Source organism: Cellulomonas sp. APG4 (assembly GCF_009996735.1).
Lineage (GTDB): Bacteria > Actinomycetota > Actinomycetes > Actinomycetales > Cellulomonadaceae > Actinotalea.
The window spans coordinates 1-56461 of record NZ_JAACYI010000007.1 but is presented as its reverse complement, the minus strand read 5'-3'; the positions used below and the strand labels follow the sequence as shown (position 1 = coordinate 56461).

Genomic DNA, 56461 nt, shown 5'->3' with positions numbered 1-56461 from the left:
ACACGCCGCGGGCGACCAGCGCCGAGCCGACCTCCTCGGCGGCGCCGCGGGTGCGGGTGAAGACGATCGCCGCCTCGGCGTCGGACGTCGCGAGGACGCGTGCCAACGCACCGGTCTTGTGACGGTGGGGGACGACGGCGTAGGCCTGGCGCACCGCGGTCACGGTCGAGGACTGCCGCGCGACGGCGATCCGGACCGGGTCGGTCAGGTGGGCCGCCGCGACGCGCACGATGGGCGGCGGCATGGTCGCCGAGAACAGGGCGACCTGGCGCTGCGCGGGGGCGTGACCGAAGACCTTCTCGACGTCCTCGGCGAAGCCCATCCGCAGCATCTCGTCGGCCTCGTCGAGCACGAGGTAGCGGACGGAGTCGAGCCTCAGCGTGCGGCGCTCGAGGTGGTCGATGACGCGTCCGGGCGTCCCGACGACGACCTGCGCACCGCGCGCGAGCGCGCGCTGCTGGGGGAGGAACGGCGCACCGCCGTAGACGGGCACGACGGCGACGCCCGGGAGGTGCCGCGCGAAGGACTCGAGGGCCTCGGCGACCTGCAGTGCGAGCTCGCGCGTGGGGGTCAGCACGAGGGCCTGGACGTGCTTCGCACCGGGGTCCACCTGCGCGAGGAGCGGCAGGCCGAACGCCGCCGTCTTGCCCGTGCCGGTCTGCGCGACGCCGGTGATGTCACGGCCCGCGAGGAGGGCGGGGATGGCCTCGGCCTGGATGGGCGTGGGCCGGGTGAAGCCGAGGTCGAGGACGGCGCGGAGCACGGGCTCCGGGAGGCCGAGGTCGATCAGGTCGGGCTCGCGCTCGGGGCGTGCGTCGGTCAGGGCGTGCTCAGGCATGGGAGATCCGGTCCGTCGTCGGGTGGGAGCTGCGGTGGGACGCCGAGGGGCGGCCCTGACGTCGCGGTCCCGATCCGTTACGAACGGCCGGCCGAGCCGGCGGCACACCGCTGCCGCACGCGGCGGCAGGCACACAGGGAGAGGCGACGCACTCCAGGGGTCGTCCCGAGTCTACGGGGAGGACGGCGCCGGAGGCGAGGTACGGCCCCGTGAGGCGCGTCACCCGGACCGTTGACCGCGTCTCGGGCGCGACCGTACCGTGCAGTAGCTTCGGGCGGGAGACCCCCGCCGCGGACGAGAGGCGGGTGGGCACATGTCCCTGTTCCCCGAGGTCGACTGGCACGTCCCGCAGGTGGGGGGCGAGGCCGCCGGTGGCGCGTCGTCGGCCGCCCGCCGCCCGGCCGACGTGCTCGTGCTCGCCCCTGACGACCCGCTCGACGCGACGACGCGCGAGCGCCTCGAGGCGGGCTGCGGTCTCGTCGTCGTGGGTGCAGGGCCGTGGGGGGAGGCCGTGCGCACGCTGCTCGCGGAGCGAGGCGTCGAGGTCACCCCGCACCACCCCGCGCGTGGACCGCTCGTGCGCGACGGCGCAGCAGTCGCCGGCACTGGGCAGGACCTGCTCGCGCGGGTGGTCGACCCGGAGGGCACCGTCGGGGCACATTTCGCCGCGCCCCCGGGTACCGCGCCGCTGCTCCGCAGCGCCGACGGCGCCGTCGCGGCCCTCGTCCTGCCCGCAGGGGACGGGGCGCCGGAGGGCTCCGGACCCGGTCGGGTCGCCGCCGTGGCCGTCGACCTGCCGTCGGCGCCCTGGGCGACCGAGCTGCTGCACAACCTCGTGGCCTGGGCCGCGCCGGCCCGGCGCACGGACGCCGCCGCGACCACCGCCTCGGGTGCGGTCGCGGACCCGGCGTGGAACCGCCTGAAGGACGCCGTGGGCGCACTCCAGGCCCTCCAGGCCAAGGACGGCTCGGTGCCCGAGCCCGGGGACCACGCGCGGGCTCGGGACCTGCTCGCCGAGCTCCGGGGCGCGGTGGGTGAGCTCGCGCGCTGGTTCCCGCACGACTCCGCCTACCTCGCGGCGCTCGACGCCGACCTGGCCCGCTGGGCGCTGGACCTGGGCGTACCGGACTTCCTCGACTCGCTCGTGGCCTTCCAGCCCCAGACCCAGCGCGTCGACGGTCTGCAGCACCTGGTCGTCTTCCCGATGTACACCCAGAACGGCAGCCCCGACAGGCACCTCGAGGCCGTGCTCGTCGAGGTGATCTGGCCCGCGTTCGTCGCCGAGCTCGAGGCGGGCGACTACTCGAACAGGCTCTTCGTGCCGATCCGGTTCGTCGACTTCACGGCCGGCTACGACACGAACTCGGCCGTGCTGTTCCCGGAGACCGTCGCCATGCGCGCGGTGCCGCAGTTCACCTGGGGCGCGATCTTCGCCGACCGCGAGGCCGCCCGGTTCCGGCGGGTGGTACGCGCCGCGGCGGAGACCACCTCGCTCGCGCTCCCGCCCGACGCCGCGCGTCTGCTCGAGGACCAGGACCTCGCCGAGCAGACCTTCGTCATGTGGGACCTCATCCACGACCGCACCCACATGCGCGGCGACCTGCCGTTCGACCCCTTCATGATCAAGCAGCGCATGCCGTACTTCCTCTACTCGCTCGAGGAGCTGCGCTGCGACCTCACGGCCTTCCGCGAGTCGGTCGCCCTCGAGGAGCGCGGAGTGCCGCACGCGCGGCTGGTGCAGTACGCCGTCGTCTTCGACCGGATCTTCCGGTTCGCCATCACGGGCTCGCGCGTACGCAACTACGACGGCCTGGGCGGCCAGCTGCTGTTCGCGTGGCTCCACCAGCACCATGTGCTGCACTGGACCGACAACCGGATGACCATCGACTGGGAGGGGGTCCCCGAGGCGGTGCTCGAGCTGGGCCGCCGCATCGAGGACCTCTACTGGCGCTCGATCGACCGGCCCAAGATCGCGCACTGGCTCGCCGCCTACGACCTCGTCTCGCAGACCCTCACGCCGCACCCGGCGTCCGTGTGGGCCCAGGGGCCCGCGGCCCTGCCCCTCACCGCCCCGCTCAAGGAGATGACGGACGCGGTGCTGCCCGACGAGTTCCCGCTCTCGATGTTCTACGAGGCGCTCAGCCGCAAGATCGGCGACGTGGTCGCCTCGACCTCGGGGATCACGGGCCGGGGCTGAGCCGCAGCGGTGAGAGGATCGCCCGCGTGACGCTCCACGACCCGACCCTGCGCGGCTTCGCCTCCGACAACTACGCCGGCATCCACCCCGAGGTGCTCGCGGCCATCGCCGCGGCCAACGAGGGGCATCAGGTGGCCTACGGCGAGGACCTCTACACCACACGCCTGCAGGACGTGATGGCCGAGCACTTCGGCCGCGACGTCGAGGCGTTCTGCGTGTTCAACGGGACCGGCGCGAACGTGCTCGCGCTGCAGTCGATGCTGCCGCCGTGGGGCGCCGTCGTATGCGCCGAGACCGCGCACGTCAACACCGACGAGAACGGCGCCCCCGAGCGTGTCGCCGGGATCAAGCTGCTCACGGTGCCGACCCCGGACGGGCGGCTCACGCCCGAGCTCGTCGACCGGCAGGCCTGGGGCTGGGGCGACGAGCACCGTGCCCAGCCCCTCGTGGTCTCGATCACGCAGACCACCGAGCTCGGCACCTGCTACACGCCCGAGCAGGTCGCGGCGATCTGCGCGCACGCGCACGAGCGCGGCATGCGGGTGCACATGGACGGTGCGCGCATCGCGAACGCCGCGGCGTCCCTCGACCTCCCGCTGCGGGCGTTCACGACCGACGTGGGCGTGGACGTCGTGTCGTTCGGCGGGACGAAGAACGGCGCCCTCGCGGCCGAGGCCGTCGTCGTGCTCGACCCCGAGGCCAGCACCGGGCTCACGTACCTGCGCAAGATGAACATGCAGCTCGCGTCGAAGATGCGCTTCGCCTCGGCGCAGCTGCTCGCCCTGCTCGAGGGCGACCTGTGGCTGCGCTCGGCGAGCCATGCCAACGCGATGGCGCAGCGCCTGCGCGACGCCGTGATCGACCTGCCGGGCGTCGAGGTGGTGCGTCCGGTCGAGTCGAACGCCGTGTTCGCGATCCTGCCCGACGGTGTCGCGGACCGGCTGCGCGAGCGGTTCCGGTTCTACGACTGGGACGAGGCCACGGGCGAGGTCCGGTGGATGTGCGCGTTCGACACGAGCGAGTCCGACGTCGACGCGTTCGCAGGTGCGCTGCGCGAGGAGCTGGCCCGGCGTTGAGGACGCGGATCGGCCCGGGGCCTGGTCCTCAGAGCAGACCCGCGTCGATCAGACGCAGCGCGAGCACGTTGCCGTCCGGTCCTGTGACCGTCCGTGCGACGTCCGCCGGGTCGAGACGCTCCTCCTCGTTCGGCGTCGGCGTGCCGTGCGCGAGCATCTGCTCGGTGGGGGAGAGCTGGCGGATCGCGATGAGCTCGACCCTGTCCGGGTGCTCGGCGGCGATGGTCCGGTAGATCTGCGGGTCGTGCTGGCCGTCGTCGCCCACGAGCACCCAGCGCACGTGCGGGAACTCGGCGATGAGCCGTCGCAGCGTCGCGAGCTTGTGGTCCTGCCCGCTGCGGAACCAACCCGTGTTCGTCGGCCCCCAGTCGGTGAGCAGCAAGGGCCCGACGGGGTAGCCGTGCCTGCGCAGGAAGCGGCCGACCATCGGTGCGACGTTCCAGGCGCCCGTCGAGAGGTAGAACGTCGGGGCACCCGGGTGGGAAGCCTGCCAGCGGCGGTACAGCCCGGCCATGCCCGGCACCACGCGGCGCGCGTTCTGGTGCAGCACCAGGGAGTTCCACGCCGCGAGGAGCGGACGGGGCAGGGCCGTGACCATGATCGTGTCGTCGATGTCGCTGACGAGCGCCGTGCTCTGCTCGGGCCCGACGACCAGGACGGGGGCGACCACCACCTCGCCCCCGAGCGCGAGGCGTGCCTCGTGCCAGCCGGGTTCGAGCGCGACCTCGAGCATCGCGTCGACATAGCCTCCACGGTCGGAGCGCACCTCGAACCGCCGGCCGCCCAGCTCGACCTCGACGGCGACGTCGGGCACCTGGGCCGTGAGGAACGAGCGCCAGCCGCGCACCGCCCGCCGTTCGGCGTCGGGCCCCCGCTCGGCGGCCTCGTCCGCGTGCGTGCCCGGTGCGGCGAGCAGCGCCCGCGCGAGGATGCGGACGCGGTCCGGGCTGCCGTAGCCGGTGTACGGCTCGACCCGGGGGACCCAGCCGCGGCGTCCGAGAGCGCTCGACAGGACACGGTTGAACCTGTCCTCGAGCCGGGCGGCGAGGTGCGGGCGGCTGGTGCGGCTCGTGCCGCTCGGTGCTGTCTCCACGGCACGCGAGTCTGGCACCCGGCGCGCGCTCCCGCGCGAGGAGCCCCTCTCGACGGCGGAGGGACGACGCTCGGCGGGCGGGCGTGCGCGGCCGACGGTAGGAAGGTCGCGTGACTCCCATCGGCTTCCACGCGTCCCACGAGCAGATCCACCCCGCCGAGCTGCTGCGCGCCGTCCAGCACGCCGAGCAGGCGGGCTTCGACATGGCCATGTGCTCCGACCACTTCGCACCCTGGAGCGAGCGCCAGGGCCACTCGGGCTTCGCATGGTCCTGGCTGGGCGCGGCACTCGCGACCACGGACCTGAGGTTCGGCGTCGTCAACGCGCCCGGCCAGCGCTACCACACGGCGGTCGTGGCCCAGGCGATCGCGACGCTCGGCGCCATGTTCCCGGGACGCTTCTGGGCGGCCCTCGGCTCGGGCGAGAACGCGAACGAGCACGTCACGGGCGATCCGTGGCCGGTGAAGGACGTGCGCGACGACCGCCTGGTCGAGGTGGTCGGCCTGATCCGGCGGCTGCTCGCGGGCGAGGAGGTCACCCACCACGGCCTCGTCACCGTGGACCGGGCTCGGATCTGGACCCTGCCCGACGTCGTGCCCCCGCTCGTGGGCCCTGCCGTCACGCCCGCCACAGCGCGCCGGGCCGCGGGGTGGGCCGACGGCCTCGTCACGATCAACCAGCCGCACGACGTGCTGCGCGAGGTGGTCGACGCCTACCGCTCGGCCGGCGGGCGCGGCCCGCTCGCGCTCCAGGTGCACGTCTCGTGGGCGCCGGACCAGACGGAGGCCGAGGAGATCGCTTTCGACCAGTGGCGCTCGAACGTCTTCCCGCCGCCCGTCTGCTGGGACCTCGCGACGCCCGAGCACTTCGACGTGGCGACCTCGCACGTACGGCCCCAGGACGTGCACGCCGCCGTCCGCGTCTCGTCGTCGACCGCGCAGCACGTGCAGTGGCTGGGGGAGTACGCGGAGCTCGGGTTCGACGAGATCTACCTGCACCACGTGGGACAGGAGCAGCGGGGGTTCATCGACACCTTCGGCGAGCACGTGCTGCCGCAGCTGCGCACGGCGGGGTCGAGCTCGTGAGGATCACCGACACGGGCGACCTGTGGTGGAAGAACGCCGTCGTCTACTGCCTGGACGTCGAGACGTTCATGGACTGGGACGGCGACGGGACGGGGGACTTCCAGGGGCTGGCCCAGCGCATCGACCACCTCGCCGAGCTGGGCGTCACGTGCTTGTGGCTCATGCCCTTCTACCCCACCGCCGATCGCGACGACGGCTACGACATCAGCGACCACTACGGGGTCGACCCACGCCTGGGCACGCACGGCGACCTGGTCGAGCTGGTCCGCACGGCCAAGGACAGGGGCATGCGGGTGATCGCGGACCTCGTGGTCAACCACACCTCCGACCAGCACCCGTGGTTCCGGGCCGCACGGCGCAGCACGGACAACCCCTACCGCGACTTCTACGTGTGGCGCTCGGTCCCGCCGCCCGACACCTCCGACCAGGTGGTCTTCCCCGACAAGGAGGACGGCATCTGGGAGCTCGACGACCGCACCGGTGAGTACTACCTGCACCGGTTCTACAAGCACCAGCCCGACCTGAACGTCGCCAACCCGAAGGTGCGCGACGAGATCGCCAAGGTGATCGGGTTCTGGCTCGAGCTCGGTCTCGACGGGTTCCGGGTGGACGCCGTGCCGTTCTTCCTCGAGACCCTCGGCATCAGCGAGCACGAGTCCGAGGACTTCGGGGACCCCCACGCCTACCTGCGGGCGCTGCGCACCTTCCTGAGCCGCCGCAACGGCTCGGCGATCATGCTGGGCGAGGTGAACCTGCCGCATCCCGAGCAGATCACGTACTTCGGCGACGGGCACGGCGACGAGCTCACGATGATGTTCGACTTCGTCGGCATGCAGGCGACCTACCTGTCGTTCGCACGCGCCGACGCCCGGCCGCTCGCCACGGCCCTCGCCGGACGCCCACGCATCCCCGCCGACTGCCAGTGGGCCAACTTCCTGCGCAACCACGACGAGCTGACGCTCGACAAGCTCACCGACGAGGAACGCGAGGAGGTCTTCGCGGCGTTCGGGCCCACCGCGGACATGCAGCTCTACGGGCGAGGGCTGCGCCGTCGGCTGCCTCCCATGCTCGACGGTGACCCGCGCCGGCTGCGCATGGCCTACTCGCTGCTCTTCGCGCTCCCCGGCACCCCGACCCTCTTCTACGGCGAGGAGATCGGCATGGGTGAGAACCTCGACGCGCCGGGGCGCCTCGCCGTGCGTACGCCCATGCAGTGGTCGGCCGAGAAGAACGGCGGCTTCTCGACCGCCGCCCCCTCACGCCTCGCGGGTCAGGTGACCGGCGGCGGGTTCGCGCCCGAGTTCGTCAACGTCGCCGACCAGCGTCGCGACCCCGACTCGCTGCTCAACTTCATCCAGCTGCTCGTGCGGCGCTACCGCGAGTGCCCCGAGCTCGGATGGACCGACGTCGAGGTCCTCGACCAGCCGCGCACGTGCGTCCTGGCGCTGCGCAGCTCGGTCGACGACGCGGCGGTCGTGACGCTGCACAACATGAGCCCCGACCCGTGCACCGTCCCGCTCGACCTGCCGGACGACGCGGGCAGCCGGCTGGTCGACCTGCTCGAGCGGGGAGAGGCGCACGTCGACGACCGCGGCCGCGTCGAGCTCACGCTCGAGGGCTACGGGTTCCGCTGGCTGCGCGTCGCGCATGCCGGTCACCGCAGGCTGGTCTGACCGGTGCCCACGCCGGGTCAGGAGGTCAGCGCAGCCACGGTGCGCAGCGCGTCGAGATCGCCTTGGACGAGCATCGTCGTCACCACCGTGGGTTCCCACGCCGCGAGGCGCTCACGGATCGCCTCGCGCGGGCCCACCAGGGCGACCTCCTCGACCAGTGCGGTCGGGACCGCCGCGGCGGCGTCGTCGCGGCGCCCTTGCGCGTACAGGTCGGCGATCTGCTCGCACGCGTCGACGTAGCCGAGTCGCTCGACCATCTCGCGGTGGAAGTTCGCGGTGCGCGCACCCATGCCACCCACGTACAGGGCGACGAACGGCCGCACGGCGTCCGCGGCCTGCTCGACGGTCGGCGCCACCACCACGGGCACGGTCGCGCTCACCTCGAAGCGCTCGGCGGGGCGCAGGCGCTCCGAGCGCTTCGCGAAACCCTCCGCGAGCACCTCACGGTAGTGCGCGTCGACCCTCGGCGCGTAGAAGAGGGGCAGCCAGCCGTCGGCGATCTCGGCCGCGAGGGCGACGTTGCGCGGGCCCTCGGCCGCGAGGTGGATCGGCAGGTCACCACGGAGCGGGTGCACGGTCGGGCGCAGCGCCCGCCCGAGGCCCGTGCCCTCGCGTGCGGGCAGCTGGTAGAAGGCGCCGTCGTGCACCACGGGCGCCTCGCGTCGCAGCACCTGCCGGACGACGTCGACGTACTCACGCGTCCGTGCGAGGGGCCTCGGGTACGGCACGCCGTACCAGCCCTCGACCACCTGGGGCCCGGAGACGCCCAGTCCGAGCTCGAAGCGACCACCGCTCAGGTGGTCGAGCGTGAGGGCGGCCATCGCGGTCGCCGTCGGCGTGCGCGCCGAGATCTGTGCGATCGCCGTGCCGAGACGGACGCGCCGTGTCCGCGACCCCCACCACGCGAGCGGGGTGAACGCGTCGGAGCCGTAGGCCTCGGCGGTCCAGACCGAGTCGAGACCGAGCTCCTCGGCCGCGTGGACGGCATCGGCGGCGTGCGGATCGGGGCCCGCACCCCAGTACCCCAGGTGGTAGCCGAACCTCATGGCGACACCGCCTCGGGCAGGTCACCCGCGGGCCGACGTCGTCGTCGGCGCCTGGCTGTGCGCACCGCCACCACGGCCATACCCGCGAGCAGCACGAGCACCAGCAGCGGCACGAGGACCGCCGAGAGGCTCAGCGCGAGGCTCGTCGCGTCCTCGGCGGCGCTCACCACCGGCGCACCGACACCCAGCGTCAGCGCGTTCACCACGCCCCGACCGAGGGCCTTGGCGACGTGCACGACGAGCGCGAGGAGCACGCCGATCGCCACCGGTACCCAGTCTCCCGACGTCACGAACGCCTCGGGGTCCGTGACGGCCGTCGTCTGTGCACCCGAGCCCGCACCGAACGCGAGCCCGCCCGCGGTGGGCCGCACGACGGTCTGCACGACGTCGTTGACGTGGTCGACGCCCGGCACCTTGTCGGCCACGACCTCGAGCACGAGCAGCACGGCCAGCACGGCCAGCACCCACTCGCCGGACAACCACTGCCAGCCCTCGGGGAGCGTGACCAGGCCCGTCCAGCGATCGAGCGCACCGAGCACGAGCAGGGGCAGCGCCGCGTTGAGGCCGGCCGCCGTGGCCAGCCCGGTGCCGGTGAGGACCTCGAGCATGCGCCCAGCATGGCAGGCGCCCGCGCGAGCGGCGACGACGTACGTCGCGGCCTAGGGTGGCCGCGTGCCCCGGCCCCACCGCGTCCTGCGCGCGAACGACGACGTCGTGCGCGCGGGACTCGCCCGCATCCGGGCGGAGCACGAGGTCCCGGTCGAGTTCTCCGGAGCCGCGCTCGAGGAGGCCGCGACCGCCGCGACCGCAGCGCCGAGCCGCGAGCGGCGCGACCTCACCGGGCTGCCGTTCGTGACTCTCGACCCGCCGGGCTCGACCGACCTCGACCAGGCGATGCACCTCGAGCGCCGCGGCTCCGGCTTCCGCGTGCGGTACGCGATCGCGGACGTCGGCGCCTTCGTGCGGCCCGGCGGCGCGCTCGACGCGGCGGCCCACGCACGCGTCCAGACCGTGTACTGCCCTGACACCCGCGTGCCGCTGCACCCGCCCGTGCTGAGCGAGGGCGCGGCCTCCCTGCGTCCCGGCGCGGACCGGCCCGCCGTGGTGTGGGAGCTCGACCTCGACGCGACGGGGGAGCGGACCGCCGTCCGGGTCGAGCGCGGCGTGGTGCGCAGCGTCGCCCGTCTCGACTACGGCACCGAGCAGGCACGCCTCGACGCGGGCCTGGACACCGACGAGCCGATGTCCCTGCTCGCCGAGATCGGCTCGCTGCGGGCACGGCTCGAGCGGGAGCGGGGCGGCGTGTCGCTCGGGCGGCCCGAGCAGGAGGTCGTCCAGCACGAGGACGGCGGGTGGGAGCTCGCCTACCGCGCGACGCTCCCGCTCGAGGACCACAACGCCCAGATCTCGCTGCTCACGGGCATGGCCGCCGCCGAGCTCATGGTCGGCGCCCGCGTGGGGGTGCTGCGCACCATGCCCGCGGCCGACGAGCGCGATGTGCGCCGGCTGCGCCGGCAGGCGCTCGCGCTCGGGGTCGCGTGGCCGGTGGGCCGGGACTACGGCGACGTGCTCACCGACGTCGACCACACGAGCCCTGGGGGCGCCGCGTTCCTCGCGGCGGCGACCACGCTCTTCCGCGGGGCCGCGTGGACGCCCTTCACCGGTGACCCGCCGGCACCTGCGGAGCACGGGGCCATCGCCGCGCCCTACGCCCACGTCACGGCACCCCTGCGGCGCCTCGTCGACAGGTACGGTCTCGAGATCTGCCTCGCGGCCTGCGCCGGGCGCGCGGTCCCGGGCTGGGTGCTCGAGGCTCTCGACGACCTCGGTGGGACCATGGCCGACGGCGCCCGACGCGCGTCGGCCGTGGACCGCGCGTCCACGGACCTGGTCGAGGCAGCAGTGCTGCAGCACCGCGTGGGCGAGGAGTTCGACGGGGTCGCGCTCGACGAGCGCACCGTCCAGCTCGCCGAGCCCGCCGTCGTCGCCCGCACCGAGGGCGACCCGCTGCCCGAGGGCGAGCGCGTGCGGCTGCGCCTGGTGACCGCGGACGTCGTCGAACGGCGCGTCGCCTTCCGCCAGGTGGCTGACGGCGGCGCGTCCCCGTCCCGCCCGGCACCGTCCCGCCCGTAGGATCGACGGGACGGACCGCGACGTCGGCGCGGTGAGGGCGCGAGCGACCCGGTCGCGGGGTGACCGGGGGCAGGGTGGACGTGGACGATGTGGGCAGGCCGACGCGGGAGGCCGCGGTGAGCTCTCGACGCTCGGAGCTCATGACCCTGCCCAACCTCATCAGTGCCGCCCGCCTGCTCCTCGTGCCCGTGTTCGCCGTCCTGCTGCTCCAGGGCCACGACCTGTGGGGTCTGGTCGTGCTCGCCGTCGCCGCGGCCAGCGACTGGGTCGACGGCAAGATCGCCCGTGCGCTCGACCAGGTCTCGCGCCTGGGTGAGCTGCTCGACCCGGCGGCCGACCGCCTCTTCATCCTCGTCACGCTCGTCGTGCTCGTGATCCGTGACGTCGTGCCGTGGTGGGTCGTGGGCGCCGTCGTCGGGCGGGACCTGCTGCTGACCGTCGTGCTCGCCGTCCTCATGGTGCGCGGCGTCGGCCCCTTGCCGGTGCACTTCCTCGGCAAGGCCGGGACCTTCGCGCTGCTCTACGCGTTCCCCCTGCTGCTGCTCGCGCAGTGGCCGGGCACGGTGGGTGCCGCCGCAGGCCTGGTCGGCTGGGCGTTCGCGTGGTGGGGGATCGGGCTCTACTGGTCGGCCGCGGGCGTCTACGTGCGCCAGGCGGCAGGTGCCCTGCGAGGTCGCGCGGCATGACGCCCGGGGAAGGGCGCCGAGAGGGGGCCGGTCACGCCTGGTACGGGCCCGTGCGCGCCGGCGGTACCCACGCGGCGCCCGCCGTCGACGCGTCCATGAGCCTGCTCAACGAGGTGATGTACCGGCCGGTCGACACGGCCTACGCCGAGGCCGCCGAGCGACCGCGCGTCGAGCGCAGCCGCGCAGCCCGCGTGCGCCGCGCGACGGTGCACCTGGTGCTGGCTGCCGCCCTGGGTGCGCTCACCGTCAGCGCGATCTCCGCGCTGCGCACGCCGCCGCCCGAGGCGGTGTCGGGGCGGGCCCTGCTGCGCGAGCAGATCGAGGAGCGCTCGGCCGCGGTCTCGGCGCTGCAGGAGGAGACCGGAGCGCTCTCGGCCGAGATCGCCGACCTCCAGGAGGACGCGGTCGCGGCCGAGAACCCCGAGCTGTTCGCCCAGCTGACGCGGACCGAGCTGGTCTCGGGTGCGGTCGCCGTCCAGGGCCCGGGCCTCGAGGTGGTCCTCGACGACACTGCCGGCGGTGACACCCGCACGGATCCGCTCTCTCGTGTCCAGGCGCTCGACCTCCAGGTGCTCGTCAACGGCCTCTGGTCGGCCGGGGCGGAGGCGATCGCGATCAACGGCGAGCGGCTCACGGCGCTGAGCGCGATCCGCGGCGCCGGGCAGGCCGTGCTGGTCGACCTCGCCCCCGTGCTCCCGCCCTACCGCGTGGAGGCCGTCGGAGACGTGCGCGCGCTCCAGACGGGTCTCGCGCGCTCGGGTGCCCAGAGCCACCTGATGTCGATCGCGGGCACCTACGACATCGACGTGACCGTGCGTGCCGTGCCCGAGCTCCTGCTTCCGGGCGCGGGCTCGAGCCGCCTGCGCTTCGCCGATCTCCCCGATGACGCGCCGCTGGTCCCCGACGGGACCTCGACGGCTGCGGATGTGGAACAGTCGGCACCCCCGGACGGAGGGACACCATGATCGCCGTGCTCGGGCTGCTCGTCGGAGCAGCCGTCGGACTTCTGCTCGAGCCGACCGTGCCGTCGGTGCTGCAGCCCTACCTCCCGATCGCCGTGGTCGCGGCGCTCGACGCGCTCTTCGGAGGGTTGCGTGCCCTGCTCGACGGGACGTTCAACGACAGGGTCTTCCTCGTCTCGTTCCTGTCCAACGTCGTCGTCGCCGCCCTGATCGTCTTCCTCGGCGACCAGCTGGGGGTCGGCACGCAGCTGTCGACCGCCGTCGTCGTCGTCCTCGGGATCCGGATCTTCTCGAACGCCGCGGCCATCCGCCGCCACCTCTTCCGAGCCTGACATGACCCCCGACCACCGCAAGGACGCACCCTCCCCGCACGGGCCGCCCACCCCCACGGTCGCCTCGTCCTGGCGCACCGTCGCGCGGGCCCTGCGACCACGGCTCAGCCGTGCGCAGCTCACCGCGGGTGTGCTGAGCGCCCTGCTCGGCTTCGCGCTGGTGGTGCAGGTCCAGGCGAACCGCGACGTCGGGCTGGCGGGGCTGCGACAGGACGAGCTCGTCCGGATCCTCGACGAGGTCACCCAGCGCAGCGACGAGCTCGAGCGCGAGGCTGCCGACCTCCGTCGCGAACGGAGCGAGCTCGTGACCGGCTCGGACACGCAGCGGGCTGCGCAGGAGGCTGCCGAGGAGCGCGCCGTCGTGCAGGGGATCCTCGCGGGCACGCTGCCCGCCGAGGGGCCGGGGATCGAGCTCACGCTCACCGAGCCCCAGGGCAAGATCCCGGCGCACGTGCTCTACAACGTGCTCGAGGAGCTGCGGAACGCCGGGGCCGAGGCGATCCAGCTCAACGACGTCCGGGTGACCGCGTCGACCTACGTGATCGAGACCGAGGACGGCGTCGAGGTCGACGGCCGTGTCCTGGAGGCGCCCTACCGGTGGCGCGTGATCGGTGACCCGGGGACGTTGACGACGGCGCTCGACATCCCCGGCGGCGCCCTCGCGTCCGTGCGGAACGCCTCGGGACGCACGAACGTCACGACGCCCGACCTGGTCGAGGTCGAGGCGATCAAGGAGGCCCGCGTCCCCGAGCACGCGACCCCGGTGCCTCCCGAGTCCACGGACTGAGGCTGCCGCACCGCATGCTGTCCGCATAGGCTGTGCCTGCTGGTGCACCACCCGCCTGCCCGATGCCGAGGAGGAACCATGGACGAGCGCGACGCGCCCGAGCAGCGGGGTGCTGCCGACACGACGATGGCCTTCGGCGAGGGCGTCCTCACCGGTGTGGATCACGACGCCGGCCCGGTGGGGCTCAGTGCCGAGGAGCAGGCCGCCGTCGCGGCCCTGCCGCCCACGTCGGCGCTGCTCATCATGCAGCGCGGCCCGAGCTCGGGCGCCAGGTTCCTCCTCGACGCCGAGCGCACCGTGGCGGGGCGCAGCCCCAACGCCGACATCTTCCTCGACGACGTGACCGTGTCCCGCAAGCACGTCGAGTTCGTCCGCGAGCTCGACGGGTTCGTGGTGCGCGACGTCGGATCGCTCAACGGCACCTACGTGAACCGCAACCGGATCGACCAGGCGCTGCTCCGTCCGGGTGACGAGGTCCAGATCGGCAAGTTCCGGATGACGTTCCACCCGAGCCCGAGCCGTGGCGGCGGCTACGAGCCGCGTCACGCGGGCACGGTGCAGTGAGCCCTCGCGCCACCGCGGCGCGGCAGGGCGTCGACGGGGTCGGTCGTGCCGACGCCGCGGACGCGCCCGGGGCGCCCACCGAGTCCGCCCCCTCGGCCTCCGGCGAGCCGTGGCCGCGGGGGGTGTCGCGAGAGCCCTCGATGCGGATCTCCGACGTCCTCGCGGATCTCGGCGCGGACTTCCCGGCCGTGACGCCGTCCAAGCTCCGATTCCTCGAGGAGCAGGGACTCGTCGAACCGCGTCGCACGCCCGGCGGCTACCGGCAGTACAGCCCGGCCGACGTCGAGCGCCTGCGCTACGTGCTGCGTCAGCAGCGCGACCGCTACCTCCCGCTCAAGGTCATCGGCGAGCAGCTCGCCGAGCTCGACGCCGGGGCGGGGGAGGAGCCGCTCACCCCACGGCTCGCGACCCTCGACGGCGAGCGGACCGGCGCGGCCGTCGCGGCACCGACCGTCCACCAGGTGGCCGAGGCCGCGGGTGTCGGGGCCGAGCTCGTGTCGGAGCTCGTCGACGCCGGCGTGCTCCGCACGCTGCCCGGGGGGCGCCTGGACCCGTGGGCCGAGGAGGTCGTCCAGGTGGCCGCCGCGCTCGGCGAGCACGGCGTGGACCCACGTCACCTGCGCGCGTTCCGCGCGGCGGCGGACCGTCAGGTCGCGATCGTCGAGCAGATCGTGGCTCCCGTGCGCGGGCAGCGCTCGGCCACCGCCCAGGGACGTGCGGCCGCAGTGGCGGGCGAGGTGGGCGAGCTGTGCAACCGGATGCACACCGCGCTCGTCCGCTCGGGCGTCGCCGGCCTGGTCCCCTGACGCGTGGCCCCGGCGCGCGGCGTAGCGTGGGTACATGGCTGACGAGGAACTGGTCGAGCTCGAGGTGCTGGGCGTGCGCAGGCAAGCACCCCTCGACCAGGTCGTCGTGCTGCTGCTGGACGTCGCCGGGCGACGCCTCCTGCCAATCGTCGTCGGCGTGGCCGAGGGCTCGTCCATCGCGGCCGCGCAGGCCGGGGTCGCCGCGCCGCGGCCGATGACCCACGACCTCCTGGTCTCGCTCGTCCGCACCCTGGGGGCCGAGGTCGAGCGGGCCGAGGTGACGGCCCTGGTGGACGGTGTCTTCCACGCGGCCCTCGTGCTCGACTCGGGGCAGCGGGTCGACGCCCGCGCCTCCGACGCGATCGCGGTGGCCGTGCGGACCGGGAGCCCGGTGCTGTGCGCGCCCGAGGTCCTCGAGGAGTCCGGCCTCGAGGTCGAGGAGCGCGCGCCGGAGGACGAGGTCGAGGAGTTCCGCGCGTTCCTCGACACCGTCAACGCGGACGACTTCGGCTCGGGGGACGAGGGCGGACGAGGCCCCTCGGCACCCTCGTGAGACCGAACCGTGACCTTCAGGTTCAGGTTGAGACACGCCGATGCGACACACCGGGCCCGGCGCGCCGCGTGGCGTCGTTGACGGACCTGGGGCGCCGCTCTAGCGTGACTCGTGAACATCCCGTGGAGCCCCGGACATCGGTGCTGACCAGCGGATGGACGACGAGGAGGGCCCGTGAGCGGCAGCGGTGACAACGCGGAGGACGTCGTCGGCGTCCCCCAGCGAGCCCAGGGCCTGCTGTTCGGCGACGAGCTGCCGGACCTGGACACGACGACCGGCTACCGCGGGCCGACGGCCTGCCGCGCGGCAGGCATCACGTACCGCCAGCTCGACTACTGGGCGCGCACCGGCCTGGTCGAGCCCAGCATCCGCACCGCGAGCGGGTCGGGCACCCAGCGGCTGTACAGCTTCCGGGACATCCTCGTCCTCAAGGTCGTCAAGCGCCTGCTCGACACCGGTGTCTCGCTCCAGCAGATCCGGACCGCCGTCGGCCACCTGCGCGAGCGCGGCGTCGACGACCTGGCGCAGATCACGCTCATGAGCGACGGCGCGAGCGTCTACGAGTGCACATCGGCCGACGAGGTGATCGACCTGGTCCAGGGCGGGCAGGGCGTGTTCGGGATCGCCGTCGGCCGCGTCTGGCGCGAGGTCGAGGGATCGCTCGCGACCCTTCCCACGGAACGGGCCGAGGACGACTCGACCGCTCCCGCGTCGACCGCGGGTGACGAGCTGGCAGCGCGCAGGCGTGCCCGGACGGCCGGCTGAGGTCTCTTGACCTGGGGCGCAGCCTTCGTGGGAAGCGTCTTGACCAACCGCTGAGGTGATCGTGACCTTCGGCGCGGGATGGTCACGCCGTGGACGGCGTCCGTCTCGCGGGACGGACAGGGCGCACCGTGCTCCCACCGGGTACGGTGCACCTGCCCCACGACCCATGAGGTGAAGCGTGTTCTCCAAGGTTCTCGTCGCCAACCGCGCAGAGATCGCGGTCCGTGGCTTCCGCGCCGCGTACGAGCTCGGCGCCCGTACCGTCGCCGTCTTCCCGCACGAGGACCGTGCGTCGGAGCACCGCCTCAAGGCCGACGAGGCGTACCCCATCGGGGAGCCCGGCCACCCCGTGCGCGCGTACCTGGACATCGACGAGATGATCCGGGTGGCGCAGGAGGCCGGGGCCGACGCGATCTACCCGGGGTACGGCTTCCTGTCCGAGAACCCCGAGCTCGCACGCGCCTGCGCACGTGCCGGGATCACGTTCGTGGGCCCGCCGGCCGAGGTGCTCGAGATGGCGGGCAACAAGGTCAGCGCGCTGCGCGCCGCACGCGAGGCGGGGATCCCCGTCCTCGCCTCGTCCGAGCCGTCGTCCGACGTGGACACCCTCGTCGCGGCGGCGGACGAGATCGGGTTCCCCGTGTTCGTCAAGGCCGTCGCGGGCGGCGGCGGACGCGGCATGCGACGCGTCGACCAGCGCGAGGACCTGCGCGACGCCCTCGCCGCAGCCATGCGCGAGGCCGACAGCGCGTTCGGCGACCCGACGGTGTTCCTCGAGCAGGCCGTGCTCCGACCGCGGCACATCGAGGTGCAGATCCTCGCCGACGCCACGGGCGAGGTGGTGCACCTGTTCGAGCGCGACTGCTCGGTCCAGCGTCGGCACCAGAAGGTCATCGAGATCGCCCCGGCACCGGACCTCGACCCGGCGATCCGCGACGCGCTCTGCCGCGACGCCGTGACCTTCGCGCGCAGCATCGGCTACGTGAACGCGGGCACGGTCGAGTTCCTCGTCGACACGGTGGGGGAGCGCGCGGGCCAGCACGTCTTCATCGAGATGAACCCGCGGATCCAGGTCGAGCACACGGTGACCGAGGAGGTCACGGACATCGACCTCGTCTCGTCGCAGCTGCGGATCGCGGCGGGGGAGACGCTCGCAGACCTCGGCATCTCCCAGGACTCTGTGCGGGTCAACGGGTTCGCCCTCCAGAGCCGGATCACCACCGAGGACCCGGCGAACGGCTTCCGCCCGGACACCGGCCGCATCATCGCCTACCGGTCGCCGGGCGGCGCCGGGGTGCGGCTCGACGGTGCGACCGCGTCGGCCGGCGCAGAGATCAGCGGCCACTTCGACTCGATGCTGGTGAAGCTGACGTGTCGCGGCCAGGACTTCCCGATGGCGGTGCGGCGCGCCCGCCGAGCGCTCGCCGAGTTCCGCATCCGCGGCATCCGGACGAACATCCCGTTCCTCCAGGCCGTGCTCGCGGACCCCGACTTCGTGGCCGGGGGACTGGCCACCTCGTTCATCGAGGAGCGGCCGCACCTGCTCGCGGCCAAGGAGAGCGCCGACCGCGGGACCAAGCTGCTCGCCTACCTCGGGGACGTCACCGTCAACCGGCCGCACGGCCGCCCGGAGTCGATCCTCGAGCCGCAGCGCAAGCTGCCCCGGCTCGACCTCACCCAGCTGGCCCCCGACGGCACCCGGCAGCGGCTCCTCGAGCTCGGCCCCGAGGGCTTCGCGCGTGCCCTGCGCGAGCAGACCGCCGTCGGCGTCACCGACACGACGTTCCGTGACGCGCACCAGTCGCTGCTCGCGACGCGGGTGCGCACCTACGACCTCGCGACCGTCGCGCCGTACGTGGCGCGCATGACCGGCGGTCTGCTGAGCGTCGAGGCCTGGGGCGGTGCGACCTACGACGTCGCGCTGCGCTTCCTGGGTGAGGACCCGTGGGAGCGTCTGGCGATCCTGCGCGAGGCGTTGCCCAACGTGGCGCTGCAGATGCTCCTGCGCGGACGCAACACGGTGGGCTACACGCCCTACCCGACGGAGGTCACCCAGGCCTTCGTCCGCGAGGCGACCGCCACCGGCATCGACATCTTCCGCATCTTCGACGCCCTCAACGACGTCGACCAGATGCGCCCCGCGATCGAGGCCGTGCGCGAGACCGGTACCTCGGTCGCCGAGGTGGCGCTCTGCTACACGGGCAACCTGACGGACCCGGGGGAGAGCCTCTACACGCTCGACTACTACCTGCGGCTCGCCGACCGCATCGTCGACGCGGGCGCCCACGTGCTCGCGATCAAGGACATGGCCGGTCTGCTGCGTCCGGCGGCCGCGCGCACCCTCGTGACCGCGTTGCGCGAGCGCTTCGACCTCCCGGTCCACCTGCACACGCACGACACCGCGGGCGGGCAGCTCGCGACGCTCCTCGCCGCCGTGGACGCCGGCGTGGACGCGGTCGACTCCGCCTCGGCCGCGATGGCAGGCACCACGAGCCAGCCGTCGATGTCGGCGCTCGTCGCCGCGCTCGAGCACACCGAGCGTGACTCGGGCCTGTCGCTGCGGGCCGTGAGCGACCTCGAGCCCTACTGGGAGGCCGTGCGGCGCATCTACGCGCCCTTCGAGTCCGGCCTGCCGGGACCGACGGGCCGCGTGTACGAGCACGAGATCCCCGGCGGACAGCTCTCCAACCTGCGCCAGCAGGCGATCGCGCTCGGCCTGGGGGACCGGTTCGAGCAGATCGAGGCGATGTATGCCGCGGCCGACAGGATCCTGGGACGGCTCGTGAAGGTCACGCCGTCGAGCAAGGTGGTGGGCGACCTCGCGCTCCACCTGGTGGCGCGGGGCGCGGATCCCGAGCACTTCGCGGCCGAGCCGCAGGAGTACGACATCCCCGACTCGGTCATCGGCTTCCTGGGGGGAGAGCTGGGCGACCCGCCCGGCGGGTGGCCCGAGCCCTTCCGCTCGCGCGCCCTCGCGGGTCGCACCGCGCACCGCGAGCCTGCGCGGCTGAGCGACGAGGACCGCGCCGACCTGGACGGCACGTCCGAGGCGCGCCGGAACCGGCTCAACCACCTCCTGTTCCCCGGGCCCACCAAGGAGCTCGAGCAGGTCCGCGCCGCCTACGGCGACGTGAGCGTCCTCGACACGGCGCGCTACCTCTACGGGATGTCGCCGTCCACCGAGGTCGAGGTCGAGCTCGACAAGGGTGTGCGGCTGCTCGTGGGCATGGAGGCCGTGGGGGAGCCCGACGAGCGCGGCATGCGCTCGGTCATGTTCACCCTGAACGGGCAGCTCCGCCCGCTCCAGGTCCGCGACCGCTCGGTCGAGGTGGACCAGACGGCGGCCGAGAAGGCGGACCCCGGGACTCCCGGCCAGATCGCGGCGCCGTTCGCGGGTGCGGTGACACCGTTGGTCCAGGAGGGGCAGAAGGTCGAGGCCGGCCAGGCCGTCGCGACGATCGAGGCGATGAAGATGGAGGCCTCCATCACGAGCCCCGTGGGTGGGACGGTCCAGCGGCTCGCGATCGGTGCGGTGCAGCAGCTCGAGGGTGGCGACCTGGTCTGCGTCATCAGCTGACGCACGCCTCGCCTGGCGTCGGTGCACGCCGGGCGAGGTGCGGGCCCGACCCGTAGGCTTCGGTGCACGTCGGCCAGGCACTGCACGGAGGTTCGTCATGTCCCAGAGCACGCCTTCCCCGGATCCCCACGGCCACCGCGGCGCGGAGATCGAGGTGCCCCACCTCGAGGCCGACGAGACGGTCCCGCCGCGCCCCGAGGAGGAGCTCGCCGACGCGGTGCGCTCGGACGAGCGACCGCAGGGCTGAGATCAGCCGCGGATGGGCGGCTTGGCCTCGTCGCTCTCGGTCGGCGGGATGTCCGGGTAGGGCGCTGTCGCGGGAGACACCGGGCTCGAGCCGCTCGGCGCCTGCGCCTGGTCCGGCGCGAGACCCGCGGCGTCCCCGCTGCTCGGCTCCGCCCCGGAGTCGAGCTCGGAGCGCCGGGTCTGCAGCACCTGGACCACGGGCAGCCGGTTCGCGTGCGCACGCTCGTAGTCGAGCAGGGCGTCGATCTGGTCGCCCGTGAGCGAGCGGATCCGGTGCCCGAGGCCGGTCACCGGCAGGTGGTCGTAGTCCGGGATGGGCAGCTGGTCGCGGCTGTGGTCGGCCATGTCGGGCTCCTTCCGTCGTCCTGAGCCTTCGACCCTAGGTCGATCGGGCTCGGGGCGCAGGGGAGCGGTCGGCCGGTGCGGTCAGGTCCCGGCGGTCTCGCCACGCCGGCGGACCTGCTCGACGTCCCAGGCGCGCTTGAGCTGGACCAGGCCGGCGACGGTGACGACGGCACCGATGGCGACCATCACCCAGGTCAGCGCGATGGCGGTGCCGTCGGCAATGACCGAGTACTGGTACGCCGCGACGGCGATCCCGACGACGACCATGAGGGCGGGGGACCACCACCAGCGCCGGTCGAGCGGGACGTTGCCGGCCCACGTGCGCTCCTCGCCGTCACCCTGCGGACGGCGGTCGGGGGACGTCTCGTCGGGGGAGGGACGCGCATCAGGCATGGCCCCAGGGTCTCACGGCCCGCCTGGGCCCACGGAATCGAACGCCTGTACGACCGTCGTGCCACGGAGCGTCGCGCCAGGGGAGAGCCACCGAGCGGGCATCATGGCGTCGTGGTCACGATCCGAGCCCTGGACGAGGACGACTGGGAGCGCCTGCGCGAGGTCCGGCTCGCGGCGCTGCGCGAGTCGCCCGACGTGTTCGGCTCCTCCCTGGCGCGCGAGGAGGGGTTCCGCGAGCCGCACTGGCGGATGCGACTGCGCGGGAGCCCGTGGTGGCTCGCGTCCCGCGGGCAGGACGACGTCGGGCTCGTGTCCCTGATCCAGGAGCCGGGGGCACCCGCGGACCAGCGGCACGTGGTCGCGCTCTGGGTCGCACCCGGCGCACGACGCCTCGGCGTCGCGTCGGCACTCGTCGAGGCCGTGGTCCAGCACGCGGCCGACGACGGCGCGGCCGGGGTCACGCTGTGGCTCGTCGAGGACAACGACACCGCCGCGGCCCTGTACCGCGCGCACGGGTTCGTGCCGACGGGCGAGCGCATGGCCCTGGTGCGTGACCCGTCACGACTGGAGGAGCGGTGGCGTCGTGAGCTCACGGGGTCGCTCCAGGCGTAATGACATAATGTCCATTATCGGCTTACGTCAACGCTGACCTGGGACCGACGAGGACCGACCGTCGGGCATGATCGACGGATGACGGCACACACCGCCACCGAGCGCGTCAGCACGGGGTTCGAGGGCCTCGACGCGGTGGTCGACGGGTTGCGCATCGGCGACAACGTCGTGTGGCAGGTCGACGACGTCGCCGACTACCGGACCGTCGCCCGCGCGTTCGCGGCGCGCGCCGTCGCCGACGGGCGGCGCGTCGTCTACGTGCGGTTCGGAGGGCACGCACGCCTGATCGACGACGTCCCGGGAGTCGTCACCGTCGAGATCACCCCCGACCAGGGCTTCGAGGGTGTTGCGCTCACCGTCCACGAGCTCGTGACACGCGAGGGCACGGGCGTCTTCTACGTGTTCGACAGCCTGACCGAGCTGCTCCCGCTGTGGTTCTCGGACCTGATGATCGCGAACTTCTTCGCAGTCACCTGCCCGTACCTGTTCCGCCTCGACACCGTGGCGTACTTCGCCCTCGAGCGCGGAACCCACACGCCCCGCACGGTCGCCCGGATCCGCGAGACCACGCAGGTGCTGCTCGACCTGTACCGCGTCGACGACGAGGTCTACGTGCACCCGCTCAAGGCCTGGCGGCGGTACTCGCCGACCATGTTCTTCCCGCACCGCGTGCGCGGCGACCAGGCGCAGCCGGTGACGTCGAGCGTCGAGGTCGCCCGCCTGTTCTCGCGCGTACCTCGCCAGGGCGACCGTGCCGACCCCTGGCACGTCGCGTTCGACCGCGCCCGTGACGCGCTCGACCTGCCTACGCGCGAGCAGCTGCCCGTCGCGGCAGAGCTCGTGCGGATGCTGCTGGGCGGCTCCGAGCGGATGGTGCGGCTCGCCGAGCGGTACGTGTCGCTCGCCGAGCTCCTCCTGGTGGGCGCACGCACGCTCGGCACCGGCCGGATCGGCGGCAAGAGCGCGGGCATGCTGGTGGCGCGAGCCGTCATCGAGCACCACGGCGACCCGGAGGTGCTCGCATCGCTCGAGCCTCACGACTCGTTCTACGTGGGCTCGGACGTCTTCTACACGTACCTCGTCGAGAACGGGTGGTGGCTGCTGCGCGCCGAGCAGCGCACCGCGGGCGGCTACTACGCGCGCGCGGCAGAGCTGCGCGAGCGGGTGCAGCACGGCCAGTTCCCGGCCGAGGTGCGTGAGCAGTTCGTCGAGATGCTCGAGTACTTCGGCCAGTCCCCCGTCATCGTGCGCTCGAGCTCGCTGCTCGAGGACGACTTCGGCAACGCCTTCGCCGGCAAGTACGACAGCGTGTTCTGCGTCAACCAGGGCGACCCCGCCGAGCGCCTCGCGGCGTTCGAGGACGCGGTGCGCACCGTCTACGCGAGCGCGTTCAGCGAGGAGGCCCTGAGGTACCGCGCGGCCCGCGGGCTGCACGAGCACGACGAGCAGATGGCGGTCCTGGTCCAGCGCGTCTCGGGTGACCGGCACGGCGACGCGTTCTTCCCGCACGCGGCGGGCGTCGCCGTCTCGCAGAACCTGTACCTGTGGGATCCGTCCATCGACGCCGGTGCGGGCATGATGCGCGTCGTCCTGGGCCTCGGCACGCGCGCGGTCGACCGCACCTCCGCGGACTACGCGCGCATCGTCTGCCTCGACGACCCGACGCGGCTCCCGCCCACGGCGTACGGCGACGCCGCGCGGTTCGCGCAGCGCCGCGTCGACCTGCTCAGCCTGAGCGAGAACGAGTGGACCAGCCGGCGGTGCTCCGAGGTGCTCCCGACGCTCGGCACCGACGCGGCTCTGCTCGCCGGTCCCGACGTCGCGGGCGAGCGCCTCGCGGCCGACGAGGGACGCCCCACGGCTCTCCCCCACCTCGTCGACCTGCACGGCCTGCTGACCCGCACCGAGCTCCCGGCGACCGTGCGCAGGACGCTCGACCTCCTCGAACAGGCGTACGAGCACCCGGTGGACGTCGAGTTCACCGTGAACCTCGCACCCGACGCGACCGTCCGCATCAACGTCGTCCAGTGCCGACCGCTGCAGACCCGCGGCCCCGGCTCGCCTGTCGTGATGCCGCGTGCCGACGCGGCCACCCGGCTGCTCCAGGCCACGGGCGGGTTCATGGGAGGCAACGTGCGGATCCCCGTCGAGCGCGTCGTCCTGGTACGGCCCGATGCGTACCTCGCGCTGCCCGAGCAGGGCAAGCACGCGGTCGCTCGCGCCGTCGGGCGCCTCAACCGCGTGGTGGCGTCCGAGCACTCGACGCTCCTGATCGGCCCCGGCCGCTGGGGTACGACGACGCCTGCCCTCGGCGTCCCCGCGCGGTTCTCCGAGCTGAGCCGGGTGGCGGCGCTGGTGGAGGTCGCCGCGCCCGAGGCGGGGATCGACCCCGAGCTCTCCTACGGCAGCCACTTCTTCCAGGACCTCGTCGAGCAGGGCATCTTCTACGTCGCGCTGCACGACGGCCGGCGCGGTGCACAGATCAGCCCCGAGCGGGTGACGGAGCTCGAGAACCTGCTCGCGCAGGTGCTGCCCGACGACGCGCCGCTGGGTCCCGCGCTGCACGTAGCGGCGCCCCGCGGGTGGTGGCTCGCATCGGACATCGCGAGCCAGGCGGTGGTCTGCGGCCCGGCGTGATGCGCCCCACGGGCTCCCGGGGCAGCCTGGGGACCAGGTGCTGATGCGATCCGGCGACCGGAGGGCTGATCATGTGGTTCGACTCCTGGGGCGACCTGCTCCGCGTGCTGCTCGTCGGGGCGGCCGCCTACGCCTGGGTGGTGCTCGTGCTGCGCGTCAGCGGCAAGCGCACGCTCGCGAAGCTGAACGCGTTCGACCTGGTGGTGACGGTCGCCCTGGGGTCGACCCTCGCGACGATCCTGCTCAGTGCTGACGTCAGCTGGTCCGAGGGGGCGCTCGCGCTCGCGCTGCTCGTCGCGCTCCAGGCGGTCGTCTCCTGGGTGACGGTGCACCTGCGCGCGGGGCGTGCCCTCGTGACGGCCTCGCCCACCGTGCTGCTCGAGGACGGTGTGATGCAGCAGGACGAGATGCGACGCCGCCGCGTCACGCCGTCGGAGGTCCGTCAGGCCGTGCGCGCCACCGGCGTGGGCGGGCTCGACCAGGTCGCGGCGGTCGTCCTCGAGACCGACGGCACGATGTCCGTGATCACGCGGGAGCAGCGGGGTGACGGCTCGGCGCTCGCGCTCTGACCCGGCGCCGTCCGTGGGTCGACGGGAGCGCGCCGAGGATCGCGGACACGAGGCACACGGCGCCCGCGCCTGCGGCGAGGGCCGTCGGCGGGACGATGTCACGCAGGCCCCCGACGAGCGCGGAGCCGACCGCCTGCCCGGCACCGAGGGCGATGAACAGCAATGACGTCCCCGCTCCCCCGGCCTCGGGTCGAACGTCTCGCGCCCACAGGATCAGGGCCCCCGAGAGCGCCATGTACGCGGCTCCGAAGACGGCCATCGCGGCGTGCGCGAGCACGACGCCCGTGGTCGCGAGGGCGGCGCCGAGGCCGCCCGTGGCGAGCGCGAGCACGGCGGCCGTGAGCACCCACCCACGCCGCAGGCCGGCCCGGTCGACGAGGGCTCCGGTGAGGACCCCGAGCAGGCCGCCCGCGCCCAGACCGATCCACAGGCCGCCGGAGTCGTCGGGCGCGACCACCCCGCCCTCGGCCAGGAGCAGCGGGCCGAACGTCCAGACGAACGCGGAGCCCACGCCTGCCACGACGGCAGCCATGACGGGGACCGAGAGGGACGCGACGAGCCCCTGCACGGACGGTCCCTCGGCGCCGGGCACGCGACCGGTCGGAGCGCGGCCACGCACGGCGAGGACCCACGCGCCCGTCCCTGCCGCGGCGCAGCACGCGGCCATCACGACCCACGCGACGCCCGCACGCGTCGCCACTGATGCGACGGCCCCGGCACCGATGACACCCACCGCGGTGCCCGTGTTCACGACCGACTGCGTCAGGGCCCGCCTCGCCGAGGGCACGAACCCGTCCACGACCCGCACGAGCGCAGGCGACGCGAACCCCGCACCGGCGCCCGCCACGAGCACCGCGCCGACGAAGGTCGCGCCGTCCTGCGCAGCTGCGATGCCGAGGCATCCGGTGGTCGCGGTCCCACCCGCGAGGAGGACGCCGAGACGCGGGTTCCGGTCGACCCATCCCGCGGCCGTCGCGGCGGCGACGCCGTACGACACGTACTGCCCGGCAGCTGCGATCCCGATCGCTCCCGCGAGCCCCGGTCGCTCGGCGACCAGCACGGGCGCGAGGAGCCCCACGCCGAACCGGGCCATCCCGTAGGTGGTGGCGATGAGCAGCATCCCCGCCACTCCCATGAGCGGCCACGCCAGGGTGCGCCCCTCCTTCTCCTTCGCGGCCACGACACCACCTCCGAACTGTAACGAGCGTTATGCACAACGGTCGTTACAGTAGACGCATGGTCCGAGGTGCGCCCACCCAGCAGAGGATCCTCGACGCCGCAGAACGTCTCTTCTTCGGCGACGGCATCGCCGTGACGGGGATGGATGCGCTCGCGGCGGAGGCCGGCGTCTCCGTGGTGACGATCTACCACCACTTCGGTTCGAAGGACGGGGTGCTCCAGGCCGTCCTCACGCGTCGCCTCACGGCGTGGACGACAGCGTGGGACACGGCGATCGCGCGTGCGGCGACGCCCGAGGATCGGCTGCTCGCGGTCTTCGACGCGATCGAGACCTTCCGATCCGCGAACGGTCGCACGCAGTGGTGCTGCTTCCTCTCCACGGTCTCGGAGCGTCCGTCACCGACGGGTGCCGACCCCGACCCCGTGCACGCCCTGGTGCGCCAGGACACCGCCGAGCTCGTCGGCAGGCTCGGGTCGCTCGCCGAGGCGGCGGACCTCACCGATCCCCGCGCCACGGCTGCGACGCTGCTGGTGATCTACAACGGCGTGCTGAGCAGCCTCCTGCGCGGCGAGCCCGAGGACCCCTTCCAGGCCGCGCGGGTGGCGGCCCGCCTGGTCGTCTCCGCCGCCCGACGGCCCGGGTGAGGCGTGCTCTCAGGCACCCACGTACGTGGCGAGGTGCTCACCCGTGAGGGTCGACCGCTCCGCGACCAGCTGGGCGGGCGTGCCCTCGAACACGACCTTCCCGCCGTCGTGACCAGCGCCCGGCCCCAGGTCGATGATCCAGTCCGCATGCGCCATCACGGCCTGGTGGTGCTCGATCACCACGACGGTGGTGCCGCCGTCGACGAGCCTGTCGAGCAGCCCGAGCAGCTGCTCGACGTCTGCGAGGTGCAGACCCGTGGTCGGCTCGTCCAGGACGTAGACGCCGCCCTTCTCCCCCATCTGGGTCGCGAGCTTGAGCCGCTGGCGCTCGCCCCCCGACAGGGTCGTGAGCGGCTGGCCGAGCGTGAGGTAGCCGAGGCCGACGTCGGCGAGACGGTCGAGGATCTTGTGCGCCGCCGGCGTCCGGGCCTCGCCCGCACCGAAGAACTCCTCGGCCTGGGTGACCGACATCTCGAGCACCTCCGCGATGCTGCGACCCGCGAGGAGGTAGTCGAGCACCTCGGCCTTGAAGCGTCGACCGTCGCACTCCTCGCAGGTCGTGGCAACGGTCTCCATCACACCGAGCTCGGTGTAGATGACACCTGCCCCGTTGCACGTGGGGCACGCGCCCTCGGAGTTGGCGCTGAACAGCGCGGGCTTGACCCCGTTGGCCTTCGCGAAGGCCTTGCGCACCGGCTCGAGCAGTCCCGTGTAGGTCGCAGGGTTCGAGCGGCGCGACCCACGGATCGCGCCCTGGTCGATCACGACGACGTCCTCGCGACGCGCGAGGTTGCCGTGGATCAGCGAGCTCTTGCCCGAGCCGGCGACGCCCGTGACCACCGTCAGGACGCCGGTCGGGACGTCGACGTCGACGTCCTGGAGGTTGTTCTGCCGCGCCCCGCGGATCTCGAGGGCACCCGTGCGCTCGCGCACCTCGTCCTTGAGCCGCGCGGTGTCGTCGAGATGCCTCCCGGTGAGCGTCCCGCTCGTGCGCAGGCCGTCGACCGGGCCCTCGTAGCCCACCGACCCGCCCGCCGACCCGGCGCCGGGCCCGAGGTCGACGACGTGGTCGGCGATCGCGATCGTCTCGGGCTTGTGCTCGACGACGAGCACCGTGTTCCCCTTGTCGCGCAGCCGTAGCAGGAGTGCGTTCATGCGCTGGATGTCGTGCGGGTGCAGGCCGATCGTGGGCTCGTCGAAGACGTAGGTGACGTCGGTGAGCGCCGAGCCCAGGTGCCGGATCATCTTGGTGCGCTGCGCCTCGCCGCCCGAGAGCGTGCCGGCGGGCCGGTCGAGGCTGAGGTAGCCGAGCCCGATCTCCACGAACGAGTCGAGCGTGTCGGCCAGGGTGCCCACCAGCGGGGCGACGCTGCGGTCGTCGATCCCCCGCACCCACGTCGCCAGGTCGCTGATCTGCATCGCGCACACGTCGGCGATGCTCAGGCCGCGGATCTTCGACGAGCGCGCGGCCTCGCTGAGCCGCGTGCCCGCGCACTCGGGGCACGTCGTGAACGTGACCGCGCGGTCGACGAACGCCCGCACGTGGGGCTGCATCGCCTCGCGGTCCTTGGAGAGGATCGACTTGCGGATCTTGGGGATCAGCCCTTCGTACGTGAGGTTGATGCCCTCGACCTTGATCTTGACCGGCTCCTTGTGCAGCAGGTCGTCGAGCTCGCGGCGCGAGTAGTCCTTGATCGGCTTGTCGGGGTCGAAGAAGCCGCTCCCGGCGAAGATGCGTCCGTACCAGCCGTCCGCGCTGTACCCGGGGATGCGGAACGGCCCCTCGCTCAGCGACTTGCTCGCGTCGTAGAGCTCGTCCAGGTCGAGGTCGGTCACGTTGCCCGTGCCCTGGCAGCGCGGGCACATCCCGCCCGTGATCGAGAACTCCCGGCGCTCCTTGACGGTGCGACCCTCGCTCTCGAAGGTCACCGCCCCCGCACCGCTCACCGACGCGACGTTGAACGAGAACGCCTGCGGCGACCCGACGTGCGGCTCGCCGAGCCGGCTGAACAGGATCCGCAGGAGCGCGTTGGCGTCCGTGGCCGTCCCGACCGTCGACCTGGGGTTCGCGCCCATGCGCTCCTGGTCCACGATGATCGCCGTCGTCAGGCCCTCGAGGAGGTCGACGTCGGGCCTCGCCTGGGTGGGCATGAAGCCCTGGAGGAACGCGCTGTAGGTCTCGTTGATCATGCGCCGCGACTCCGCGGCGATGGTGCCGAACACCAGGGAGCTCTTGCCCGAGCCCGAGACCCCGGTGAAGACCGTGAGCCGACGCTTCGGGAGCTCGACGTCCACTCCGGTCAGGTTGTTCTCGCGCGCGCCATGCACCCGGATCACGTCGTGCGCGTCCGCCGGGTGCGTCGTCGTCCGCTGCGTCCGCTCGGCCTGCGTCGTCATCGTGCCTCTCCCTGCCGCAGCCGCGGCGTCGTCGGCCTGCTCAGGCCCGCTGCTGGATCCGGACCATGTTCCCCGCCGGGTCGCGGAACGCGCAGTCGCGCACCCCGTAGTCCTGGTCCGTCGGCTCCTGCACCACCTCGACGTCGGCCGACTGGACCTGGTCGAACGTAGCGTCGACGTCCGACGTCGCGAGGATCACGCTCGCGAAGGTGCCCTTGGCCATCATCTCGGTGATCGTCTGCTGCTCGTCGGCGGTGACCCCCGGGTCGGCGCCCAGGGGGTAGAGCACGATCGAGGTGCCGCTGCCGCCCGGCGGGCCGACGGTGATCCAGCGCATGCCGGCGTAGCCGACGTCGTTGCGGACCTCCAGGCCGAGCACGTCGCGGTAGAACGCGAGCGAGGCCTCGGGGTCCAGCTGCGGAAGGAACGCGTGCTGCACGGTGATGTCCATGCCGGTCACGCTAGGTACGGACGTGCCGCGGAGGCTTCTCGATTCCTGACCGGTCGCGTGACCTTCTTCGCCACGCACGGCGGGAGACCGACGTCGGCCGCGGCCGTCGCGCGCCGGTAGGCGCCCGGCGACATGCCGACGAGCTCGGTGAACCGCGTCGTGAACGTGCCGAGGGACCCGCAGCCGACGGCGAGGCACACCTCGGTCACGCTCAGGTCGCCGCGGCGGAGCAGCGTCATCGCGCGCTCGATCCGGCGGGTCATCAGGTACCGGTAGGGCGACTCGCCGTAGGCGGCACGGAACCGACGGCTCAGGTGCCCTGCGGACATGTGGACCCCGCGCGCGAGCGCCTCGACGTCCAGGGGCTGCGCGTACTCACGGTCGATCCGGTCCCGCACCTGCCGCAGCCGCGCGAGCTCGCGCAGGCGTTCGGGCTCACGAGCGGCCATCCACCCGATGCTGCCACAGGCGCACCTCGCTCCACCACGTCCGTGAGCGGTCCGGGACGAGCGCCCGCTGCCCGGGGACGAAGCGGTGGGTGTCGGCCCCGTGCGGCATGCTCAAGGCATGGACGACGCACGCCCCTCCCCCGAGCTCGACGAGCTGATCGCCACCGTGACCGGCCAGGTCGAGCGCCTGACCCTCGACCGCTTCGACCACGACGACGCCTGGCTGCTGGGTACGTCGCTGGTGGAGCTCGCGCGCTCGCGGGGCCTGCCCGTGGTGGTCGACGTGCGACGGCCCGACCACGTGCTGTTCCACGCGTCGCTCGCGGGCACCGTGCCGGACAACGACACGTGGGTCGAGCGGAAGTCCCGCGCGACCCTGCGCTTCGGGGCGCCCTCGTTCCTCCTGGGGCTGCGAGCACGGGCTCGGGGCACCACGTTCGCGGCACAGACGGGGCTCCCCGAGCAGGAGTACGCCGCCCACGGCGGCTCGTTCCCCCTCGTGGTGCGTCATGTCGGGGTCATCGGCGCGGTGACCGTGTCCGGCTTGCCGCAGGCCGACGACCACGCGCTCGTGGTCGAAGCCCTCGAGGCCTTCGTCGCCGGGCGGCGGCCCTGAGCACCGTCCCGCCCTCGGACCGCGAGCTGCTGCGCCGCATCTGGGCGCTGCTCGCGCCCTACCGGGGCTCGCTCGTGCTCGTCGCCGTCACCATCGTGGTGGGTGCTGCTCTCGGGATCGCGATCCCGTTCCTGACGCAGGCGGTCTTCGACCGCGCACTGTTCCCCGCGGACGGTGGAGGCGTCGACCTCGCGCTGCTCGGCTGGCTCGTGGGCGCCATGGTCGTGGTCCCCCTGCTGAGCGCCGCCGTCGGGATCGGCCAGACGTACCTGACCACGCGCGTGGGCAACCGGGCCATGGCCGAGCTGCGCGGGCGGCTGTTCGAGCACCTCGAGCGCATGGAGCTCGCCTTCTTCACGGCGACGCGCACCGGCTCGATCCAGTCGCGGCTCGCGAACGACGTGGGTGGTGTGCGATCGGTGCTCACCACCACGGCGTCGTCGATCCTGTCGAACTCGGTCACGGTGATCGCCTCGCTCGTGGCGATGGTGCTGCTGTCGTGGCAGCTGACCCTCATCTCGCTCGCGCTCATGCCCGTGTTCCTGGTGCTGCAGCGCCGCGTGGGTGCGCGTCGGCAGGTGCTCGCGCGCCGGACGCAGGAGTCGCTCTCGGACATGACGGCGATCACGGAGGAGGCGCTCAGCGTCTCCGGCGTGCTCCTCGCGAAGGTCTTCAACCGTGCCGACGCCGAGGTCGAGCGGTACCGGGCCGAGAACGAGCGGCAGGTCGACCTCCAGGTGCGTCAGGCGATGGCCGGACAGGGCTTCTTCGGCGTGGTCACCGCGTTCATGGCCATCACCCCGGCGCTCGTCTACCTCGCGGCCGGCTGGATGATCACCGGGGGCGCCGACGTGACCGCGGGGACGCTCGTGGCGTTCTCGACCCTGCAGGCGCGCCTGCTGATGCCACTGGTGTCGCTGATGCGCGTGGCCCTCGACGTCACCACCTCGCTCGCCCTGTTCCGACGCATCTTCGAGTACCTCGACCTCACGCCCGCGATCCGCGACGCCCCGGCTGCCCATGTCCTCCCGCCCGGCGCCGTGCGCGGCGAGATCGAGCTGCGCGACGTCTGGTTCTCGTACCCGCCTCCCCCACGGCTCGTCGCCCCGCTGCCACCGCCCGCCCCGCGCGGTGGCCAGCGCGGGGGGTTCGCGGGGTACGTCGCACCGGGTGGGCACGTGGGCGCCACGGCCGTGCGCGTCCCCCGCGAGGCCCCGTCCCCGGCGGACGACGGCCCGATGCCCGAGCCCGGCTCACGTGATCGCGCCTGGGCCGTGCGAGGGGTCAGCCTGCGCATCGAGGCCGGGCAGCTCGCGGCGTTCGTCGGCCCCTCGGGAGCGGGCAAGACGACGCTCAGCTACCTCGTCCCGCGGTTGTACGAGGTCGACCGCGGTGCCGTGCTGATCGACGGGCACGACGTACGTGACCTCGCGCTGTCGTCGGTCGCCGAGGCCGTCGGCATGGTCACGCAGGACCCGTACCTCTTCCACGCCAGCATCGCCGACAACCTGCGCTACGCCCGTCCCGGCGCGAGCGACGACGAGCTCGCGGACGCCGCGCGCGCGGCGAACATCCACGACCGCATCATGGCGTTCCCCGAGGGCTACGCGACCACCGTCGGCGAACGCGGGTACCGCCTGTCGGGCGGCGAGAAGCAACGCCTGGCGATCGCCCGGGTGCTCCTGAAGGACCCGCGCGTGCTGATCCTCGACGAGGCGACCTCGGCCCTCGACAGCGCCTCGGAGAGGCTCGTGCACGAGGCACTGACCCGCCTGATGTCCCACCGGACCACGATCGCGATCGCGCACCGGCTGTCGACCATCCGGCACGCGGACGTGATCTTCGTCGTCGACGACGGCCAGGTCGTCGAGCACGGGACGCACACCGAGCTGCTCGAGGCCGACGGTCTCTACGCGCGGCTGCACGCCGAGCAGTTCGGCGGCGGTCGCGTCGAGGCGCGGTTCGCCGACGGCGTGATGTTCACCGACGGTGTGGTGCTCGCGCAGCAGGCGGACCGCCCACGCGCGTGACGTGGGCAGCCGGACCGGGAGCGTACCGCCGCTCGAGTTGCGGGCACCGCGGCGGGGCGGGACCGTGGTCAGCGCAGGAACGGGCGCATCGACCGCAGGCCTGGCGGTTCCCGGGACACGTTCACCGGACCTTCACGCGCGGCCGGAACACCCGTCCCGGCGCGCACGTTGATCCGGGAGACGCGGCCCGCACACCCCTCGCGGGGACGCGACCACGACACCGAGACCACGGCGAGCTCGACCCGCGCGGAGCACCGCACGGCTCGTCCCAGCGGAAGGAACGGAGGCCGCACCATGGCTGACCGATCACTGCGCGGCATGCGCATCGGCGCGAACAGCCTCGAGTCCGACGAGGGCGTCGAGTTCGCGCCGCGGTTCCAGGCGCACTACGACTGCCCGGACGGGCACACGATCATCCTGCCGTTCTCGGCCGAGGCCGACGTGCCGCCGGTGTGGGAGTGCCGCTGCGGCAAGGAGGCGCTCCTGCGTGACGCGACCCGTCCCGAGCCCAAGGCGACCAAGCCCCCGCGGACGCACTGGGACATGCTTCTCGAGCGTCGCACCGTGAGCGAGCTCGAGGACCTTCTCGCCGAGCGGCTCGAGCTGCTCCGCGCGGGCAAGCTGCGCCGGTCTGCCTGAGGCGCTCGCCCCACCACGCGAACCGGCCCCGAGCAGGCCCACACATCACCGCGCGTCGCCCCGGCGGCGCGCGGTGAGTCGTCTCCAGGTCTCCTGACCTCCCCACAGGGTCGTCCGCACGAAGGCCTCCGCGACGATGCGTCGGCTCATCTTCGACCGCCCGGCATGGCGCTCGACGAACCGGATCGGCACCTCGGCGACCCTGCCGCCCTCGCGCACCACGCGCCAAGCCATGTCCACCTGGAAGCAGTACCCCTGGGAAGCCACCTCGTCGAGCGCGAGCCTGCGCAGCGTCGCCGCCCGGTAGGCACGGAAGCCTGCCGTCGCGTCGTGGACGGGCATGCGCAGCAGCAGCCGCGTGTACGTGTTGCCGGCGCGGGACAGCAGCTCCCGTCGCCGCGGCCAGTTCTCCACGCTGCCGCCCGGCACCCATCTCGAGCCGATGACGAGGTCCGGCCCCGCGTCGTCGCCGAGGGCGTCGAGGAGGCGACCGAGCTCCTCCGGCCGGTGCGAGCCGTCGGCATCCATCTCGACGACCACGTCGTAGCCCTGGTCCAGCGCCCAGCGGAAGCCCGCGACGTAGGCAGGACCGAGCCCCTGCTTGCCGCCGCGGTGCAGCACGTGCACGGACGGGTCACGCGCGGCGATCTCCTCCGCGAGACGCCCCGTGCCGTCCGGGCTCGCGTCGTCGACGACGAGCACGTCGGCCTGCGGCACCGCCGTGCGCAACCGACCGAGCGTGCCCGGGAGCGTGTCCGCCTCGTCGTAGGTGGGCACCACCACGACGACCCGTGGCTCGCTCACCACTCCCCCGGCCCCGGACGGTCCGCGCGGCGCACGCGCGCCGCCCCCGCCATGCCGGCGAGCAGCACGACCACGGCGAGCCCGCGCACCGACCAGGTCAGCGCGTCGCCCCACCGGGTGGCGGGGGTGAGCTCCGTCCGCAGGGCGAGCGACGCGACCAGCTGGTCGGGCGTGAACAGCTCCGTGCGCTCGACGACCACACCGCTCGGCGTGATGACGCCGCTGACGCCGACCGTCGAGATCTGCACCGTGGCCCGGCCGTGCTCGACCGCCCGCAGGCGCGACATCGCGAGCTGCTGGGTGGACTCGTCCGTGTGCCCGAACGTCGCGTTGTTGGTGGGGATCACGAGCACCTCGGCCCCCGCGAGCACCGAGTCGCGCACGATGTCGTCGTAGGCCACCTCGAAGCAGATGCCGACACCCAGGCCCACCGAGCGCTCGAGGCGTGGCACCTCGACCTCGAGGAGACCCACCTCCGTGCCGGGAACCATGTCGGTGCGCACGCGGTCCACCGCGTCCGAGAACATGCGCGCGACGTCACGCATCGGCACGTACTCGGCGAACGGAGCCGGGTGCTGCTTGGAGTAGGTCGCACCCGGCCCGTCCTCGGGGTCCCACAGCAGGGCGTCGTTGAGGCGACCGCCGCTGTCCGGGTAGCTCTGCGTCCCGACGAGGATCGGCGCCCCCACGGCTCGGGCGGCCTCACCGATGGCGTCGGCCGCGTCGGCGTCGACGCGCGGGTCGATGTCCGAGCCGTTCTCGGGCCACAGGACGACGTCGAGCTCGCCCGGGTCGACCTGGTCCAGCAGCGCGTGGGTACCCGCGACGTGGTTGTCGAGGACCTCGCGGGCCTGGGCGAAGGCGTCGAGCCCGCGATCCGGCACATTTCCCTGCACCGCCCCGACCTCGAGCCGTCCCGCCTGGGCGCGCGTGTCGAGCGGGATCAGGAAGGCTCCGCCGAGCACCAGCACCGCGACCAGCACGTATGCGCTCATCTGGCCGAGGTCGACGCGACGGAGGGCGAGGAGCGCGAGTGCGAGGAGCGCCCCGACGAGCGCGACCGCGAACGAGACCAGCGGCACGCCACCGAGCCACGCGAGCCGCAGCAGCGGCGAGTCGCCCTGGGAGAACGCGAGCCTGCCCCACGGGAAGCCGCCGAAGGGCAGGACGGACCGGGCCTCCTCCGCGGCGGTCCAGAGCAGCGCGAAGGCGGGGACCTGGAACCGCGCCGCACGCCAGATCACCGCACCGCGGCGCGCCCACGCCCACGCCGACCCGAGGAGCGCGACGAAGAGCGCCTCCGCGAGCGACAGCGCGAGCCACGGGACCCAGCCGACGGCGTACTGGGCCCACGTGATGTGCGGCAGGAAGAAGGCGAGCCCGTAGACCAGTCCCACGAGGAAGTTCCAGCGTGCGCTGTCGCGACCGAACGCGATCACGAGGAGTGCGACGCCGAGAAAGGCGGCGGGCCACCACCCCAGACCAGGGAAGGCCGCGTCGGTGAGCAGGCCTCCCACGAGGGCCAGGACGAGCGTCGTGAGGCGGCGGGGGGCTGCGAACGGCACCGGCCAAGACTAGCCGTCGCGACGGCACCGACCGACTGGCCCGCGTGTCCTTCGGACCGGACGACGCACGCCCGAAGGGGCATCGTCCGTTGTCTACTGAACACGCGGGCCCAGCCGGTGCCCTCGACCCGTGCCGGCGGGTGCGCGACGCCCCCGGAGAGACGCCGCCCGGTCGCGTGACCCAGGGAGGAACGAGACGAACCTATCGACTCACCAGGCTGCGTCAAGGCTGCGAAAGCGCAGGTCAGAGCCGTTTGTGCAGGTCACTGAACATTCGGCTGTTCGGGTGACTTCACCCGCTCCCGGCGTGTCGCCCCGGCGTGTCGGGAACACCCGCGCGTCGACCTCTCAGCTCAGGTCGTCGTGGACGACCTCACCCGCCCGTAGCGTGCGCAGGCACGTCGGACGAGCCACGTCGTCACCGAGCACCGGGAGCAGGGGCGTCCCCGCGCGCGCGTCGGTGCTCCAGGCAGCCAGCCGACCGTCGGGGGCCTGGACGGCGAGCTCGTCGGCGCGCCAGATCGCGAGGTCGGCGGGCGCGCCGAGCCGGATCTCGCCCGCACCCGTGTGGTCGAGGCGCGCCGCGCGCCACCCTCCGCGCGTGTGCGCGCGGAAGGCCGCCCGAGCGGAGATCCGTTGACTCGGCTCGTGGTGCTGGAGGCACGCGAGGACCGCACCCCACGGGTCGAACGGCGTCACCGGGGAGTCGGACCCGAGCGCGAGCGGGACCCCTGCCCCGGCCAGGTCGGCGAACGGGTTCATCGCCGCGGCACGGACCGGGCCCAGGCGCGCCGCATACATGCCGTCGGCGCCACCCCAGGCCGCGTCGAAGCCGGGCTGCACGCTCGCCATCAGGCCGAGCAGGACCATCGCGCTCAGGGCGGGCGCGTCGATCATCTCGGCGTGCTCGATGCGATGACCTGCCGCCCTGACCGCTCCGACACCGTCCACGTCGCTCGCGGCGCGGAAGCCGAGCAGCACCTCGTCCATCGCGTGGTCGCCGATCACGTGGAAGGCCGCCTGGACACCGGCACGCGTGACCGCCGTGACGTGGTTGGTGACCTCCTCGGCGGTGAGCTGGAGCGAGCCCCGCAGCGACTCCGGCACGATCCCCGGCCCACCGACCAGGTCGCTGTACGGCGCCCGGAGCGCGGCGGTGCGCGAGCCGATCGAGCCGTCGACGTTGAGGTCTCCCCCGATCCCCGCGAGCCCGGGTACGGCCGACAGCAGGGCGCGCGCGTCCTCGACGGTCTCGCACAGCTCGGCGCGGTACCCCACCACCCCCGGCAGGCCTGACGACGGCTCGGCCGTCAGCGCGAGGAGGTGCGCGAGGCCTTCGCGGCTGTCGGTGTGCGGGTGACTGTGCTCGTGCACCGAGACGATGCCCGCAGCAGCGGCCGCCCCCAGCGACGCCCGCACGAGGCGCTCGCGTCGCTCGTCGGACACCTCGCGAACGGCGTCACGTGCGCGGTGGTGGGCGGCACCCGTGACGAGCCCGTCCGCGCCCCAGCCCGCGAGCGGCACCAACCCTGCGACCTCGGCGAACGAGCTCGACACCACGGCGGAGTGCATGTCCACCCGCGCGAGGTAGACCGGGGCCCCACCGGTCGCCCGGTCGAGCTCGTCGCGGCTCGGGGCGCGCCGCTCGGGCCACGCGGTCTCGTCCCAGCCGTAGCCGACCAGCGGGCCCACGTGCCCGTCGCGCCGCGCAGCCGCGGCGCCGCGCGCCACCCGGTCGAGGCAGTCGGCCAGGGACGCGGCGTCGGCGAGGTCGAGCGCCTCGAGGGCGAGGCCCGTCTCGAGCACGTGCACGTGCGCGTCGACGAACGCGGGTGCCACCAGGGCACCGTCGAGGTCCACGACCTCGACGTCCCCCGAGCCGGCGAGCAGCGAGTCCACCGAGTCCTCGGCACCGAGCCAGGCGACCTGGCCGTCCGCGACGAGCAGGGCCTCCGCGAACGGGTCGCTGCGCGAGTGGACGACGGCGTTGCGGTACAGGGTGGGACGCACGGGGCGACGGTAGCGCAGGCCCGCGACACGGACGGCGCCGCGCCGCGGGCACCCGATCCCGTGGGCGAGGCGCGGTCGCTAGACCGAGCTGTAGGCGACCACGCCGCGGCGGAGCTGCTCGACCGCGCGTCGAGCCGTGGCGCGGGTCGCCGCGGCCGGGGCCGCGTCACCGATCTGGTCGAGCAGGTCGATCACCTGCTTGCACCAGCGCACGAAGTCGCCCGCGGCGAGCTCGGTGCCCTGGAGCACCGAGCTCAGGTTCCGACCGGTGGCCCACCTGTGGACGGGTTCGACGAGGCCGGTGTCGGGCGCCCGCGTCGGCTCGAGCCCCCGCACGCTCTCGAGGTCGTCGAGGTGCGACCACAGCCGTGTGGTCGCATCCAGGGCACGTGCGAGACGGCCGTGCGGGCCGCCGGGCACGGGCGTCGCGTCGTCGCGCTCCTCGCGGCGGGCCTCGTACACCACGGTCGACACCACCGCGGCCAGCGCCGGCGCGTCGAGCCCGTCCCACGCCCCGGTGCGCAGGCACTCGGCCACGAGCAGGTCGCTCTCGGCGTAGAGCCGCCGCAGCCACCGCCCGGCGGGAGTGACCACGGTGCCCTCGCCGTGACCGGGGACGCCGACCTCATCGCCCTTCGGCTCCACGGGCCCGTGGTCGGCAGGCTCCGAGGCTCGCTGCGTGAGGTAGCCGGTGACCGTCAGCACGTCGCAGATCTTGTCGAACACACGCGCGATCGAGCTCGTCCTGCCCTCGATGCGGCGCACCAGCGCGTCGTGCTCGCGCTTGAGGCGGTGGTAGCGCTCCGCCCACCGCGCGTGGTCCTCGCGCTCGGCGCAGCCGTGGCACGGGTGTGCGCGCAGCGCGCGGCGCAGCTGCGCGATCGTCGCGTCGTCGGCCGCGGTCGCCGGAGCGCGCACGGACCGCTGCTGCGCACGGTCGCCGCGGGGCGGCTCAGCCAGCGCACTCCGTGCCCGCGAGGCGAGGTCACGCTTCGCGCGTGCGTCACGCGGCGAGAAGCGCTGCGGCACGGCCACGGTCGTCACGGTCCGCAGTCCCTGGTGCAGGTCCCCGGCGGAGAGCACGCGGACCTGACGCTCGAGCGTCAGGACCGTCGGCCGGGGCCCGTCCAGGCCCGCGTCCCGGCCCGGGTCCAGCACCACCGCGTACCCGGCGCGCCGGCCGGTCGGGATCTCGACCACGTCACCCACGCGCAGACGCTGGAGGCTCGCGAGGGCCTCGGCCCGCCGTGCCCGCGCCGACTCGCGCGAGAGCGTGCGTTCACGGTCCGACAGCCTGCGGCGCAGGGCCGAGTACTCCTCGAAGTCGCCGAGGTGGCACCGCATGGCCTCGGCGTAGCCGTCCAGGGCCTCGGCGTGGGTCTGGGCCTGACGAGCGAGGCCGACGACGGCGCGGTCCGCCTGGAACTGCGCGAAGCTCGTCTCGAGCACCTCACGGGCGCGGTCGCGGCCCACCTGGGCCACGAGGTTCACCGCCATGTTGTACGTGGGCCGGAAGCTCGAGCGAAGCGGGTACAGCCGACGTGAGGCGAGACCTGCGAGGGCCACCGGGTCGAGCGCGCCGTGGTCCACGACCACCGCGTGGCCCTCGACGTCGATCCCGCGGCGTCCCGCCCGGCCGGTGAGCTGGGTGTACTCCCCCGGCGTGATGTCCACGTGGGCCGAGCCGTCCCACTTGACGAGCTTCTCGAGCACCACGGACCGGGCGGGCATGTTGATGCCGAGGGCGAGCGTCTCGGTCGCGAAGACCACCTTGACCAGCCCGCGCGAGAAGAGCTCCTCGACCGTCTCCTTGAACAGCGGCAGCAGGCCCGCGTGGTGCGCGGCGATGCCGCGCTCGAGCCCTTGCGCCCACTCCCAGTAGCCGAGCACCGCGAGGTCCTGGGGCGGGATCGTCGCGCACCGCTGCTCGACGACGTCCCTGATCTCGGCCTCCTGCTCGGCCGTGGTGAGCCGCAGACCCGCACGCAGGCACTGGGCGACCGCGGCGTCGCACCCGGCACGCCAGAAGATGAAGAAGATCGCGGGCAGCAGCGCGTCCCGGTCCAGGGCGTCCACGACGGCGAACCGTGGCGCCGGGCGCCGCGAGGGCACGGACGCACGCGCGTCACGACGACCGCCGCGTCCGCGCCGGTCGCCCGGCGGCCCACCACGGCCGCGCGGGCCGTCCCGGCGCTCCTCGCGCCGCAGGGCCTGGGCGAGCTCGGGGTTGATCGGCGGGTCGGTGCCGGGCGCGGTGGGGTCCACGTGGCCCGCGTAGAGGTCGTACAGGTCGTCGCGCGCCATGACGTGCTGCCACAGCGGCACCGGACGCACCTCGCTCACGACGACGGCGGTGTCGCCGCGCACCATGGTGAGCCAGTCGCCGAACTCCTCGGCGTTCGAGACCGTCGCGGAGAGCGAGACCAGCTGGACGTCGTCGGGCAGGTGGAGGATGACCTCCTCCCACACCGGACCGCGGAACCGGTCCGCGAGGTAGTGCACCTCGTCCATCACGACGTAGCCGAGGCCCTCGATCGTGGGCGAGCCCGCGTAGAGCATGTTGCGCAGCACCTCGGTGGTCATCACGACCACGGGTGCCTCGCCGTTGACCGTCGTGTCGCCCGTGAGCAACCCCACCTGCTCGGGACCGTAGCGACGCACGAGGTCGCCGTACTTCTGGTTGCTGAGCGCCTTGATCGGCGTCGTGTAGAACGCCTTGCGGCCCGCGGCCACGGCGAGGTGCACCGCGAACTCGCCGACCACCGTCTTCCCGGCGCCCGTGGGCGCGGCGACCAGGACCCCTCGACCGCCCTCGAGCGCCGTGCACGCCTCGACCTGGAAGTCGTCGAGCTCGAAGTCGAGGGTCGCGACGAAGCCCGCGAGGCGCGTGCGCTGCTGCGCCGCCCGTCGCCGGGACGCGGCGTAGCGCTCGGCCGGGGAGGACATGTGCCCAGCCTAGGTCGCCGCGACGGCTCAGGCGGTCAGGACGCGGACGGCGCCCGGACGCACCTCGACCTGCAGCGGCAGGGCTCCGAGGGGCTCGCCGTCGCTGAACGTCTCGGGCGGTAACGGTCCGAGCGGGCTCGCCTCGAGCAGCACGCGCGTGCTGCGCAGCACCTGGCACGCGGGGTGGCGCACGTGGTCACCCGAGTAGACGCGCGGGAAGATCGCCACGAGCCCGGCGCGCGTGAGCGGACCAGCGACCACCACGTCGAGCACGCCGTCGTCGAGCCGCGCCGCGGGCGCGATGCGCATGCCTCCTCCGAAGGACGGCGCGTTCGCGACCGCCACGAGCGTCCCCGTCGACTCCCACACCCCGCCGTCGAGCGTGATGCGGTAGCCGTACGGACGGAACGTGCGGAGGCGGTCGACGAGCGCGCGGACGTACCGCCCCGAGCCACGGGGACGCCGGAGCTGGTTGGCCCGCGCGTTGACCGCGGCGTCGAAGCCGGCCGACAGCACGCCCACGAACCACTCCTGGGCGTGGAAGTCGGGTGGACCCGCGACTGCGGCGTCGATCGCGCGGCCACCGGTCTCGAGCCCCGCCTCGAGGGCGCCGACCGCCGCATCGACGTCGTGCAGGGGCAGGCCGAGGGCCCGTGCGACGTCGTTGCCGCTGCCCGCTGCGACCACCCCCAGAGGCAGGTCCGTCTCGGCGACCACGTTCACGCCCAGGTGGACCATGCCGTCACCGCCCACCACGACCAGCGCGTCGAGGCCGTCCACCACGGCCTGGCGCGCGTGCCGGGCCGCGGTGTGGAGGTCGGCCCCGGTGAGGTCGACGACGTCGTGCCCACGAGCCGCGAGCGCCGCCAGGACGTGCGGGCCCCGGGCACCGCCGCGTCCGCTGCCCGCCGTCGGGTTCACCAGGACGCCCAGGCGGGCGCCGCTCACGCGGCCTCGGCGAGCTGGTCGCGCCGCGCTCGGTCGCGACGCCTGTCGAGCACGTGGCACAGCCCCACGGCACCGAAGTACAGGCCGCACATGGGCAGCGCGAGCAGGATCATCGTGATCGCGTCGGGGGTCGGGGTCGCGAACGCGGCGAAGACGAACACGAGCAGCACCGCCCAGCGCCAGCCGCGCAGCCAGGTCGCACCTCGCACCAGGCCCACGGCGGTCAGGGCCACCATGACGACGGGGAGCAGGAACGCGACGCCGAACGCGAGCACCACGCGCATCACGAAGCTCAGGTAGAGCTGCGCGTCGATGAGGTTGGCCGCGTCCGCGGGCGTGAACTCCGTGAGCAGCGCGACCGCCGTCGGCAGCACCCGCCACGCGAGGTAGGCACCGGCGAGGAACAGCGGCACCGCGGCGGCGACGAACGCGAGCGCGGTGCGCCGCTCGCGCCGCGTCAGGCCCGGCGTGATGAAGAGCCACAGCTGGAGCAACCACCACGGGCTCGCCACGAGCACACCCAGGAAGACCGAGACCTTGACGCGCATGTCGAACGAGGTCGCGACGCCCGTGAAGTTGAGGGCGACCAGACGCCCGTCGGTCGCGCGCGGCAGCGGCTGCTGGAGCGCGTCGATGACCGGTGGGTAGAGGAACCACCCGAGCACGGCCGCGACGGCGATGCCGGCCGCCGCGAGGACCACGCGGTGACGCAGCTCGCGCAGGTGCTCACGCAGAGGCATGCGCCCGTCGGGCGACCGCCGACGCGGGGTGCGCGCCACGTCGGGTCAGGCCCGGGGGCCGCCGTCGGTGTCCCGACGTGCGTCGGGGCCCCCTGCCCCGGACTGGGGCGGGGTCGCGGTGTCACGGGGCGCCGTGGCGTCGTGGGGCGTGGCGTCACGACGAGGAGCCGAGGTGTCGTCCTCGCGGAGCTCCTTGACCTCGTTCTTGAAGATCTTGAGCGACTGCCCGACGCTGCGCGCGAGGTCCGGCAGACGGTTGGCGCCGAAGAGCAGCACGATCACGACGAGCACCACGACGATGTGCCAGAACTGCAGTCGCATGGTTCCTCCTGTGCTCGCGGTCGCCTGATCGTAGCCCCGCGGGGGCTCAGCGGGAGAACGCGCGCCAGCGCGCGTACGTGCGCTCGTGCCGCTCGGCGCGCGCCGCGCGTCGACGCGCGGTCGCGAGGCGCGCCAGCGCGCGACGCGCACGCGCGGGTCCAGGGTCGGCCAGCTCGACGGGAGCCGGGCTGGTCAGGGGGAGCGTCGCGGCGAGCTCCTCGGCGCGCTCGGCCACCTGGCCCAGCACGTCGGCCGCGCGCTCGAGCTCGACGAGCAGCGCACGCGCCTTCCGGTACAGGTCGCGCAGCAGGAAGAACGCACCGACGAGCGTCCCCACCACGAGGACCGTCCAGACCGTGAACCAGAGCACGCGGTCAGGCTAGTCGAGCGCGCCGTCCGGCGGCGTCCGGTAGGCCGCGAGGGCCCGCTCCGCGGCGCCGCCGACCGCACGCGCGCTCGCCACCGGCGTCACGCGACGCACGTCGTACGCGAGCCGCAGCACCAGGTGTCGCAGCCACGCCTCGGAGGACACGCGCAGGCGCACCCGCAGCCCGCCGTCGGGCAGGTCCTCGGTCGCGTCGACCGGGAGCTGCTCGGAGACCCAGCGCGCGCGCCCGTCGAGCTCGATCTCGACGACGGCGTGCTCGTCGTTCGGCACGAACGTCGGCTCGCGCGCGTCGCCCGAGGTCGTCACGAGCTCCTCGAGCACGTCCGCGGCGAGGATGCGGTCGAGGCGGAACTGGCGCTCGCCACGCGCGGCGTGGCACCAGCCCTGGAGGTAGGAGTGCTCGTCGCCCGTGAGCAGGCGCCACGGGTCGACGTCGCGCTCGGTCACACGGTCGGCCGCGTCGACGTAGCGCAGGTGCAGGCGGCGGCCCTCGGCGATCGCCGTGCGAGCGGCTGCGAGCACCTCGGGTGCTGCCGTGACCGAGAGGCGCACGTCCATGGTCGCGGCCGCGTCACCCGTCGCGGCCGTGAGGATGTCGAGGGTGGATGCGAGCACCTCCCGCTGGGCGGGGTCGAGCGCCTCTCCCGCCGCCTCGCGCAGCGCCCGCAGGGCCGCGACGAGTGCGACGGCCTCGCGCGTGCCGAGCCGCAGCGCGTGCACCATGCCGCGCGCCTGCGTGAGCCGCACCACGCCGGACTCGAGCGACCCCGCGTCGAAGTCGATCAGGTCGTCCGGCCAGTAGCCGGGCGTGCCGGACATCCACAGCGTGTCGACGTCCTTGAGCACCTGCTCGACGCTCACCTCGAAGTGCGACGCGAGCTCCTCGACCGGGACGCCGGGGTGCCGGTCGAGGTAGGCGACCATGCCGAGCAGCCGGGTCAGCCGTTCGGGCGTGCGCTCAGCCACGAGCCACCTCCTCGACCCGGGCGGCCATCGCGACCGCGGCCTCGAGGCGTCGCACGACGGCGTCGCGCAGGGTTGCGGGCCCGAGCACGACGACGGCGTCCGTGTAGCCCGTCACCTCGTCGGCGAGCTCGGCCGTGCGCGTGTAGGGCACCGCGACGACGTCCGTGCCCGCAGGAGGCGCGGGCAGGTCGCCGGGCGGCGGGCCGGGGTCGACGAGACCGCGCGAGCGCAACGCACCCGCACGGTCGGGCGCGATCGCGAGCCAGGCGGTGCGGCCCTCGTCACGCTGCGCGCTGGTGACCATCGCGCGCGGGTCGACGTCGTCGGGCACGGTGAACGCCCCCGGCTCCCCGGTGGGCCGCACCGCCCCCTCGATGCGGCTCAGGCGGAAGACGCGGGGAGCCGCGCGGTCACGGTCGTGGCCCACGAGGTACCAGCCCCCGCGGCTGCCGATCACGCGCCACGGCTCCACGGTGCGGCGCCGGACCTCACCCGTGCTCGCGGTGCGGTAGGTGAACGTGACGACCCGCCGCTCGTGGGCGGCGTCGAGCAGGGGGCCGAGCGCGGGGCCGGCGGGGTGCAGGCGCGGGGCGAGGCCCGCCACGGCGTCGGTGGCCGACGGGGTGGCACCGACCACCCGGAGCTTGGTCAGGGCACGTGCCGCGTCGCTGCGCAGCACCTGGCCTTGCCAGAACTCGGCCGCGAGGGCCAGGACCCCGAGCTGGGCGGAGGTGAGCTCCATGGGTGGCAGCGCGTACGCGTCGGTGTCGACGCGGTAGCCCTGGTCGTCGCCGTGGGCGACGTCGGTCACGGTCACCACGGGCACGCCCAGGTCACGCAGGGTCTCCTTGTCGCGCTCGAACATCCGCTCGAACGCGTCGACAGACGCGGCGTCGTCGTAGCCCGCGACCTGCGCGCGGATCTGCTCCTTGGTCATCCGCCCGGTCGTGTTGACCAGGGCGATGACGAGGTTGAGCAGGCGCTCGGCCGGGGGCAGGTTCTCGCTCATCACGCCCCACGCTAGCGGCCGGTAGCGTGACGACGTGATCAGCTGGCGTGCAGGGACCGTGGTGTCGCGCGGACGCGAGTGGCCGGGCGCGGTCGAGCTCGTGGTCCGGGCCGAGGACGGCGACGAGCTGCGCGCTCTCGCGCACCCGCCCCTGGTGGGCGAGCCCGCCGTCGGCGACCGCGTCCTGCTCAACGTGACGGCACAGGCACGAGGCCTCGGCACGGGCGGCTACGCGATGGTGGTCGCGCTGCCCGACGCCCTGCCCCCCGACCGTCCCGCAGGCCCGGGCCACCTCGTGAAGGCCCGCTACACGCCGTTGCAGACCATGGTGCTGGGCGTCGACGAGCAGGAGTCGCCCCACCACGAGGCGCTCCGCACCGCCGACGACCTCGCGGGGCTGCCCGTGGTGGTCGCGGACCTGCACTCCGCGCTGCCCGCCGTGATCGCCGGAGCACGGCACGCCGCGGCCCGTGCTGGGACCGGCATGCCGCGCGTGGTCTACGTCATGACCGACGGCGGCGCCCTGCCCGCGTGGTTCTCCCGGAGCGTCGCGGGGCTGCGCGACGCGGGCTGGCTCGCCGCGTGCGTGACCGTGGGCCAGGCCTTCGGTGGTGACCTCGAGGCGGTCACGGTGCACACCGGCCTGCTCGCGGCCCGGCACGTCCTGGACGCCGACCTCGTCGTGGTGACCCAGGGGCCCGGGAACCTCGGCACCGGAACGAGGTGGGGGTTCTCAGGTGTCGCCGCGGGCGAGGTCGTCAACGCCGCCGAGACGCTCGGCGGACGCGCGGTCGCGAGCCTGCGCGTCTCGGGTGCGGACCCGCGCGAGCGCCACCTCGGGGTCTCCCACCACTCCCTCACGGCCTACGGGCGCGTCGCGCTCGCCGCCGCCGACGTCGTCGTCCCCGTCGAGGACGCGACGTCGCCGCTGGAGGGCGTCGAGGACCGTGCCGCGCTGCTCGCGCGCGTGCGCGAGCAGGCCGCGAGCCTCTGTGCGCCCCGGGGCCGGCACCGCGCCGTCGAGGTGCCCGCGGGCGAGCCCCTGCGCGCCGCGCTCGCCCAGTGCCCCGTCGGGCTGTCGACGATGGGACGCGGCCTCGAGGCGGACCCCGAGCCCTTCCTCGCCGCCGCGGCCGCGGGCGTCCACGCGTTGGCGCTCACGGGCTGACCGGTCAGTCGTCGCGCTCGGTCCTCGAGTGCCGGTCGACCAGGGTCGCGAGCCTGCGGGCCTCACGGCGCGCGTAGGCGCCGTCGGCCTGCTGCACCGCCATCACGGCGAGCGTCGTCCCGTCCGCGAGGTCGAGCTGGACCCAGGGCCTGTCGGGCCCGAAGCGCACCGAGTGCACCTCGGCCCAGCCCAGTCGCGTCGTCCGCACGAGGTTGCGCACCACGAGGCCCTCGTCGTCGGGCACCGCGCGCACCCCCGCATGCCGCAGCACGACCCACGCGACGAGCAGCCCGAACGCCAGGAGCCCCGCACGGTCGCCCCAGCTGTCGCGTGCGGGCGCGACGCGGGGCAGCAGCACTGCGAGGGCCACCATGAACCCGGGCACGGCGACGGCCAGCCCGATCCCGACGAACCTCGCGGCCCGTGGCCGGAACGCCCGGTACGCCTCGGTTGCCGGCCGCTCGTCGCCGTCGCTCAGACCGTCACGGGGCATGGGGCCCGGCGGACCTCAGAGCCGGCACGCGTGGATCGACGTCACGAGGATCGCGCGGGCACCCACGTCGTACAGCGCGTCCATGACGCGGTTCGTCTCGTCGCGGCGCACCATCGCGCGCACGGCCGCCCACTCGCGGTTGTGCAGCGGCGAGACGGTGGGCGACTCGAGCCCGGGGGTGATCGCGACCGCACGGTCCACGAGCGCGAGCGGCACGTCGTAGTCCATCAGCACGTACTGGCGCGCGGTGAGCACGCCCTGCAGGCGGCGGGTGAGCACGTCGAGCCCCTCGGGCTCGGTCGCACCCTCGCGTCGCACCAGCACCGCCTCCGAGCGCAGCAGCGGGTCCCCGAACACCTCGAGCCCCGCGGCGCGCAACGTGGTCCCCGTCTCCACGACGTCGGCGATCACGTCGGCCACCCCGAGCCGGATCGCGGTCTCGACGGCACCGTCGAGGCGGACCACCCCGGCGGGCTCGATGCCGCGTGCGCGCAGGTGCTCACGCACGAGCACGGGATAGGACGTCGCCACGCGGTGCCCCGCGACCTGCTCGACCGTCGTCAGCCGCCCCGCGGGCGCCGCGAAGCGGAAGGTCGACCGCGCGAAGCCCAGGGCGAGGTGCTCGACGGCGGTCGAGCCCGAGTCGAGCATCAGGTCGCGACCCGTGATGCCGACGTCGACGGTGCCCTCCCCCACGTACACCGCGATGTCGCGCGGACGCAGGAAGAAGAACTCGACGTCGTTGTCCGGGTCGGGCAGCACGAGCTCACGCGCGTCGCGCCGCTGCCGGTACCCGGCCTCGCGGAGCATCTCGGCGGCCGGCTCCGACAGGGAGCCCTTGTTGGGAACGGCGATGCGGAGCACGGGGGTCCTCGCGGTCGGTGGGCCCTCGGGGCCACGGCGGTCGGTCGATCGGCGGACGGTGCGGGCGCCCGCCCCGGTCACAGGTGGGTGTAGACGTCCTCGAGCGTCAGGCCGCGCGCGAGCATGAGCACCTGGAGGTGGTAGAGGAGCTGGCTGATCTCCTCGGCCGTGCGCTCGTCCCCCTCGTGCTCCGCCGCCATCCAGACCTCGGCCGCCTCCTCGACGACCTTCTTCCCGATGGCGTGCACCCCGGCGTCCAGCTGGGCGACGGTGCCCGAGCCCGCGGGGCGCTCGACGGCCTTGGCGGACAGCTCGGCGAACAGCTGGTCGAACGTCTTCACGGGGCAGAGCCTAGACGCCCGACGACGACGTCGGGCCCGGTGTCCGCGGCGGGGCCGCCGTCCGAGGTGCCGCGCGGGGCCGCGCCCTCGACGCGCTGGGCGCGCAACCACACGGTGAACCCGTAGGCCACGACCACGCCGTAGACGGCGTACAGCACCGCCGACGGGTAGTACCCGGCAGAGAGCAGCAACGGCACACCCACGAGGTCGACCGCGATCCAGACGAGCCAGAACTCGGTCCACCCGCGCGCCATGCCGTAGGTCGCGAGCAGGCTCCCGGTGAAGATCCACGCATCCGCCCACGGTCCCCACGAGCCGAGCGCCTCGAAGACGAGGGCGCACGCGACGGTGCCGGCGGCGGCGCCGAGCACGAGCGCGACGCGCTCGCGGCCCGTGGCCCACCGCGGCACGACCGCGGGGCCCTCGGCGCGGCCGCGCGACCGGCGCCAGCGCACCCACCCGTAGACGGACACGGCGACGAAGAACACCTGCCGACCGGCCTGGCCGTAGAGGTCGGTGGCCTGCGGTGTGTCGAAGACCCCGCCCAGGAAGACGGTGAACAGCAGCACGTTCCCGACGATCCCGACAGGCCACGCCCACACGCGTCGGCGCAGCCCGCCCACCGCCGACGCGAGGCCGAAGCCGTTCCCGACCACCTCACGCCACAGGATCGGGTGGCCGAGCACCGTGAGCTGCGCGTCGAACAGCCACTCGAGCATCAGCGCAGCGCCAGCACCGTCGCGACGGCGGCCTCCGCCGCCTCGCGACCCTTGTCCTCGCGCGAGCCCGGCAGGCCTGCACGGTCGAGCGCCTGCTCCTCGTCGTCGCACGTCAGGACGCCGAACCCGACGGGCTTGCCCGTGCGCACCGAGACCTCGGTGAGGCCCGTCGTCGCCGCCGAGCACACGTAGTCGAAGTGCGGCGTGCCACCGCGGATCACCACGCCGAGCGCAACGACCGCGTCGACCTGGTGCGCGAGGTTCGACGCGGCGACGGGGAGCTCGAACGACCCAGGCACGCGCACCACGCGCACGTCGGTCACCTGAGCCTCGCCCAGCGCCCGGAGCGCACCCGCGAGCAGCCCGTCCATCACGGTCGTGTGCCAGCTCGCCGCGACCACCGCGACCTTGAGGCCGCTGCCGTCGAGCGTGAGGGTCGGGGCGCCTGCGCCACTCATGAGATCTCCTCGGGGGTCGTGACCGGGGACTGACCGGCCGTCGTGGTGGTGGGTGCCGTGAGCAGGTGGCCCATGGCGTCGGCCTTGGTGCGCAGGTAGCGCTCGTTCTCGGGCGTGCGGCCCACCTCGATCGGCTCGGCGTCCACCTCGAGACCGTGCGCCGCGAGACCCGCGACCTTGGCCGGGTTGTTGGTCAGCAACCGCAGCCGCACCAGGCCCAGGTCCTGCAGCATGGCGGCCGCCGCGCCGTACTCGCGCCTGTCGGCAGGGAGCCCGAGCTCGAGGTTCGCCTCGACCGTGTCGCGCCCCGCGTCCTGGAGCGCGTACGCCGACACCTTGGCGAGCAGCCCGATCCCGCGGCCCTCGTGACCGCGCAGGTACACCACCGCGCCGCCCTCGCGCGCGACGCGCCGCAGGGACTCGTCGAGCTGCGGACCGCAGTCGCACCGCAGCGAGCCGAACGCGTCGCCCGTGAGGCACTCCGAGTGCACCCGGACCACGGGCACCGAGGCAGGCTGCTCGACGGCGTCGGGGACGAGGGCGACGTGGCCCGCGCCCGTGCGCAGGTCGCGGTACGCGTGGACCGTGAAGCGACCGTGCGCCGTGGGCAGGACCGCCGAACCGGTGCGGTGCACACGTGCACCGGACGCGGCCGGTGCGCCGGCCGTGGGGTCGGCGTCGTTCTGCCGACGCCAGGCGACGAGGTCCTCGATCGTCAGGAGGACCAGGCCGTCACGCTCCGCTAGGCCGGCCGCGTCGGCGAGGCGCATCATCGAGCCGTCGTCGTGCACCAGCTCGGCGATCCCGGCCACGGGCTCGAGGCCCGCGAGACGGCACAGGTCGACGGCGGCCTCGGTGTGCCCGCCACGGTGCAGCACGCCCCCGGGCACGGCGCGCAGCGGCAGCACGTGACCCGGCCGGATGATCGAACCCGGCCCCGACGCGGGGTCCGCGAGCACGCGCAGCGTCCGGGCGCGGTCCGCGGCCGAGATGCCCGTGCTGACCCCGTCGGCCGCGTCGACCGTCACGGTGTAGGCGGTGCGGCGCGGGTCCTGGCTGTGCGGGACCATCAGCGGCAGCTCGAGCGCGTCGGCCCGCGCCGACGGCATGGGCGCGCACAGGTAGCCCGAGGAGTGCCGGATGGTCCAGCCGACCCACTCCGCCGTGGCCGACTGGGCGGCGAGGACCACGTCGGCCTCGTTCTCACGGTCGGGCGAGTCCGCGACGAGGACGGGCCTGCCCGCACGCAACGCGTCCAGCGCCTGCGCGACGGTGCCGAGCCGGATCTCCTCCGCGGCGCTCACCGGGCACCGCCCAGCAGCCGCTCGACGTACTTGGCGATCACGTCCACCTCGAGGTTCACCCGGTCCCCTGCGGTCAGGCTCCCCAGCGTGGTCGCGGCCAGGGTGGTGGGGATGAGCGAGACGCCGAAGCCCTCGTCGTCCACCCCCGTGACCGTGAGCGAGACCCCGCTCACCGCGATCGAGCCCTTCTCGGCGACGTAGCGCAGCAGGGCCGGCGGCGCGGTGAAGCGGAGGTCGTCCCAGCGCGCGCCCGGATCGCGTCGCACCAGGACGCCCACGCCGTCCACGTGGCCCTGCACCAGGTGACCGTCGAGGCGCCCGTCCGCCCGGACCGCGCGCTCGAGGTTGACGCGCGCGCCGGGGGCCAGGCCGCCGAGGCTGCTGCGGTCGAGCGACTCCGGCATCACGTCGCACGCGAACGCGTCGCCCGCGAGGTCCGTGACCGTGAGGCAGACGCCGTCGACGGCGATCGAGTCGCCCAGGCGGGTGCCGTCGGTCACGGTCGCGCCACGCACGCGCAGGCGCACGTCGCCCGGGCCGCGCTCGACCGCGAGCACGGTGCCGATCTCCTCGACGATGCCGGTGAACATCAGGGGCCCTCCTCGGGCGGGACGGGGACGGAGACGAGCAGGAGGTCCGGACCTAGCCGGTGGACCTCGTGGGGCACGAGGCGACGGGCGTCGGCCATCGTGGGGACGTCGAGGTCGCCGAGCGCCGCGCGGCCCGAGGCGCCGAGCAGCACCGGGGCGACGTAGGTGTGGACCTCGTCGACGAGTCCTGCCCGCAGCAGCGCCGTGACCAGGGTGGGGCCGCCGTCGACGAGCACGTGACGCACCTCGCGTGCCGCGAGGGACCTGAGCGCGCCGTCGAGGTCGCGTGTGCGGAGGTGGAGCAGCTCACCGCCGGGCCCGCGCATCCGGGCCCCCTGGGGGACGTCGCGCTCGCCCACGACGACGCGGAGCGGCTGGTGCGCTGCGGGCGTGCCCTCGGGCGTGCGTGCCGTGAGCGCGGGGTCGTCGGCGAGGACCGTCCCGGTGCCCACCACGACGGCGTCCACCTCCCCACGCAGGCGGTGGGCGTGGAGCCGGGCCTGCTCCGAGGTGATCCAGCGGCTCGAGCCGTCGGCCGCGGCGACGCGACCGTCCAGGCTCTGGGCCGTCTTCACGGTGACCCAGGGGCGGCCGCGGCGCACCGACGTGAGCCAGATCCGCAGGAGCTCCTCGCCCTCCGGGGCGCGCACACCACCGACCACGTCGACACCACGCGACCGCAGGGCGTCCGCTCCCCCGCCCGCGACGGGGTTCGGGTCCGCCACCGCGTGCACCACACGGCGGACGCCGGCCTCGGCGAGCAGCTCGCTGCAAGGCCCGGTGCGCCCCGTGTGCGCGCACGGCTCGAGGGTCACGACGGCGGTCGCGTGCTGCACGGCCACGCCGCGGGCCCGCGCGTCGGCGACGGCAGCCGCCTCGGCGTGCGGCGAGCCCGCACCCGCGTGCCACCCCTCGGCCAGGACCGCGCCGTCGGCATCGAGCAGGACGCAGCCCACGCGCGGGTTCGGGCCGTGCGCAGGGCCGCGTCGCGCGAGCTCGAGCGCACGCAGCATCGCGCGGTCCTCGACCTCGCTCACGCTCGCCGGCTGCGTCACCGCCGCCTCCTCCGGGCCTCAGGCTCCGGGGTGGACGCGGACGCGCGTCAGGACGTCACCGGCTCCGGCCGCGGCCGTCGTCGGGACGCCACGTGCTTCCTCCCATCCGGACTTTCACCGTCGGTCCTGGAGTTCCACCAGGTCAACCGGACCGGCACGCCCGGGTGGGCGAGCACGGACCGGGTCGCGGACTGTCACCGCCGGCTCGGACTTTCACCGACCCCGGAGCACGTACGTTCTCTCCGGCCGAGTCTGCCACATCCACGCCGTGGCGCGGTCAGGACCTCAGTCGTGACGGTGGGCACCTCGCGCGAGCTCACGCAGCTCGTGGATGGCCGCCGCGGCGTCCTGCGCCCCGTAGACCGCCGAACCCGCCACGAAGACGTCGGCGCCCGCCTCGGCCGCCCGTTCGATCGTCTCGACCGACACCCCGCCGTCCACCTGGACCAGGACGTCGAGGCCCGCCTCGCCGACGGCGGCTCGCGTGCGGCGGATCTTGGGAAGGGTGCCGTCGATGAATCCCTGGCCCCCGAACCCCGGCTCGACGGTCATCACGAGCACCATGTCCACCTCGCCGAGCAGGTCGAGGAACGGCTCCACCGGCGTCGCCGGGCGCAGCGCGACGCCTGCGCGCGACCCGAGGGCGCGTAGCTCACGGGCGAGCCGGACGGGCGCGCGTGCGGCCTCGGCGTGGAAGGTGACCGACGAGGCGCCGGCCTCGGCGAAGCCGGGCCCCCACCGGTCCGGGTCCTCGATCATCAGGTGGACGTCCACCGGCACGGGAGCGACCTCGATGATGCGCTCGACGACGGGCAGGCCGAACGTCATGTTGGGGACGAAGTGGTTGTCCATGACGTCCACGTGCACCAGGTCCGCCGACGCGATGCGGCCGAGCTCTCGCTCGAGGTTCACGAAGTCCGCGGACAGGATGCTCGGCGCGATCTTGACGTCCATGGCGCCCAGCATGGCATCACCTGCGCGGCCGGGCGGCGGTCAGGAGGTCCGACGCAGGAGCGTGAGGTGCATCGCGTCCGTCCCGTGCACGTGGGGCCACAGCTGCACGTGCGGGCCCGGTCCGAGCGGGACGTCCTCCCCCGCCACCGCACGCACCGCCTCGCGCGCGTCGAGCTGTTCGACGTCGCCGCGCCGCTTGAGCACGTCGCGCACGGTCAGCACCGTCTCGGCGACGTGCGGGGAGCACGTGACGTAGGCGACGACGCCGCCGGGTCGGACGGCGTCGAGGGCCGCGGCGAGCAGGTCGCGCTGGAGCGTGCCGAGCGGCCCGAGGTCGGCGGGGGCGCGCCGCCAGCGGGACTCGGGACGACGTCGCAGGGCACCGAGGCCCGTGCACGGGGCGTCGACGAGCACACGGTCGTACGTCGCGGGCTCGTCGTCACCCGCGCGGCGCCCGTCACCGTGCCGCACGTCGACGGCGGGGGCGACGGCCTGCACGCTCTGGCGCACGAGCCTCACCCGGTGCTCGGCGACCTCGTTCGCCACGACGTGCGCGCCGATGCCGGCCCCGAGCGCCCCGAGCAGCGCGGCCTTGCCACCCGGCCCCGCGCACAGGTCGAGCCAGCGCTCGCCGCCGTCCTGGGCCGGCGGGTCGATCGGGACGGCTGCCAGCGCGAGCGCGACGAGCTGACTGCCCTCGTCCTGGACCCCGACCGTGCCCTCGCGGACCCCGGGGACGTCGAGCGGGTTCCCTCCGTCGAGCACGACGGCGGTCTGCGTCCACGCTCCCGGCCGTGCACCGGGTGCGGAGGCGACCACTGCATCCCGCTCGGCGAGGCCCGGACGGGCCACGAGCGTCACCGCCGGAGCACGGTTGTCGGCAGCGAGCAGGTCCGCCAGCTCGGCCACGTCGCGCCCGTCCGCCGCGAGGGCCTGACGCAGCGCCCGGACCACCCATCCGGGGTGTGCGTGGACGGCCGCGAGACGCTCGGTCTCGTCCTCCCCTGCGGCCTCGGCGACGCGCTCGAGCCACGCATCGGAGGGGGTCGCCGCGACCTTGCGCAGGACCGCGTTCACCATCTGCGCCGGACCGGCCCCGACCGCCGACCGCGCGAGCGCGACCGTCTCCGAGACCGCGGCGTGCGCGGGCACCCGCATCCCGAGGAGCTGGTGCACGCCGAGCCGCAGCACGTCGAGCAGCGGCGGGTCGATGCGCTCGACAGGCCGGTCGGAGACCAGACCCACGACGGCGTCGTACGTCCCGCGCATGCGCAGGGTGCCGTACGCGAGCTCGGTCGCGAACGCGGCGTCGCGCCCGGTGATCCCGCGCGTGCGCAGCAGCGGCGGGAGCACGAGGTTCGCGTAGGCGTCCGAGCCGTCCACCTCGCGCAGCACGTCGAAGGCCGCGCGTCGGGCCGGGTCCCCGGTGCGTCGACGCGCCGAGGGCGCCTGGGCACCGCGGTGCGTCCGGCCCTCGGAGCGCGCACGTCCGCGTTCACGCCCCGCGGCGTCGCGTCGCTCAGCCACGGTCGCCCCCCAGCACCGCGTCGTCGGTGAGACGTGCCCCGCGTGCCCAGTCGGTCGCGGGCATCGCCCGGCGCCCGGCGGGTGCGACCTCGCCGAGCGCGACCGCGTGGGTCGCGGTGCCGACGAGCACCTCGGTGCGCTCGACCCGTACGGCCCCCGGCGCCAGACCCGTGACCTCGGGCCGCAGCCGCACCGGCCCCACCTTGAGCCGTCCGCCGTCGGGCGCGAGCGTCCACGCACCCGGTGCGGGGGTGCAGGCCCGCACGCGGCGGTCCGTCGCGAGCGCGGGGTGCTCCCAGCGGATCCGGCCGTCGTCGCTCGACAGACGCGGGGCGAGGCTCACGCCTTCGTCCGGCTGCGGCACCGCCACCAGCTCGCCCCGCTCGAGCGCGTCGAGGGTCGCGACGAGGAGGCCCGAGCCCGCGTGGGCGAGCCGGTCGAGAAGGTCACCCGAGGTGTCCCGTGCGCGCACGCTCTCGGTCAGGGTGCCGAGCACGGGGCCCGTGTCGAGCCCCTCCTCGATCCGGAACACCGTGGCGCCCGTGACCTCGTCGCCCGCGAGCAACGCGTGCTGGACTGGTGCTGCGCCACGCCACGCGGGGAGCAACGAGAAGTGCAGGTTGACCCAGCCGTGCGTGGGCACGTCCAGGACCTCGCTCGGCAGGAGCGCGCCGTACGCGACCACGGGCGCGCAGGCGACGTCGAGCTCACGCAGCCGTGCGACGAACTCCTCACCCCGGGGCCGCTCGGGCGTCAGCACCTCGAGGCCGAGCTCCTCGGCGCGGGCACGCACGGGGCTCGGCGCCGTCCGGCGACCACGACCCGCGCGGGCGTCGGGCCGGGTGAGCACGCCGACCACCTCGTGCTGCGACGCGACGAGCGCGTCGAGGGCGGGCAGGGCGACGTCGGGGGTCCCGGCGAAGAGCACACGCATGCCCCGATCCTAGGTGCGCGGCGAGGTCACGAGATGTCGAGCGGCTCGACCTGCACGCGGACGGTGCCGGGCTCGCGGCGCGCCGCCCTGACGGCCTGGGCCGCCCGGACCGAGGCCGTGACCTCGGCCGCGACGGCCCACGGGCTGCGGACCAGCGCGCGCACGGGCCGCTCGTCCTCGGGGACCAGGAGGGTCGCCTGCGGTGTGGGCTCCGCGCGGGGCGGCGCGGGCAGCACGTGCGGTCCGAGCACCTCGCTCCCGGGCGGGAGGTCGACACGGCGGAGCACCGACACGACGGCCTGCCGCGGCCCCTCGAGCGTGACCACGTGTGCGGCCGGCGGCAGCCGCAGCTCGGCGCGCTCGGCGAGCTCACGCTCGGCGAAGGTCACGGGGTCCCACCGCACCAGCGCCTGCGTGGGCGCAGGTGCGCCGTCCCCGACGAGCAGCACCACGCCGTCAGGGGCGGGCCGCACGAGCGCGGCCGCGACCATCCACGTGCGCAGCGCCTGCTCACCCACGTCGAGCGCCGACCGGCCCGTGACCACGGCGGCGTCGAGCAGCAGCGCCGCCGCGTACCCGTCGGCGGCGCGCGGCTCGGCGCCCGGGGTGGCGACCACCAGCGCGGGCCTGCCCTCGACCACGCGGAGCACGCCCTCGCTCGCCGTGGCCCCGGAGGTGCGTACCGGGGTCCCTGGGAACGCGCGCCCGAGCTCCTCCGCCGTGCGCTCGGAGCCCACGCGCACCGAGCGCAGCCGGTCCCACGTGCACGTCGAGCAACGCCACCCGCCGGCGATGCGACCGCACCACCGGCACTGCGGCGGGTCACCCGGGCCCCCGAGACCGAGCGGACCGGCACAGGCAGGGCACCGCGCGGGCTCGCGGCAGCGGGCGCACGCGACGACGGGCAGGTAGCCCGCGCGGGGCACCTGGACCAGCACGGGACCCCGGGTGAGCGCGTCGCGCACCGCGCGCCACG

The 56461-nt window shown here is 74.1% G+C and carries 54 protein-coding genes, 1 pseudogene and 1 riboswitch (1 of these 56 cut by a window edge); of the genes and pseudogenes, 23 read left to right on the top strand and 32 right to left on the bottom strand.

Annotated elements, in window-relative coordinates:
* Positions 1-838, bottom strand: the 5' end (the start) of a protein-coding gene (locus tag GXB85_RS07335; protein WP_161916990.1) for a DEAD/DEAH box helicase. 938 nt of this gene lie to the left of the window's left edge; the window shows 838 of its 1776 coding nt (coding positions 1-838); the start codon lies at positions 836-838; its stop codon lies beyond the left edge, outside the window.
* Positions 839-1673: 835 nt separating this feature from the next.
* Here GXB85_RS07335 and GXB85_RS07330 point away from each other — a divergent pair.
* Both GXB85_RS07330 and GXB85_RS07325 read left to right on the top strand, forming a co-directional pair.
* Positions 1674-3035, top strand: coding sequence for a DUF6421 family protein (locus GXB85_RS07330; RefSeq protein WP_370524090.1), 1362 nt, complete (start codon positions 1674-1676; stop codon positions 3033-3035).
* A 26-nt stretch (positions 3036-3061) separates the two neighbouring features.
* Positions 3062-4111, top strand: a complete 1050-nt coding sequence (locus tag GXB85_RS07325) for a low specificity L-threonine aldolase (RefSeq protein ID WP_370524070.1) — start codon at positions 3062-3064, stop codon at positions 4109-4111.
* Positions 4112-4139: 28 nt separating this feature from the next.
* On the opposite strand, the gene GXB85_RS07320 is transcribed toward GXB85_RS07325, so the two are convergent.
* Complete coding sequence (locus GXB85_RS07320) at positions 4140-5204, bottom strand: phosphatase domain-containing protein (protein WP_161916989.1); 1065 nt, start codon at positions 5202-5204, stop codon at positions 4140-4142.
* Positions 5205-5314: 110 nt separating this feature from the next.
* On the opposite strand from GXB85_RS07320, the gene GXB85_RS07315 reads away from it, so the two are divergent.
* Together GXB85_RS07315 and GXB85_RS07310 are read left to right on the top strand one after the other, a co-directional pair.
* On the top strand, positions 5315-6289 hold the full coding sequence (locus GXB85_RS07315) for a TIGR03885 family FMN-dependent LLM class oxidoreductase (RefSeq protein ID WP_161916988.1): 975 nt from the start codon (positions 5315-5317) through the stop codon (positions 6287-6289).
* A complete protein-coding gene (locus GXB85_RS07310) occupies positions 6286-7962 on the top strand; it encodes an alpha-amylase family protein (RefSeq protein ID WP_161916987.1) in 1677 nt (558 codons plus the stop codon). Before GXB85_RS07315 ends, GXB85_RS07310 begins: the two co-directional genes overlap by 4 nt.
* A 17-nt stretch (positions 7963-7979) precedes the next feature.
* Here the strand turns inward: GXB85_RS07310 and GXB85_RS07305 are convergent, their stop codons facing one another.
* Complete coding sequence (locus GXB85_RS07305; RefSeq protein WP_161916986.1) at positions 7980-9008, bottom strand: LLM class F420-dependent oxidoreductase; 1029 nt, start codon at positions 9006-9008, stop codon at positions 7980-7982.
* Entirely contained in the window at positions 9005-9616 is a 612-nt protein-coding gene (locus tag GXB85_RS07300) for a DUF4126 domain-containing protein (RefSeq protein ID WP_161916985.1), read from the bottom strand. Before GXB85_RS07300 ends, GXB85_RS07305 begins: the two co-directional genes overlap by 4 nt.
* 64 nt (positions 9617-9680) lie before the next feature.
* Here GXB85_RS07300 and GXB85_RS07295 point away from each other — a divergent pair, with 64 nt between their 5' ends.
* The 11 genes from GXB85_RS07295 to GXB85_RS17810 all read left to right on the top strand — a co-directional run bounded on the left by GXB85_RS07295 (position 9681) and on the right by GXB85_RS17810 (position 20420).
* Positions 9681-11141 (top strand): RNB domain-containing ribonuclease, encoded by a 1461-nt coding sequence (locus GXB85_RS07295; protein ID WP_161916984.1) that lies wholly within the window; start codon positions 9681-9683, stop codon positions 11139-11141.
* A gap of 116 nt (positions 11142-11257) precedes the next feature.
* Positions 11258-11827: a CDP-alcohol phosphatidyltransferase family protein gene (locus tag GXB85_RS07290; RefSeq protein ID WP_370524069.1), complete on the top strand. Its 570-nt coding sequence runs from the start codon at positions 11258-11260 to the stop codon at positions 11825-11827.
* On the top strand, positions 11824-12792 hold the full coding sequence (locus GXB85_RS07285; protein ID WP_161916983.1) for a DUF881 domain-containing protein: 969 nt from the start codon (positions 11824-11826) through the stop codon (positions 12790-12792). Before GXB85_RS07290 ends, GXB85_RS07285 begins: the two co-directional genes overlap by 4 nt.
* Complete coding sequence (locus GXB85_RS07280) at positions 12789-13121, top strand: small basic family protein (RefSeq protein WP_161916982.1); 333 nt, start codon at positions 12789-12791, stop codon at positions 13119-13121. The genes GXB85_RS07285 and GXB85_RS07280 overlap by 4 nt, the downstream gene beginning before the upstream one ends.
* A 1-nt stretch (position 13122) precedes the next feature.
* Positions 13123-13908 carry a DUF881 domain-containing protein gene (locus GXB85_RS07275; RefSeq protein WP_161916981.1) on the top strand — a complete coding sequence of 262 codons (786 nt, stop codon included), beginning with the start codon at positions 13123-13125 and terminating at the stop codon, positions 13906-13908.
* Positions 13909-13986: 78 nt separating this feature from the next.
* Entirely contained in the window at positions 13987-14472 is a 486-nt protein-coding gene (locus tag GXB85_RS07270) for an FHA domain-containing protein (protein ID WP_161916980.1), read from the top strand.
* A 140-nt stretch (positions 14473-14612) separates the two neighbouring features.
* A complete protein-coding gene (locus GXB85_RS07265) occupies positions 14613-15278 on the top strand; it encodes a MerR family transcriptional regulator (RefSeq protein ID WP_161916979.1) in 666 nt (221 codons plus the stop codon).
* 34 nt (positions 15279-15312) lie between these two features.
* Positions 15313-15831, top strand: a complete 519-nt coding sequence (locus GXB85_RS07260) for a bifunctional nuclease family protein (RefSeq protein ID WP_161916978.1) — start codon at positions 15313-15315, stop codon at positions 15829-15831.
* A 174-nt stretch (positions 15832-16005) separates the two neighbouring features.
* A complete protein-coding gene (locus GXB85_RS07255; protein WP_161916977.1) occupies positions 16006-16596 on the top strand; it encodes a MerR family transcriptional regulator in 591 nt (196 codons plus the stop codon).
* Between the two features lie 178 nt (positions 16597-16774).
* Positions 16775-20173 (top strand): pyruvate carboxylase, encoded by a 3399-nt coding sequence (locus GXB85_RS07250; RefSeq protein ID WP_161916976.1) that lies wholly within the window; start codon positions 16775-16777, stop codon positions 20171-20173.
* A 97-nt stretch (positions 20174-20270) separates the two neighbouring features.
* Positions 20271-20420, top strand: coding sequence for a hypothetical protein (locus GXB85_RS17810; RefSeq protein ID WP_202627685.1), 150 nt, complete (start codon positions 20271-20273; stop codon positions 20418-20420).
* A 2-nt stretch (positions 20421-20422) separates the two neighbouring features.
* Here the strand turns inward: GXB85_RS17810 and GXB85_RS07245 are convergent, their stop codons facing one another.
* Positions 20423-20764 carry a hypothetical protein gene (locus GXB85_RS07245; RefSeq protein WP_161916975.1) on the bottom strand — a complete coding sequence of 114 codons (342 nt, stop codon included), beginning with the start codon at positions 20762-20764 and terminating at the stop codon, positions 20423-20425.
* 81 nt (positions 20765-20845) lie between these two features.
* Complete coding sequence (locus GXB85_RS07240) at positions 20846-21157, bottom strand: hypothetical protein (protein ID WP_161916974.1); 312 nt, start codon at positions 21155-21157, stop codon at positions 20846-20848.
* A gap of 111 nt (positions 21158-21268) precedes the next feature.
* Between GXB85_RS07240 and GXB85_RS07235 the strand changes: the two genes are divergently transcribed.
* The 3 genes from GXB85_RS07235 (at position 21269) to GXB85_RS07225 (ending at position 24975) form a co-directional block, all read left to right on the top strand.
* Positions 21269-21769: a GNAT family N-acetyltransferase gene (locus GXB85_RS07235; protein WP_161916973.1), complete on the top strand. Its 501-nt coding sequence runs from the start codon at positions 21269-21271 to the stop codon at positions 21767-21769.
* A gap of 78 nt (positions 21770-21847) precedes the next feature.
* Positions 21848-24406 (top strand): PEP/pyruvate-binding domain-containing protein, encoded by a 2559-nt coding sequence (locus GXB85_RS07230; protein WP_161916972.1) that lies wholly within the window; start codon positions 21848-21850, stop codon positions 24404-24406.
* A 71-nt stretch (positions 24407-24477) separates the two neighbouring features.
* The gene (locus tag GXB85_RS07225; RefSeq protein WP_161916971.1) at positions 24478-24975 is read left to right on the top strand and encodes a DUF421 domain-containing protein; all 498 of its coding nucleotides are present in this window, start codon (positions 24478-24480) and stop codon (positions 24973-24975) included.
* On the opposite strand, the gene GXB85_RS07220 is transcribed toward GXB85_RS07225, so the two are convergent.
* Complete coding sequence (locus tag GXB85_RS07220; RefSeq protein WP_161916970.1) at positions 24932-26155, bottom strand: MFS transporter; 1224 nt, start codon at positions 26153-26155, stop codon at positions 24932-24934. The two genes, GXB85_RS07225 and GXB85_RS07220, sit on opposite strands and share 44 nt — an antisense overlap.
* A 56-nt stretch (positions 26156-26211) precedes the next feature.
* Here GXB85_RS07220 and GXB85_RS07215 point away from each other — a divergent pair, with 56 nt between their 5' ends.
* Positions 26212-26799: a TetR/AcrR family transcriptional regulator gene (locus GXB85_RS07215; RefSeq protein ID WP_161916969.1), complete on the top strand. Its 588-nt coding sequence runs from the start codon at positions 26212-26214 to the stop codon at positions 26797-26799.
* 9 nt (positions 26800-26808) lie between these two features.
* Here the strand turns inward: GXB85_RS07215 and GXB85_RS07210 are convergent, their stop codons facing one another.
* From GXB85_RS07210 to GXB85_RS07200, 3 genes are read right to left on the bottom strand one after another with little or no spacing between them, the layout of a single operon-like run.
* Positions 26809-29196 carry an excinuclease ABC subunit UvrA gene (locus tag GXB85_RS07210; RefSeq protein WP_161916968.1) on the bottom strand — a complete coding sequence of 796 codons (2388 nt, stop codon included), beginning with the start codon at positions 29194-29196 and terminating at the stop codon, positions 26809-26811.
* Between the two features lie 40 nt (positions 29197-29236).
* The gene (locus tag GXB85_RS07205) at positions 29237-29647 is read right to left on the bottom strand and encodes a VOC family protein (RefSeq protein WP_161916967.1); all 411 of its coding nucleotides are present in this window, start codon (positions 29645-29647) and stop codon (positions 29237-29239) included.
* 5 nt (positions 29648-29652) lie between these two features.
* On the bottom strand, positions 29653-30096 hold the full coding sequence (locus GXB85_RS07200) for a helix-turn-helix transcriptional regulator (RefSeq protein ID WP_161916966.1): 444 nt from the start codon (positions 30094-30096) through the stop codon (positions 29653-29655).
* Positions 30097-30214: 118 nt separating this feature from the next.
* On the opposite strand from GXB85_RS07200, the gene GXB85_RS07195 reads away from it, so the two are divergent.
* From GXB85_RS07195 to GXB85_RS07185, 3 genes are all read left to right on the top strand, one after another.
* Complete coding sequence (locus GXB85_RS07195; protein WP_161916965.1) at positions 30215-30712, top strand: heme-degrading domain-containing protein; 498 nt, start codon at positions 30215-30217, stop codon at positions 30710-30712.
* Positions 30713-30786: 74 nt separating this feature from the next.
* Positions 30787-32742, top strand: coding sequence for an ABC transporter ATP-binding protein (locus GXB85_RS07190; protein WP_370524068.1), 1956 nt, complete (start codon positions 30787-30789; stop codon positions 32740-32742).
* 294 nt (positions 32743-33036) lie between these two features.
* On the top strand, positions 33037-33381 hold the full coding sequence (locus tag GXB85_RS07185; protein ID WP_161916964.1) for an RNA polymerase-binding protein RbpA: 345 nt from the start codon (positions 33037-33039) through the stop codon (positions 33379-33381).
* Positions 33382-33426: 45 nt separating this feature from the next.
* Here GXB85_RS07185 and GXB85_RS07180 read toward each other — a convergent pair whose 3' ends face one another.
* From GXB85_RS07180 to GXB85_RS07130, 10 genes are all read right to left on the bottom strand, one after another.
* The gene (locus GXB85_RS07180) at positions 33427-34185 is read right to left on the bottom strand and encodes a polyprenol monophosphomannose synthase (protein ID WP_370524067.1); all 759 of its coding nucleotides are present in this window, start codon (positions 34183-34185) and stop codon (positions 33427-33429) included.
* Positions 34182-35750 carry an apolipoprotein N-acyltransferase gene (gene lnt / locus GXB85_RS07175; RefSeq protein ID WP_161916962.1) on the bottom strand — a complete coding sequence of 523 codons (1569 nt, stop codon included), beginning with the start codon at positions 35748-35750 and terminating at the stop codon, positions 34182-34184. Before lnt ends, GXB85_RS07180 begins: the two co-directional genes overlap by 4 nt.
* Before the next feature lie 348 nt (positions 35751-36098).
* Complete coding sequence (locus tag GXB85_RS07165) at positions 36099-37760, bottom strand: amidohydrolase family protein (protein WP_161916960.1); 1662 nt, start codon at positions 37758-37760, stop codon at positions 36099-36101.
* A 78-nt stretch (positions 37761-37838) separates the two neighbouring features.
* Positions 37839-40706: an RNA helicase gene (locus tag GXB85_RS07160; protein ID WP_161916959.1), complete on the bottom strand. Its 2868-nt coding sequence runs from the start codon at positions 40704-40706 to the stop codon at positions 37839-37841.
* Between the two features lie 27 nt (positions 40707-40733).
* Positions 40734-41654, bottom strand: coding sequence for a diacylglycerol kinase family protein (locus GXB85_RS07155; protein ID WP_161916958.1), 921 nt, complete (start codon positions 41652-41654; stop codon positions 40734-40736).
* Positions 41651-42394 carry a twin-arginine translocase subunit TatC gene (gene tatC, locus GXB85_RS07150; protein WP_161916957.1) on the bottom strand — a complete coding sequence of 248 codons (744 nt, stop codon included), beginning with the start codon at positions 42392-42394 and terminating at the stop codon, positions 41651-41653. Before tatC ends, GXB85_RS07155 begins: the two co-directional genes overlap by 4 nt.
* A 45-nt stretch (positions 42395-42439) precedes the next feature.
* Positions 42440-42715, bottom strand: a complete 276-nt coding sequence (tatA, locus tag GXB85_RS07145) for a Sec-independent protein translocase subunit TatA (RefSeq protein WP_161916956.1) — start codon at positions 42713-42715, stop codon at positions 42440-42442.
* Positions 42716-42761: 46 nt separating this feature from the next.
* Positions 42762-43085, bottom strand: coding sequence for a hypothetical protein (locus GXB85_RS07140; RefSeq protein ID WP_161916955.1), 324 nt, complete (start codon positions 43083-43085; stop codon positions 42762-42764).
* 9 nt (positions 43086-43094) lie between these two features.
* Complete coding sequence (locus GXB85_RS07135; protein WP_161916954.1) at positions 43095-44069, bottom strand: WYL domain-containing protein; 975 nt, start codon at positions 44067-44069, stop codon at positions 43095-43097.
* Entirely contained in the window at positions 44062-45078 is a 1017-nt protein-coding gene (locus tag GXB85_RS07130) for a YafY family protein (protein WP_161916953.1), read from the bottom strand. The genes GXB85_RS07135 and GXB85_RS07130 overlap by 8 nt, the downstream gene beginning before the upstream one ends.
* 34 nt (positions 45079-45112) lie before the next feature.
* Here GXB85_RS07130 and GXB85_RS07125 point away from each other — a divergent pair, with 34 nt between their 5' ends.
* The gene (locus GXB85_RS07125; protein ID WP_161916952.1) at positions 45113-46246 is read left to right on the top strand and encodes a DUF3866 family protein; all 1134 of its coding nucleotides are present in this window, start codon (positions 45113-45115) and stop codon (positions 46244-46246) included.
* A gap of 4 nt (positions 46247-46250) precedes the next feature.
* Here the strand turns inward: GXB85_RS07125 and GXB85_RS07120 are convergent, their stop codons facing one another.
* The 12 genes and pseudogenes from GXB85_RS07120 to GXB85_RS07065 form a co-directional block, all read right to left on the bottom strand.
* Entirely contained in the window at positions 46251-46739 is a 489-nt protein-coding gene (locus GXB85_RS07120) for a PH domain-containing protein (RefSeq protein WP_202627684.1), read from the bottom strand.
* A 15-nt stretch (positions 46740-46754) separates the two neighbouring features.
* Entirely contained in the window at positions 46755-47603 is an 849-nt protein-coding gene (gene hisG, locus GXB85_RS07115) for an ATP phosphoribosyltransferase (RefSeq protein ID WP_161916951.1), read from the bottom strand.
* A gap of 77 nt (positions 47604-47680) precedes the next feature.
* Positions 47681-47944, bottom strand: a complete 264-nt coding sequence (locus GXB85_RS07110) for a phosphoribosyl-ATP diphosphatase (RefSeq protein ID WP_161916950.1) — start codon at positions 47942-47944, stop codon at positions 47681-47683.
* Positions 47941-48663: a nicotinamide riboside transporter PnuC gene (gene pnuC, locus GXB85_RS07105; protein WP_161916949.1), complete on the bottom strand. Its 723-nt coding sequence runs from the start codon at positions 48661-48663 to the stop codon at positions 47941-47943. The genes GXB85_RS07110 and pnuC overlap by 4 nt, the downstream gene beginning before the upstream one ends.
* A complete protein-coding gene (gene ribH / locus GXB85_RS07100; RefSeq protein WP_161916948.1) occupies positions 48663-49121 on the bottom strand; it encodes a 6,7-dimethyl-8-ribityllumazine synthase in 459 nt (152 codons plus the stop codon). The genes pnuC and ribH overlap by 1 nt, the downstream gene beginning before the upstream one ends.
* The gene (ribA, locus tag GXB85_RS07095) at positions 49118-50425 is read right to left on the bottom strand and encodes a GTP cyclohydrolase II (protein WP_161916947.1); all 1308 of its coding nucleotides are present in this window, start codon (positions 50423-50425) and stop codon (positions 49118-49120) included. The genes ribH and ribA overlap by 4 nt, the downstream gene beginning before the upstream one ends.
* A complete protein-coding gene (locus GXB85_RS07090; RefSeq protein ID WP_161916946.1) occupies positions 50422-51015 on the bottom strand; it encodes a riboflavin synthase in 594 nt (197 codons plus the stop codon). Before GXB85_RS07090 ends, ribA begins: the two co-directional genes overlap by 4 nt.
* Positions 51015-52028, bottom strand: coding sequence for a bifunctional diaminohydroxyphosphoribosylaminopyrimidine deaminase/5-amino-6-(5-phosphoribosylamino)uracil reductase RibD (ribD, locus tag GXB85_RS07085; protein WP_161917057.1), 1014 nt, complete (start codon positions 52026-52028; stop codon positions 51015-51017). The genes GXB85_RS07090 and ribD overlap by 1 nt, the downstream gene beginning before the upstream one ends.
* A gap of 130 nt (positions 52029-52158) precedes the next feature.
* Positions 52159-52305, bottom strand: a riboswitch (FMN riboswitch).
* A gap of 50 nt (positions 52306-52355) precedes the next feature.
* A complete protein-coding gene (gene rpe / locus GXB85_RS07080) occupies positions 52356-53024 on the bottom strand; it encodes a ribulose-phosphate 3-epimerase (RefSeq protein WP_161916945.1) in 669 nt (222 codons plus the stop codon).
* Positions 53025-53063: 39 nt separating this feature from the next.
* The gene (locus GXB85_RS07075; protein WP_161916944.1) at positions 53064-54551 is read right to left on the bottom strand and encodes a transcription antitermination factor NusB; all 1488 of its coding nucleotides are present in this window, start codon (positions 54549-54551) and stop codon (positions 53064-53066) included.
* Complete coding sequence (gene fmt, locus GXB85_RS07070; protein ID WP_161916943.1) at positions 54544-55485, bottom strand: methionyl-tRNA formyltransferase; 942 nt, start codon at positions 55483-55485, stop codon at positions 54544-54546. Before fmt ends, GXB85_RS07075 begins: the two co-directional genes overlap by 8 nt.
* 26 nt (positions 55486-55511) lie before the next feature.
* Positions 55512-56461, bottom strand: a pseudogene (locus GXB85_RS07065) (primosomal protein N'); the annotation flags it as partial.

Bases quoted from the DNA above. Each gene is read 5' to 3' on its own strand.
- GXB85_RS07245 (WP_161916975.1), bottom strand. From the start codon at position 20,764: ATGGCCGACCACAGCCGCGACCAGCTGCCCATCCCGGACTACGACCAC.
- GXB85_RS07265 (WP_161916979.1), top strand. From the start codon at position 14,613: ATGCGGATCTCCGACGTCCTCGCGGATCTCGGCGCGGACTTCCCGGCC.
- pnuC (WP_161916949.1), bottom strand. From the start codon at position 48,663: ATGCTCGAGTGGCTGTTCGACGCGCAGCTCACGGTGCTCGGCCACCCG.
- GXB85_RS17810 (WP_202627685.1), top strand. From the start codon at position 20,271: ATGTCCCAGAGCACGCCTTCCCCGGATCCCCACGGCCACCGCGGCGCG.
- tatA (WP_161916956.1), bottom strand. From the start codon at position 42,715: ATGCGACTGCAGTTCTGGCACATCGTCGTGGTGCTCGTCGTGATCGTG.
- GXB85_RS07215 (WP_161916969.1), top strand. From the start codon at position 26,212: ATGGTCCGAGGTGCGCCCACCCAGCAGAGGATCCTCGACGCCGCAGAA.
- GXB85_RS07240 (WP_161916974.1), bottom strand. From the start codon at position 21,157: ATGCCTGATGCGCGTCCCTCCCCCGACGAGACGTCCCCCGACCGCCGT.
- tatC (WP_161916957.1), bottom strand. From the start codon at position 42,394: ATGCCTCTGCGTGAGCACCTGCGCGAGCTGCGTCACCGCGTGGTCCTC.
- GXB85_RS07305 (WP_161916986.1), bottom strand. From the start codon at position 9,008: ATGAGGTTCGGCTACCACCTGGGGTACTGGGGTGCGGGCCCCGATCCG.
- GXB85_RS07195 (WP_161916965.1), top strand. From the start codon at position 30,215: ATGGACGACGCACGCCCCTCCCCCGAGCTCGACGAGCTGATCGCCACC.
- ribH (WP_161916948.1), bottom strand. From the start codon at position 49,121: ATGAGTGGCGCAGGCGCCCCGACCCTCACGCTCGACGGCAGCGGCCTC.
- GXB85_RS07090 (WP_161916946.1), bottom strand. From the start codon at position 51,015: ATGTTCACCGGCATCGTCGAGGAGATCGGCACCGTGCTCGCGGTCGAG.
- GXB85_RS07275 (WP_161916981.1), top strand. From the start codon at position 13,123: ATGACCCCCGACCACCGCAAGGACGCACCCTCCCCGCACGGGCCGCCC.
- GXB85_RS07225 (WP_161916971.1), top strand. From the start codon at position 24,478: ATGTGGTTCGACTCCTGGGGCGACCTGCTCCGCGTGCTGCTCGTCGGG.
- ribD (WP_161917057.1), bottom strand. From the start codon at position 52,028: ATGCTGCGTGCGCTCGAGCTCGCGCGACGCGGCCCTGCGCACGGCCCG.
- GXB85_RS07120 (WP_202627684.1), bottom strand. From the start codon at position 46,739: ATGCCCCGTGACGGTCTGAGCGACGGCGACGAGCGGCCGGCAACCGAG.
- GXB85_RS07285 (WP_161916983.1), top strand. From the start codon at position 11,824: ATGACGCCCGGGGAAGGGCGCCGAGAGGGGGCCGGTCACGCCTGGTAC.
- GXB85_RS07185 (WP_161916964.1), top strand. From the start codon at position 33,037: ATGGCTGACCGATCACTGCGCGGCATGCGCATCGGCGCGAACAGCCTC.
- GXB85_RS07160 (WP_161916959.1), bottom strand. From the start codon at position 40,706: ATGTCCTCCCCGGCCGAGCGCTACGCCGCGTCCCGGCGACGGGCGGCG.
- GXB85_RS07230 (WP_161916972.1), top strand. From the start codon at position 21,848: ATGACGGCACACACCGCCACCGAGCGCGTCAGCACGGGGTTCGAGGGC.
- GXB85_RS07205 (WP_161916967.1), bottom strand. From the start codon at position 29,647: ATGGACATCACCGTGCAGCACGCGTTCCTTCCGCAGCTGGACCCCGAG.
- GXB85_RS07300 (WP_161916985.1), bottom strand. From the start codon at position 9,616: ATGCTCGAGGTCCTCACCGGCACCGGGCTGGCCACGGCGGCCGGCCTC.
- GXB85_RS07210 (WP_161916968.1), bottom strand. From the start codon at position 29,196: ATGACGACGCAGGCCGAGCGGACGCAGCGGACGACGACGCACCCGGCG.
- fmt (WP_161916943.1), bottom strand. From the start codon at position 55,485: ATGCGTGTGCTCTTCGCCGGGACCCCCGACGTCGCCCTGCCCGCCCTC.
- GXB85_RS07270 (WP_161916980.1), top strand. From the start codon at position 13,987: ATGGACGAGCGCGACGCGCCCGAGCAGCGGGGTGCTGCCGACACGACG.
- GXB85_RS07260 (WP_161916978.1), top strand. From the start codon at position 15,313: ATGGCTGACGAGGAACTGGTCGAGCTCGAGGTGCTGGGCGTGCGCAGG.
- rpe (WP_161916945.1), bottom strand. From the start codon at position 53,024: ATGGACGTCAAGATCGCGCCGAGCATCCTGTCCGCGGACTTCGTGAAC.
- GXB85_RS07200 (WP_161916966.1), bottom strand. From the start codon at position 30,096: ATGGCCGCTCGTGAGCCCGAACGCCTGCGCGAGCTCGCGCGGCTGCGG.
- GXB85_RS07280 (WP_161916982.1), top strand. From the start codon at position 12,789: ATGATCGCCGTGCTCGGGCTGCTCGTCGGAGCAGCCGTCGGACTTCTG.
- GXB85_RS07130 (WP_161916953.1), bottom strand. From the start codon at position 45,078: ATGAGCGAGAACCTGCCCCCGGCCGAGCGCCTGCTCAACCTCGTCATC.